This window comes from Caulobacter sp. DWR2-3-1b2 (assembly GCF_049896345.1).
Taxonomy (GTDB): Bacteria; Pseudomonadota; Alphaproteobacteria; order Caulobacterales; family Caulobacteraceae; genus Caulobacter.
This window is the reverse complement of sequence record NZ_JAFCUC010000001.1, coordinates 1,050,167-1,105,785: the sequence shown is the minus strand read 5'-3', so window position 1 is coordinate 1,105,785 and position 55,619 is coordinate 1,050,167. Positions and strand designations below refer to the sequence as shown.

54 protein-coding genes (2 of these 54 running past the window's edge) are annotated in these 55,619 nt (G+C 66.3%); 20 read left to right on the top strand and 34 right to left on the bottom strand.

Annotated elements, in window-relative coordinates; translation table 11 throughout:
* Positions 1-1,461, bottom strand: partial view of a TonB-dependent receptor gene (locus tag ACP694_RS05405; protein ID WP_426011009.1) — the 5' portion only. It extends 1,326 nt beyond the left edge of the window; 1,461 of the gene's 2,787 nt are visible here — the first part of the coding sequence; it begins with the start codon at positions 1,459-1,461; its stop codon lies off the left edge, out of view.
* A 258-nt stretch (positions 1,462-1,719) separates the two neighbouring features.
* Here ACP694_RS05405 and ACP694_RS05400 point away from each other — a divergent pair, with 258 nt between their 5' ends.
* Genes ACP694_RS05400 through nagA form a run of 3 tightly spaced genes read left to right on the top strand, consistent with a single transcriptional unit; the run spans position 1,720 to position 4,752 of the window.
* Positions 1,720-2,463, top strand: a complete 744-nt coding sequence (locus tag ACP694_RS05400; protein ID WP_426011008.1) for a GntR family transcriptional regulator — start codon at positions 1,720-1,722, stop codon at positions 2,461-2,463.
* 58 nt (positions 2,464-2,521) lie between these two features.
* Positions 2,522-3,613, top strand: a complete 1,092-nt coding sequence (locus tag ACP694_RS05395; RefSeq protein ID WP_426011006.1) for an SIS domain-containing protein — start codon at positions 2,522-2,524, stop codon at positions 3,611-3,613.
* The gene (nagA, locus tag ACP694_RS05390; RefSeq protein WP_426011004.1) at positions 3,613-4,752 is read left to right on the top strand and encodes an N-acetylglucosamine-6-phosphate deacetylase; all 1,140 of its coding nucleotides are present in this window, start codon (positions 3,613-3,615) and stop codon (positions 4,750-4,752) included. The genes ACP694_RS05395 and nagA overlap by 1 nt, the downstream gene beginning before the upstream one ends.
* 100 nt (positions 4,753-4,852) lie before the next feature.
* On the opposite strand, the gene ACP694_RS05385 is transcribed toward nagA, so the two are convergent.
* The 13 genes from ACP694_RS05385 to ACP694_RS05325 all read right to left on the bottom strand — a co-directional run bounded on the left by ACP694_RS05385 (position 4,853) and on the right by ACP694_RS05325 (position 18,013).
* A complete protein-coding gene (locus tag ACP694_RS05385) occupies positions 4,853-7,966 on the bottom strand; it encodes a TonB-dependent receptor (protein WP_426011002.1) in 3,114 nt (1,037 codons plus the stop codon).
* Positions 7,967-8,230: 264 nt separating this feature from the next.
* Positions 8,231-8,704 (bottom strand): chemotaxis protein CheE, encoded by a 474-nt coding sequence (locus ACP694_RS05380; RefSeq protein ID WP_426011001.1) that lies wholly within the window; start codon positions 8,702-8,704, stop codon positions 8,231-8,233.
* A complete protein-coding gene (locus ACP694_RS05375) occupies positions 8,701-9,294 on the bottom strand; it encodes a response regulator (protein ID WP_426011000.1) in 594 nt (197 codons plus the stop codon). The genes ACP694_RS05380 and ACP694_RS05375 overlap by 4 nt, the downstream gene beginning before the upstream one ends.
* A 4-nt stretch (positions 9,295-9,298) precedes the next feature.
* On the bottom strand, positions 9,299-9,688 hold the full coding sequence (locus tag ACP694_RS05370; protein ID WP_426010999.1) for a chemotaxis protein CheU: 390 nt from the start codon (positions 9,686-9,688) through the stop codon (positions 9,299-9,301).
* Positions 9,689-9,692: 4 nt separating this feature from the next.
* Positions 9,693-10,256, bottom strand: coding sequence for a chemotaxis protein CheD (locus ACP694_RS05365; RefSeq protein ID WP_426011300.1), 564 nt, complete (start codon positions 10,254-10,256; stop codon positions 9,693-9,695).
* Complete coding sequence (locus tag ACP694_RS05360; RefSeq protein ID WP_426010998.1) at positions 10,256-10,645, bottom strand: response regulator; 390 nt, start codon at positions 10,643-10,645, stop codon at positions 10,256-10,258. Before ACP694_RS05360 ends, ACP694_RS05365 begins: the two co-directional genes overlap by 1 nt.
* 4 nt (positions 10,646-10,649) lie before the next feature.
* Positions 10,650-11,675, bottom strand: a complete 1,026-nt coding sequence (locus ACP694_RS05355) for a protein-glutamate methylesterase/protein-glutamine glutaminase (protein ID WP_426010997.1) — start codon at positions 11,673-11,675, stop codon at positions 10,650-10,652.
* Positions 11,675-12,559: a CheR family methyltransferase gene (locus ACP694_RS05350; protein ID WP_426010996.1), complete on the bottom strand. Its 885-nt coding sequence runs from the start codon at positions 12,557-12,559 to the stop codon at positions 11,675-11,677. The genes ACP694_RS05355 and ACP694_RS05350 overlap by 1 nt, the downstream gene beginning before the upstream one ends.
* Positions 12,560-13,027 (bottom strand): chemotaxis protein CheW, encoded by a 468-nt coding sequence (locus ACP694_RS05345; RefSeq protein WP_426010995.1) that lies wholly within the window; start codon positions 13,025-13,027, stop codon positions 12,560-12,562.
* Between the two features lie 5 nt (positions 13,028-13,032).
* A complete protein-coding gene (locus ACP694_RS05340; RefSeq protein WP_426010993.1) occupies positions 13,033-15,306 on the bottom strand; it encodes a chemotaxis protein CheA in 2,274 nt (757 codons plus the stop codon).
* Positions 15,307-15,351: 45 nt separating this feature from the next.
* A complete protein-coding gene (locus tag ACP694_RS05335; protein WP_426010992.1) occupies positions 15,352-15,717 on the bottom strand; it encodes a response regulator in 366 nt (121 codons plus the stop codon).
* Positions 15,714-16,001, bottom strand: coding sequence for an STAS domain-containing protein (locus tag ACP694_RS05330; protein WP_426010991.1), 288 nt, complete (start codon positions 15,999-16,001; stop codon positions 15,714-15,716). Before ACP694_RS05330 ends, ACP694_RS05335 begins: the two co-directional genes overlap by 4 nt.
* The gene (locus tag ACP694_RS05325) at positions 16,001-18,013 is read right to left on the bottom strand and encodes a methyl-accepting chemotaxis protein (RefSeq protein WP_426010990.1); all 2,013 of its coding nucleotides are present in this window, start codon (positions 18,011-18,013) and stop codon (positions 16,001-16,003) included. The genes ACP694_RS05330 and ACP694_RS05325 overlap by 1 nt, the downstream gene beginning before the upstream one ends.
* Positions 18,014-18,332: 319 nt before the next feature.
* On the opposite strand from ACP694_RS05325, the gene ACP694_RS05320 reads away from it, so the two are divergent.
* Positions 18,333-18,644: a hypothetical protein gene (locus ACP694_RS05320; RefSeq protein WP_426010988.1), complete on the top strand. Its 312-nt coding sequence runs from the start codon at positions 18,333-18,335 to the stop codon at positions 18,642-18,644.
* A gap of 255 nt (positions 18,645-18,899) precedes the next feature.
* Here the strand turns inward: ACP694_RS05320 and ACP694_RS05315 are convergent, their stop codons facing one another.
* From ACP694_RS05315 to ACP694_RS05305, 3 genes are all read right to left on the bottom strand, one after another.
* The gene (locus tag ACP694_RS05315; RefSeq protein WP_426010987.1) at positions 18,900-20,048 is read right to left on the bottom strand and encodes an acyl-CoA dehydrogenase family protein; all 1,149 of its coding nucleotides are present in this window, start codon (positions 20,046-20,048) and stop codon (positions 18,900-18,902) included.
* A gap of 76 nt (positions 20,049-20,124) precedes the next feature.
* Positions 20,125-21,543, bottom strand: coding sequence for an amino acid permease (locus tag ACP694_RS05310; RefSeq protein WP_426010985.1), 1,419 nt, complete (start codon positions 21,541-21,543; stop codon positions 20,125-20,127).
* A 139-nt stretch (positions 21,544-21,682) separates the two neighbouring features.
* Positions 21,683-21,940, bottom strand: coding sequence for a DUF6356 family protein (locus ACP694_RS05305; RefSeq protein ID WP_426010983.1), 258 nt, complete (start codon positions 21,938-21,940; stop codon positions 21,683-21,685).
* A gap of 118 nt (positions 21,941-22,058) precedes the next feature.
* Here ACP694_RS05305 and ACP694_RS05300 point away from each other — a divergent pair, with 118 nt between their 5' ends.
* Together ACP694_RS05300 and ACP694_RS05295 are read left to right on the top strand one after the other, a co-directional pair.
* Entirely contained in the window at positions 22,059-22,526 is a 468-nt protein-coding gene (locus ACP694_RS05300; RefSeq protein ID WP_426010982.1) for an Lrp/AsnC family transcriptional regulator, read from the top strand.
* A 190-nt stretch (positions 22,527-22,716) separates the two neighbouring features.
* Positions 22,717-23,046 carry a hypothetical protein gene (locus tag ACP694_RS05295; RefSeq protein ID WP_426010980.1) on the top strand — a complete coding sequence of 110 codons (330 nt, stop codon included), beginning with the start codon at positions 22,717-22,719 and terminating at the stop codon, positions 23,044-23,046.
* A 436-nt stretch (positions 23,047-23,482) separates the two neighbouring features.
* Here the strand turns inward: ACP694_RS05295 and ACP694_RS05290 are convergent, their stop codons facing one another.
* Both ACP694_RS05290 and ACP694_RS05285 read right to left on the bottom strand, forming a co-directional pair.
* Positions 23,483-23,917, bottom strand: coding sequence for a hypothetical protein (locus tag ACP694_RS05290; protein ID WP_426010978.1), 435 nt, complete (start codon positions 23,915-23,917; stop codon positions 23,483-23,485).
* Between the two features lie 194 nt (positions 23,918-24,111).
* Positions 24,112-24,741, bottom strand: a complete 630-nt coding sequence (locus ACP694_RS05285) for a TetR/AcrR family transcriptional regulator (protein WP_426010977.1) — start codon at positions 24,739-24,741, stop codon at positions 24,112-24,114.
* A gap of 282 nt (positions 24,742-25,023) precedes the next feature.
* Here ACP694_RS05285 and ACP694_RS05280 point away from each other — a divergent pair, with 282 nt between their 5' ends.
* Entirely contained in the window at positions 25,024-25,854 is an 831-nt protein-coding gene (locus tag ACP694_RS05280) for a UDP-2,3-diacylglucosamine diphosphatase (RefSeq protein WP_426010975.1), read from the top strand.
* Positions 25,854-26,945, top strand: coding sequence for a glycosyltransferase family 4 protein (locus ACP694_RS05275; protein ID WP_426010974.1), 1,092 nt, complete (start codon positions 25,854-25,856; stop codon positions 26,943-26,945). The genes ACP694_RS05280 and ACP694_RS05275 overlap by 1 nt, the downstream gene beginning before the upstream one ends.
* A gap of 114 nt (positions 26,946-27,059) precedes the next feature.
* On the opposite strand, the gene ACP694_RS05270 is transcribed toward ACP694_RS05275, so the two are convergent.
* The 8 genes from ACP694_RS05270 to phnC all read right to left on the bottom strand — a co-directional run bounded on the left by ACP694_RS05270 (position 27,060) and on the right by phnC (position 35,436).
* The gene (locus tag ACP694_RS05270; RefSeq protein ID WP_426010972.1) at positions 27,060-27,854 is read right to left on the bottom strand and encodes a retropepsin-like aspartic protease family protein; all 795 of its coding nucleotides are present in this window, start codon (positions 27,852-27,854) and stop codon (positions 27,060-27,062) included.
* 443 nt (positions 27,855-28,297) lie between these two features.
* Positions 28,298-28,519, bottom strand: coding sequence for a hypothetical protein (locus ACP694_RS05265; protein ID WP_426010971.1), 222 nt, complete (start codon positions 28,517-28,519; stop codon positions 28,298-28,300).
* Between the two features lie 33 nt (positions 28,520-28,552).
* Positions 28,553-29,851, bottom strand: a complete 1,299-nt coding sequence (locus ACP694_RS05260) for a hemolysin family protein (RefSeq protein ID WP_426010969.1) — start codon at positions 29,849-29,851, stop codon at positions 28,553-28,555.
* A 166-nt stretch (positions 29,852-30,017) separates the two neighbouring features.
* Positions 30,018-31,061 carry a substrate-binding domain-containing protein gene (locus tag ACP694_RS05255; protein ID WP_426010968.1) on the bottom strand — a complete coding sequence of 348 codons (1,044 nt, stop codon included), beginning with the start codon at positions 31,059-31,061 and terminating at the stop codon, positions 30,018-30,020.
* 68 nt (positions 31,062-31,129) lie between these two features.
* On the bottom strand, positions 31,130-32,416 hold the full coding sequence (locus ACP694_RS05250) for an OprO/OprP family phosphate-selective porin (RefSeq protein WP_426010966.1): 1,287 nt from the start codon (positions 32,414-32,416) through the stop codon (positions 31,130-31,132).
* A gap of 350 nt (positions 32,417-32,766) precedes the next feature.
* The gene (phnE, locus tag ACP694_RS05245) at positions 32,767-33,594 is read right to left on the bottom strand and encodes a phosphonate ABC transporter, permease protein PhnE (RefSeq protein ID WP_426010965.1); all 828 of its coding nucleotides are present in this window, start codon (positions 33,592-33,594) and stop codon (positions 32,767-32,769) included.
* A 7-nt stretch (positions 33,595-33,601) separates the two neighbouring features.
* Complete coding sequence (phnD, locus tag ACP694_RS05240; RefSeq protein ID WP_426010964.1) at positions 33,602-34,627, bottom strand: phosphate/phosphite/phosphonate ABC transporter substrate-binding protein; 1,026 nt, start codon at positions 34,625-34,627, stop codon at positions 33,602-33,604.
* Positions 34,624-35,436, bottom strand: coding sequence for a phosphonate ABC transporter ATP-binding protein (phnC, locus tag ACP694_RS05235; protein ID WP_426010963.1), 813 nt, complete (start codon positions 35,434-35,436; stop codon positions 34,624-34,626). Before phnC ends, phnD begins: the two co-directional genes overlap by 4 nt.
* Before the next feature lie 247 nt (positions 35,437-35,683).
* On the opposite strand from phnC, the gene ACP694_RS05230 reads away from it, so the two are divergent.
* The 4 genes from ACP694_RS05230 (at position 35,684) to ACP694_RS05215 (ending at position 40,078) form a co-directional block, all read left to right on the top strand.
* Positions 35,684-36,946, top strand: a complete 1,263-nt coding sequence (locus tag ACP694_RS05230) for a type III PLP-dependent enzyme (protein ID WP_426010961.1) — start codon at positions 35,684-35,686, stop codon at positions 36,944-36,946.
* A gap of 326 nt (positions 36,947-37,272) precedes the next feature.
* A complete protein-coding gene (locus ACP694_RS05225) occupies positions 37,273-38,325 on the top strand; it encodes a 1,9-bis(guanidino)-5-aza-nonane synthase (protein WP_426010960.1) in 1,053 nt (350 codons plus the stop codon).
* A gap of 197 nt (positions 38,326-38,522) precedes the next feature.
* Positions 38,523-39,005: a transcriptional repressor gene (locus tag ACP694_RS05220; protein ID WP_426010959.1), complete on the top strand. Its 483-nt coding sequence runs from the start codon at positions 38,523-38,525 to the stop codon at positions 39,003-39,005.
* Positions 39,006-39,130: 125 nt separating this feature from the next.
* Positions 39,131-40,078 (top strand): thioesterase family protein, encoded by a 948-nt coding sequence (locus tag ACP694_RS05215; RefSeq protein WP_426010957.1) that lies wholly within the window; start codon positions 39,131-39,133, stop codon positions 40,076-40,078.
* Between the two features lie 60 nt (positions 40,079-40,138).
* Here the strand turns inward: ACP694_RS05215 and ACP694_RS05210 are convergent, their stop codons facing one another.
* Positions 40,139-40,420, bottom strand: coding sequence for a LexA family protein (locus ACP694_RS05210; protein ID WP_426010956.1), 282 nt, complete (start codon positions 40,418-40,420; stop codon positions 40,139-40,141).
* A gap of 52 nt (positions 40,421-40,472) precedes the next feature.
* Here ACP694_RS05210 and ACP694_RS05205 point away from each other — a divergent pair, with 52 nt between their 5' ends.
* Positions 40,473-41,597 carry an IS630 family transposase gene (locus tag ACP694_RS05205; RefSeq protein ID WP_426010955.1) on the top strand — a complete coding sequence of 375 codons (1,125 nt, stop codon included), beginning with the start codon at positions 40,473-40,475 and terminating at the stop codon, positions 41,595-41,597.
* 16 nt (positions 41,598-41,613) lie between these two features.
* On the opposite strand, the gene ACP694_RS05200 is transcribed toward ACP694_RS05205, so the two are convergent.
* A complete protein-coding gene (locus ACP694_RS05200; protein WP_426010954.1) occupies positions 41,614-42,519 on the bottom strand; it encodes an alpha/beta fold hydrolase in 906 nt (301 codons plus the stop codon).
* Between the two features lie 73 nt (positions 42,520-42,592).
* Here ACP694_RS05200 and ACP694_RS05195 point away from each other — a divergent pair, with 73 nt between their 5' ends.
* The 3 genes from ACP694_RS05195 (at position 42,593) to lpdA (ending at position 45,078) form a co-directional block, all read left to right on the top strand.
* Entirely contained in the window at positions 42,593-43,030 is a 438-nt protein-coding gene (locus ACP694_RS05195; RefSeq protein WP_426010953.1) for a DUF488 family protein, read from the top strand.
* Positions 43,031-43,104: 74 nt separating this feature from the next.
* On the top strand, positions 43,105-43,524 hold the full coding sequence (locus ACP694_RS05190; RefSeq protein WP_426010951.1) for a hypothetical protein: 420 nt from the start codon (positions 43,105-43,107) through the stop codon (positions 43,522-43,524).
* Between the two features lie 138 nt (positions 43,525-43,662).
* The gene (gene lpdA, locus ACP694_RS05185) at positions 43,663-45,078 is read left to right on the top strand and encodes a dihydrolipoyl dehydrogenase (protein ID WP_426010950.1); all 1,416 of its coding nucleotides are present in this window, start codon (positions 43,663-43,665) and stop codon (positions 45,076-45,078) included.
* Positions 45,079-45,519: 441 nt separating this feature from the next.
* On the opposite strand, the gene ACP694_RS05180 is transcribed toward lpdA, so the two are convergent.
* The 4 genes from ACP694_RS05180 to ACP694_RS05165 form a co-directional block, all read right to left on the bottom strand.
* The gene (locus ACP694_RS05180) at positions 45,520-46,044 is read right to left on the bottom strand and encodes a hypothetical protein (RefSeq protein WP_426010948.1); all 525 of its coding nucleotides are present in this window, start codon (positions 46,042-46,044) and stop codon (positions 45,520-45,522) included.
* 331 nt (positions 46,045-46,375) lie between these two features.
* Positions 46,376-48,358, bottom strand: a complete 1,983-nt coding sequence (locus tag ACP694_RS05175) for a methyl-accepting chemotaxis protein (RefSeq protein ID WP_426010946.1) — start codon at positions 48,356-48,358, stop codon at positions 46,376-46,378.
* 139 nt (positions 48,359-48,497) lie between these two features.
* On the bottom strand, positions 48,498-49,439 hold the full coding sequence (locus ACP694_RS05170) for a tyrosine recombinase XerC (protein ID WP_426010944.1): 942 nt from the start codon (positions 49,437-49,439) through the stop codon (positions 48,498-48,500).
* 136 nt (positions 49,440-49,575) lie between these two features.
* On the bottom strand, positions 49,576-50,256 hold the full coding sequence (locus ACP694_RS05165; protein ID WP_426010942.1) for a DUF484 family protein: 681 nt from the start codon (positions 50,254-50,256) through the stop codon (positions 49,576-49,578).
* Between the two features lie 164 nt (positions 50,257-50,420).
* Here ACP694_RS05165 and ACP694_RS05160 point away from each other — a divergent pair, with 164 nt between their 5' ends.
* Positions 50,421-52,583 carry a primosomal protein N' gene (locus ACP694_RS05160; RefSeq protein ID WP_426011299.1) on the top strand — a complete coding sequence of 721 codons (2,163 nt, stop codon included), beginning with the start codon at positions 50,421-50,423 and terminating at the stop codon, positions 52,581-52,583.
* A gap of 194 nt (positions 52,584-52,777) precedes the next feature.
* On the opposite strand, the gene ACP694_RS05155 is transcribed toward ACP694_RS05160, so the two are convergent.
* Complete coding sequence (locus ACP694_RS05155) at positions 52,778-53,560, bottom strand: TerC family protein (RefSeq protein WP_426010941.1); 783 nt, start codon at positions 53,558-53,560, stop codon at positions 52,778-52,780.
* A gap of 116 nt (positions 53,561-53,676) precedes the next feature.
* On the opposite strand from ACP694_RS05155, the gene ACP694_RS05150 reads away from it, so the two are divergent.
* The 3 genes from ACP694_RS05150 to ACP694_RS05140 form a co-directional block, all read left to right on the top strand.
* The gene (locus ACP694_RS05150) at positions 53,677-54,774 is read left to right on the top strand and encodes an acyltransferase family protein (protein WP_426011298.1); all 1,098 of its coding nucleotides are present in this window, start codon (positions 53,677-53,679) and stop codon (positions 54,772-54,774) included.
* 67 nt (positions 54,775-54,841) lie between these two features.
* A complete protein-coding gene (locus ACP694_RS05145) occupies positions 54,842-55,525 on the top strand; it encodes a CHAP domain-containing protein (RefSeq protein ID WP_426010939.1) in 684 nt (227 codons plus the stop codon).
* A 51-nt stretch (positions 55,526-55,576) separates the two neighbouring features.
* Positions 55,577-55,619, top strand: partial view of a magnesium transporter CorA family protein gene (locus ACP694_RS05140; RefSeq protein ID WP_426010937.1) — the 5' end (the start) only. Its footprint extends 917 nt past the window's final position; 43 of the gene's 960 nt are visible here — the first part of the coding sequence; its start codon is at positions 55,577-55,579; the stop codon falls past the right edge of the window.

Genomic DNA, 55,619 nt, shown 5'->3' with positions numbered 1-55,619 from the left:
CAGAGCGCGGCGCTGACCGTAGGTCTGGTCAACTTCGCGATCGTGGTCGGTGTATTTCAGCCCGAACTTGACCGACGTGAAGGCGCCGGCGTCCATGAACTTCTCGCCGTCGACGAAGGTATAGAACTCGTTGTCGTCATTGGCGGTGGTGTTGGCCGAGGCCCAGCCCAGCTCCATCTCGTCATCGGCCGTGGCCGGATTGATGGTGGAGAACGACACCTTGGGCAGGCCGCCCGACAGGTCGTAGGTCAGGCCTGTGGCGGCGCTGGTTTCCCAAAACGGCTGCAGGTCGGTGGCGCCCTCGGCGTCGGTGTAGCCGATGCGGGCGTGGAACGTCCAATCGTCGGCGGGACGGTAGGTGGTGTCCAGGTCGACCGAGCGGACCTGGGTGTGGGCGATGCGGTCGATGGCGTCGAACACCACGCCCTGCCCGCCAATGGCGTTGAAGGTGCCCTTGGTCGCGGTGCCGTTGCTGAGTTGCTGGATGTTGAAATTGGCGCCGGGCGTGCCCAGGCCAGAGATCTTGTTGGTGATCCAGGCCATGTAGTTCTGGTTGATATTGTCGGCGTCCATCTTCGAATAGAGGCCGGTCAGGTTCACATCCAGCTTGTCGGTCGGTGACCACTGGACGCCGATGTTGGCGCCGCGGCGTTCGCGGGTCTGCTTGAAGAAAGACGAACCGATCAGGCTGGGGGTCACCGCCGTCTGGCCAGCGGGGAGGCCCGTGACATTGCCCGAGGCGTTGGTGACATTCTCGTAGCCCAGCACCTCGATACCGTCGCGGCGGATCTCGCGCTTGTCATAGATCAGGCCGCCCAGGACGCCGAAGGTCTTGGCGTCGTTGTGCCAGCTGAGCATGGCCGAGGCGGTTGGCGTCTTCTTGTCCGACTTCTCGTCCCACACGCCTTGCACCGAGCCCGAGATCGAGAGCGGCGCCAGGTCCAGCGGGTTGCGGGTGTGCACATTGACGGTCGCGCCCACGCCGCCTTCGTCGATATCGGCGACCGGGCTCTTGAAGACCTCGACCTTGCCGACGATTTCCGATGGCAGCATCAGGTAGTTGAAGCTGCGGCTGGCCTTGAACTGGTCGAGAATGAACCAGTCGGCGGTGGCGACCGCGTGGCCGTTCAGCAGGGTGCGATTGAGGGTCGGGGCGGTGCCGCGAACCGAAATCCGCTCGCCTTCCCCGAACTCGCGTTGAATGGTGACGCCGGGAACGCGCTGCAGCGACTCCGCCACGTTCTTGTCCGGGAACTTGCCGATGTCTTCTGCGGTGATCACGTCGATCACGGCGTCGGCGTTGCGCTTGGCGTCGACCGAAGCCTGGAGTGAAGCGCGAATGCCGGTGACCACGACCTGGTCTACGGTGGTGGTTGTATCCTGCGCGAAGGCGGGCGCTGCGACCATCACCGCCAGCACGCTGGCGGACGTGGTTAGAATTGATTTGTGGAAATTTCTCATACTCGGCCTCTCCCCTTTTTCCAGGCCCTCAGGCCTGGAGCCGAACCCCAAGCCCAATCCGATACCAATTATTCTGCAGACATCCGCAGAACGCGGTACTTCTCAGGCCTCGGAGGTGAACTGTGACGAAAATTTATCGGATGACAAGGCCAAAAAAGAACCAATTACAGACCATGTTCTTATTGGTACCAAAATGGTCATATGCTATCTCGGTGACCACGGGGTGGCGCGGTTTTGCGCGGGGGTGGCGAATTGACGATGTTTTCTGAAAGGATCGGGGGGCTGGACGGAAACGGCCAGGGTCACGCCCCGCTCTATAAGCAGTTGCAGCGCGCGCTCCGGGACGCCATCCAGAAGAAGATCCTGGGGCCCGACGACGCCCTGCCGGCCGAACGCGACATGGCCGAGGAATTCAGCATCTCGCGAATCACCGTTCGCAAGGCGCTGGACGGCCTGGTCAGCGAAGGCCTGCTAACCCGTCGCCAAGGGGCCGGCACCTTCGTCGCCGCCCGGGTGGAAAAGAGCTTCTCCAAGCTGTCGTCCTTTACCGAGGACATGATCTCGCGCGGGCGCACGCCACGCAGCGAATGGATCAGCAAGGCCCAGGGCACCGTCACGCCGGAAGAGTCCATGACCCTGGGCCTGTCGCCCGGCACGCCGGTCTATCGGTTCGCCCGTATCCGCTACGCCGACGGCGCGCCGATGGCGGTGGAATACACCACCGTCGCCGCCTTCGCCCTGCCCTCCGCCGAGGCGGTGGGCACATCGCTCTATGAAGCGCTGGAGGCCACCGGCCACCGGCCCGTTCGCGCCCTGCAGCGGCTGCGCGCGGTGCTGTTCAACGCCGAGCACGCAGAGCTGATGGGCGTGCCCGTCAAGGACGCCGGCCTGCTGATCGAGCGCCGCGGCTTCCTGAAGGATGGCCGGGCCGTCGAGGTCACCCAGTCCTACTACCGCGGCGACGCCTATGACTTCGTCGCCGAACTGAACGCCATCGCCTGATTGGAAGGGGCCCCAAGCGGGTCCTTTGCCAGCGCTCTGATCTAAAGGAACGCCTGCCTTGGAGGCTAACGTCTTGACCCGACCCGCACCCCCCGCCGAGCACTCCACCGGGCATGGGCGGCTGACGGCGGAATCCACCCGCATGTTCCTTGAGGCCGGCCAGGCCTCGCACGTTGTCGCCGCCCAGCTGGGGGCCAACGCCGCCCGGGCCGAGAAGATCGCCGCCCGCCTGCGCGCCAGCCCGCCGCGCGCCGTGGTGACCTGCGCCCGGGGCAGCTCGGACCACGCCGCCACCTTCGCCAAATATCTCGTCGAAACGCGCACCGGCGTCCTGACCTCGTCGGCCGCCCTTTCGGTCAGCTCGGTCTATGCCGCGCCCCAGGGCCTGGATAGCGCGCTCTACCTGGCCATTTCGCAGTCGGGGCAGAGCCCGGACCTGCTGTCGGCCGTGCAGGCCGCCAAGAAGGCCGGCGCCTTCACGATCGCCCTGGTCAATGACGTGAACTCGCCCCTGGCCGCGCTGGTCGACGAAGTGCTGCCGCTGCACGCCGGACCCGAACTGAGCGTCGCGGCCACCAAGTCCTATATCGCCGCCCTGGCCGCCATCGCCCAGCTGGTGGCTGCCTGGACCGAAGACGCCGAGCTGACCGCCGGGCTCGCCACCCTGCCCGCCTTGCTGGCCCAGGCCTGGACCCTGGACTGGACCCCCGCCGTCGAGCGCCTCAAGCTGGCCCGGAACCTCTATGTGCTGGGCCGGGGCGTGGGCTATGGCGTGGCGCAGGAAGCGGCCCTGAAGTTCAAGGAGACCTGCGGCCTGCACGCCGAGGCCTTCAGCGCCGCCGAGGTGCTACACGGCCCAATGGCCCTGGTGAAGCAGGGCTTTCCCGCCCTGGTGTTCGCCCAGAACGACGAGAGCCGGGGCAGCGTCGACGCCATGGCCAAGGGCCTGGCCGCGCGTGGAGCCGACGTGCTCCTGGCCGGCGCCGGTGAAACGGGCGCCGGGGTCCTGCCGGCGCTCGCCGCCCACCCGGTGATCGAGCCGATCCTGATGATCCAGAGCTTCTACCGAATGGCCAATGCGCTGTCGGTGGCGCGCGGCTACGATCCCGACAGTCCGCCCCACCTCAACAAGGTCACAGAAACCGTCTGATGCAGCTTGTTCTCGTTAATGGCCGCATCCTGACGGAAGACGGGATCGTCGATGGCAATGCCGTGACGATCCGCGACGGACGGATCGAAGGCGTCTTGGACAGCGCTGACACGCCAGTCGGCGTGACGCGCCACGACCTGGACGGCGGACTGCTGGTTCCCGGCTTCATCGATACCCAGGTCAATGGCGGCGGCGGGGTGCTGTTCAACGACCACACCACGGTCGAGGCGATCGAAGCGATCGGCGCGGCGCACAGGCCCTATGGCACCACCGGCTTCCTGCCGACCCTGATCAGCGACGACCTGGCCGTGGTCGACGCGGCCATGCGCGCCACTGAACAGGCGATCAAGGCGGGCGTGCCCGGCGTGCTGGGCATCCATATCGAGGGGCCGTTCCTCAATGTGAAGCGCAAGGGCATCCACGACGCCGGCAAGTTCCGGATCCTCGACGACGAGGCCGTGGCGCTGCTGAGCTCGCTCAAGCGCGGCAAGACCCTGGTCACCCTGGCGCCCGAGACCACCACGCCCGACATGGTCCGGCGCCTGGCGGCGGCCGGCGTCACCGTGGCCGCCGGCCACACCAACGCCGCCTATGGAACGGTGCGCAAGGCGCTGGACGCCGGCCTGACCGGCTTCACCCACCTGTTCAACGCCATGTCGCCTCTGACCAGCCGCGAGCCTGGCGTGGTCGGGGCGGCGCTGGAGAGTCTCCACGCCTGGTGCGGGATCATTGTCGATGGCCGCCACGTCGATCCCGTCGTGCTGCGCATCGCGCTGCGCACCCGTCCCTTGAACCGCTTCATGCTGGTGACCGACGCCATGCCGACGGTTGGCATGATCGACAAGAGTTTCGACCTTCAGGGCCGCCACATTCGCGTGGTCGATGGCGTCTGCGTCGATGATCATGGGACCCTGGCGGGCTCGGACCTCGACATGATCGGCGCGGTGCGCAACGCCATCTCGATGATGGGCCTGACCCTGGAAGAAGCGGTGATGATCGCCTCGCGCACTCCGGCCGACTTCCTGGGCCTGGCGGACGAGCGTGGGACCATCGCGGCCGGCATGGTCGCCGATCTCGTGTTGCTCGACGACGCCCTGAACGTGCGCGAAACCTGGATCGACGGGGTCTCCAGCCTCTAGTCCACTGTTCTGGACGGGCTCCCAAGTTTTCCACAAACGCAAAAAAAAAGGCGCCGGTTTTCACCGGCGCCCTTGGTCGTTTTCGGGGAGGAAAGGCGACCTAGAACTTGTAGCGCACGCCCAGATAATACTGGCGACCGAAGTGCACGTACTCTTCCGGGCTCATGCGCGTCGAGTCGTCGACCTTGCTGTCTTCCTGATCGGTCAGGTTGATGGCTTCCAGGGTCACCGTGAACTTGTCGAACGAGTAGCTCACCTGGCCGTCCAGGTTGAAGGTCTTTTCCTTGATCCGCACGTCGTTGTTGTTGGTCGCGGTAGGGGCGACCTGGATCAGGTAGGCGTCGCGATAGGAGCCCGAGATCCGAGCCTTGAAGCCGGCGTTTTCATAGTAGAGCGTGAGGTTGTAGGCGTCGGGCGACAGGTTGATCAGCGGCTGGGTGACCATCACCGCCGGCGTCAGCAGGGTCCGCGGCGTTCCAGCCGGAGATCCGGCGGGCACGCCATAGGTCGGAGCCCTGATGATGTAGGCGATGTCGCTCTTGACGTGGGTGTAGTTCGCGATCGCGCCAAACTTGTCGAACGGGGCCGGCAGGAAGGTGAACGGACGCTGGGCGCTGAGTTCGAAACCCTTCAACTTGCCGCCGGGGCTGTTGACATTGGTCGTCACGGTGAACGGGGTCGAGGTGGTGTTGCCGTTGGTCAGCAAGCTGGCCGGCAGCCCCGTTTCCGAGAACGGCATCACTTCGGCCGTCTGCTGGATGTACGACTTGATGTCCTTCTGGAAGAAGCCCGCCGACAGCAGGGTTTCCTTGTCCGGATACCATTCGAAGCTCAGGTCAAGATTGTTGGCCAACATCGGATCGAGGTCCGGATTGCCGCGGGTCAGGGTCTGGGCGGTCTGGCTCTGGGCGGTAAAGCCCGGCGTCAGGTTCTGCAGTTGCGGACGCGTCATCACCTTGGCGGCGGCGAAGCGGATGAAGAAGTTCTCCATCGGCTGAACCGAGACGTTCAAGGCCGGCAGGGTATTGTGGTATTCGCGGCTGACCGACTGGACGGCGTCCGTCGCGAGCTGTTCGGACAGGTTGCCGATCGGAGTGGCGACCGTGACGGGGACGTTCCCGGCGTTGTAGTGGCCGAGCGCGGCCTGGTCGGTCTTCACATAGCGGACGCCGAGATTGCCGCGCACCGGCATGTTGAAGAGGTCGTAGTCAAAGTCACCCTGGATGTAGAAGGCGGTGTCCTTCTCGGTGATTTCACGCAGCGCGCCCAACTGGTTCAGGACGCTGAGACGGAAGTCGCCGTTGGCGTTGATACAGTTGCAGTCGTAACCGATCACCTTCTTCAGCTTGTCGAGGTCGGGCGCGATCCAGGAGGTCGGAACGCCGGCCGGCACGTCGAGGCCACGGCCGAAGCCGGTGATCAGGCGTGAGACGTCGGCGACGGTGACGCCGGCGGGCAAGGCGAAGCCGGCTTCGGCCGTGAAGGTGTTGCCCACGCCCGGGGTCAGATTGCGCGAAAACAGGCGCTGCTCCGACGAGGAGAAGCCGTATTCCTTGTAGTCGCCGCCGTAGCGCAGCTTGAAGCCGTTGAAGATCTCGTAGTCGACGTCGGCGCGGAGGGTCTTGAAGGTATTGACCGCCTTGCTGGGACGCAGGCGCAGCAGCGAAACGTCGCCCCTGTCGGCGGTCGGACGATACTCGAAGTTGGCCGGGTTGGTCGGGTCGAAACCGTAGTTCAGGGTCGGGAGATTCTGATCGGCCGAATAGTCGTAGCTATAGCCGTCGGTGTTGTAGCGGTCGAATGAGAAGGTCGTTTGGACCGGGTTGTCCTGGATCGAACGCGACTGGCCGTAGACGACGTTCAAGTGGCCGGCGTCGCCGAACTTGGTGTCGTAGGTCAGGGTGAACTGGTTGAATTCGGTCTTCAGGTCGTCGTGGCGATATTCGACGCGCGCATCGACATCGTCAAACGTGCCCTTGATTAGCTGACCCTTGTCGTCGGCCTGGAAGCTGACCACGTCGGTCTGCGGCAGGCCTTGGCCGCTGCGGCTGAACGAGATGGTTTCCAGATAGGTCTCGTCGCGATTGTTGGTGAACTTGGCCAGCAAGGCGTCGAAGCTCAGGGTCGAGTTTTCGGTCGGGCGCCATTGCAGCGAACCGGTCACGCCCAGGCGCTTCTGGTCATATTGCAGGCGGCCATAGCGCGGGATGCGTGGATGCCAGAGGCCGTTGGCCTGCGCGGCCGTCGGCAGGGCACCTGTCGGGGTGGTGCCCCCCGTCACAGTGCCAATGGTGCCGCAGGCCGCAGAGGTGGCTGCCGTCGGGCCGCCGGGCACGAAGCCGGGGGTCTGGGGATTATAGCCCGAGGTGATCGGCGGCGCGCCCCCCGGCTGGGCCGTCGACACGGTCACGCAGGGGAACGACGTCGCGCTGTTGAAGGCGACGCTGGGGTTTTCCCAACGGCCGGTCGAGGAGCCTTCTTCCAGCGTCTTGCGCTCGGCATAGGCCACTGAGATCAGGGCGCCGATTTCGCCGATGCCGGTGTCCCAGCGCCTGCTGGCCAAGGCGGTGAAGCGCGGGTCTTGCTTGCGCGACAGGTCGTTCCAGCCAAGCTTGGCGCCCATGCTCAGGGCCGAGCCGCTGAAGTCGAACGGACGCGAGGCCTGCAGGTCGATGATCGCGCCCAGCGAGCCTTCTTCATTGATGGCCGAGGTCGACTTGCGCACGGTGATGCTGTTGAACAGTTCCGAGGCGAAGATGCTGAAGTCGAACTGGCGGCCGCGGTTGGCGCCGCCCGAGCTGTCCTTGCCGCCGGTGGTGGCCAGGGCCTCCAGGCCGTTCAGGCGCACGACGGTGAAATCCGGACCCAGGCCGCGAACGGTGATCGAGCGGCCTTCGCCGCCGTCACGATCGATTGACACGCCCGGCACGCGCTGCAGCGACTCGGCCAGGTTCAGGTCGGGGAAGTCGGCGATATCCTGGGCCTTGATGACATCGACGAGGTCGTTTTCACGACGCTTGATGTCGAGGGCGTTGGCCAGGCTGGCCCGGAAGCCGGTGACGACCACTTCCTCGACCGCCGTATCGTCGGCGGGGGCGGCGGCCGGAGCCGTTTGAGCGGCGGCCGCGCCGGCAATGGCCAGCACCAGGGCGATGGCGCTCGTCGAGACACCGAACTTGAGAGCGCGAGCGCGCCCCTTAAAAACCTGAGACAATGGTTCCTCCTCCCGTAACCACTTTTTTTAAACGACGCTTTCGCGTCGCCCGGCCGAAGTGTGCAATCGCGCTTCCTTCCAGCGCGGCTGCTTCCTCGAGCCGTCTAATTTTGACACCGGTGTCACATCAGCATGTGACGTTGTCCTGACACCGGTAGCAATGAAACCGGTACCAAATGAAACCACCCTCTACAAGATGGCTAGAAGGTGGCGCTGTGTCGCAGCGTGGAAACGTGTCGTTTCGGTCACACGACCCGTAAATGCCTAGTTCGCGTCGTCGAGGCGATGCTGGCTGACCTTGTTGAGTCCGGCGATCACCGCCTGTCTCTGATCGGCGGTCAATCCTGCCGTGCGCAGCAGACGCAGGGCGTTGATGTGGACGTCGATCGCGTCCCAACGCCAGGCGTTGGCCTCGATGCAATTGTCCACCAGCGCACAGAACGAGAGCGCCGCCTGATCGACGCAGGAACCCGGGAGAAAGCCCGAGACGTCGATGATGCGCAGCGCCAGGACATACAGATCCTGGAAGGTTTCGCCGGCGCGGGTGGCCGCGGCTGGCTTGCCGTAGCGGGCGTCGATCTCGGCCAGGGCGGCGTCGAGCACCGCCATGGACTCGGCCCGCAGGGGCTCGAGCGCCGTCTCGGCCGCCTTCAACGCGTCCTGAGCCATCGGACCGCCGGCGGCCTTGATCAGCATGGACAGGCGGTTGGGGGCGCGGAACTTTCGGACGACGCTCATGAAACGACCTTCGCGGCGGGCGCCGAACCATCGGTCGGGGCTTGGGATTCAGCGGGCGGGCGGCGAGCTTCGGGCGGGTCGTCGCGACGACGGCCCTTGGTGTCAGCAGGCGGTCCATCGTTCTTGAAGCGCCGGTCTGGCCCAAGATAGCTGTCGCATTCTATGAACTGGCGCTCTTCCTTGGCCGCCCAGAGGATGCGCTCAAGCAGCACCTTGGGCGCGATCGGCTTGGCGACCGTGAAATTGGCGCCGGCGTCGCGCGCCTTGAACACCTGGGAGGGCGGCGTGTGGCCCGAGACGAGGATGACCGGCAGGTAGCGGTTGGCCTCCAGCGCGCCGCGCCGCAGCCAACGGACCAGTTCGTAGCCGTCGATCGCGGCCATGTTGGTGGCGCTGATGATCAGGTCGAAGGTGCGCTCGCGCAGCAAGGCCTGAGCGGACTTGGCGTTGTCGGCCCGCTGCAGTTTCTTGATGCCGAACCCAAGGATGATCTGGGCCAGCAGGTTTAGCGACGCGGGGCTGTCGTCGACCAGCAGGACGCCGACCTTCTCCAGATTGATCCGGGCCGAGGCCTTAAGCGCTTCGGGCATGATTTTAGAAGAAATCGAGTTCGCCGGCTTCGGCGACCCAACCCTTGTGCGGCTCGGCGTTGCGCAGACGGACCACCAGGTCGGCCAGGCCCAGGCCTTCCAGCAGGGGCTCGATGGCCATGTTCCACTCCCCCGAGGCGTGCTGGCTGATCCGCGACAGCACGTCCGACAGACCGTGCAAGCGCTGGCTCAGCTCGTCGAGGGCCTGCAGGCGCGACAGGCTCTCGAGGGCCGCGCCGCCGCTGGCCAGGTCGCCGGCGATGTGTTCGCAGTCCCGGCAGATCGCCGCCGCCGCCTGCAGTTCCGCCGCCAGCCGACGCGAAAGCTCGCCCACCGGGAGCTGATGGTCCGGGGTGACAAGACTGTCGGATAGGGGCAGCGGCTGGGCGATCATGAGGTCAGAACAGCTCCAGGTCGCCGCCGCTCGCGGCGGGCGCGGGGGTGGGACGACGGACTTCGGTCGGGGCGTTGTCGACGGCGACCAAGCGCTGGCGAACCCGGCCGGACGCGGGCCAGAACTCGACCCGCCGGGCCGAAAGCCCGCCGGTGCTGGACGAGACGATCGGAATGCCTTCGTCGCGCAGGAAGCGCTCGGCGAATTCGGCGTTGCTGGCGCCGACGTCCGAGAGGCCGTCGAACAGCTTGCCGCCGCCGAAGATCTTGGCCTCAAGGCGGTCGCGGCGCGCGCCCTTCTTCAGCAGACCGTTGATCAGCAGTTCCATCGCATAGGCGCCGTAACGGACGGCGTCGCCGTTATCGTTATTGGCCCGGCCGCCGGTGTCGGGCAGCAGAAAGTGGTTCATGCCGCCGATACCCGTGGTCGGGTCGCGCAGGCAGGCGGCGATGCACGAGCCCAGCACGGTGGTCATCACCACCGACGGATCGGACGACACATGGCTTTCGCCCTGGGTGACATGGACCTTGATCGCGGGTCCGGAGTCTTCAGCGTGAGCCTGCGCCATCATGTCAGTTGCCCGAAGACTTGTTCGATCTTGTCCCGCAGGCCTTGGACCGTGAAGGGCTTGACGCAATAGTTGTTGACGCCGAACTGCACGGCGCGCTGGACCAACTCGCGGTCGGCCCGGCCGGTCAGCATGACGAAGGCGGTCTGGCGGATCGGCGGGTGCGAGCGGACCGCGCGCAGCAGGGCCAGGCCGTCCATCTTCGGCATGTTGAAGTCCGAGATGACCAGGTTGGCAGGCTTGGACAGGAGTTGCTTGAGCGCCTCCTCGCCATCCGGCGCTTCGCGGATGTCCTTGAATCCGATCTGCTGCAAGGCGTTGCGGATCAACGCCCGCATGGTCAGCTGGTCATCGACGACGAGAACGGAAATGGTGTTTGCTAGGGGCATGGGTTCATCGCCTCGCGGAGGCCAGATCGAGGATTGTTTGGCCCATGGAGGACAGGGAAACCTGCTTCTCCACCGAGCCGAGCTCAAAAGCCGTTCTGGGCATGCCGTAGACGACGCAACTTTGCTCGTCCTGGCCCAAGGTGCGGGCGCCGGCCTTGCGCATGGTCAGCAGGCCCTGCGCGCCGTCGCGGCCCATGCCGGTCAGGATCGCCCCGACCGCCTTCTCGCCGACGGCCTGGGCTACCGAGTTGAAGAGCACGTCGACCGAGGGCCGGTGACCTGTGACCGGGTCGCCCTGGGTCAGGCGGCAGCGCAGCCCGGCGGAACGGACGACTTCCAGATGGGTGGCGCCGCCCGGAGCGACATAGACCTTGCCCGGCTCCAGCAGGGCGCCGTCGACGGCTTCGGCCACCTTGGCGCCGCTGGCCCGGTCGAGCCGCGCGGCGAAGCTGGCGGTGAAGGTCGCCGGCATGTGCTGGGTGATCACTGTCGGGGGGCAGGTTTCGGGAAACAGGCTGAGGATCGACAGCAGGGCTTCCACCCCGCCGGTCGACGAGCCGATCGCCACGATGTCGCCAGAGGGCACGTAGTCCTTGCGCCGCACGGCCGGCTTGTCGTCGGGCTTGGTGCGGACCGAGGCCCGCGCCGCGGCCTTCACCTTGACGGCGACCTCGTTGAGGGCGTCGGCGGTGTTGGTCGCCAGCGTCGGCTTGGCCACGCAGTCGACCGCGCCGAGCTCCAGGGCCCGCAGGGTCATCTCGGCCCCAGCCTGGGTCAGGCTGGAGACCATGACCACCGGCATCGGGCGCAGGCGCATGATCTTCTCGAGGAACTCAATGCCGTTCATGTTCGGCATCTCGATGTCGAGGGTGACGACGTCAGGGTTCAAGGCCTTGATCATGCCGCGGGCCTCGAACGGGTCGCCGGCGGCGCCGACCACCTCGATGTCGGGGTCACGGTTGAGAGCGGCCGTGATCAGGCCCCGCATGGTGGCGGAGTCGTCGACGACGAGAACGCGAATCTTGGGCATCAGCGAGCTCCCGCCTTGCGATAGGCGGTCAGGCCGGCGCTTTCAAAGGCCGTGACCGAAGCGCCGACGCGCTCGGAATGGCCGACATAGAGCTTGCCATGCGGGGCGACCAGCGGCGCGAAGCGCTGCCAGACCCGCTCCTGGGTGGGCTCGTCGAAATAGATCACCACGTTGCGGCAGAAGATCGCGTCGAACTGACCCTTCATCGGCCAGCTCGGGCCATTGAGGTTCAGCTCGCGGAACGACACCATCTGGCGCGCAGCCTCGCAGACCCGGAAGCTGCGGCGGTCGCTGGCGTCGCGCTCGAAATACTGGTTGCGCATGTTGCCCGGAATGCCTTCGAGGAGTGTCTCCTCGTAGACTGCGGCCCGACCGGTCGCCAGGACGTTGGTGTCGATGTCGGTGCCCAGGATCCGGATGTCGAGGTCGGCCGCGTTCGGCCAGACCGACAGCACGGTAAAGGCCATCGAATACGGCTCCTGGCCCGACGAGCTGGCCGCCGACCACAGGCGCAGGCGGCCGCCGGCCCGCACCTTGTCGGCCATGGGCTCCAGGATGTTGGCGCGCAGGTCGTCGAAGTGGTGGGGCTCACGGAAGAACCGGGTGACGTTTGTCGTCAGAGCCCGCAGCATGTGCTGCTGCTCGTCCACATTGCCGTCCTGCGCCACGAAGCTGCAGTATTCGGTGAAGGTCTTCAGACCCAGGGTGCGCAAACGCTTGGCCAGGCGCGAATAGACCAGCGTCGCCTTGCTGTCGGGCAGGCTGATGCCCGCCTGATCATACAGCAGGGCCGCGATCCGCTTGAAGTCGGCGTTCGTAAAGGCGAACTCGCCATCGACGAGGGCCTCGCGGCGATCCGAAAAGGAGGTTGAAGGCGTGGTCATCTAGGCGGCCAGGGCCTCGCGTTCGGGGAGCAGGCGTTCCAGCGAGATTTCGCTGATCATCCGGCCCTCGATGGAAATGATGTTGCGCACGAAGTGGCGGACGTTCTCGCAGGCGATGTCGGGCGTCGGCTGGCACATCTCGTCGGTGATCGACAGGATGTCGGACACCGCATCGACCAGCAGGCCGACCGTGCGGTCGCCGGCCTGAACCACGATGAACACGCTGCGGACACTGGGCTCGGTGGTCGGCATGCCGATCCGGCAGGCCAGGTCCATGATCGGCAGCACCGCACCACGCAGGTTGATCACGCCGCGCATGTAGCTGGGCGATTGCGGCAGCGTGGTCGCCGGGCTCCAGCCGCGGATCTCGCGGACGGCCATGATGTCCACGCAGTATTCCTGCTCGCCCACGCGGAACGAGATCAGTTCGCGGGTCGCGGCGCTGGGGGTGGTGTGGTGCTCGTTCATCGGGCTCATTCTGCGGCGATGAGAGTGGGATCGGACGGCAGCGGCGGGCTGCGACGGCGCAGGTTGATCACCGCGTCGACGTCCAGGATCAAGGCCACGCGGCCGTCGCCCAGGATCGTCGCGGCGGCGACGCCCTCGACCTGCTGGTAGTTCTGCTCCAGCGACTTGATGACCACCTGGCGCTGACCGTGGATGGCGTCGGCCACCAGGGCGGCGCGCGAGCCGTCTTCACCTTCGACCAGCAGCACCACGCCCTCGGTCGGCGACGGCGACTTGCTACGGTAGTTCAGGGTCAGGCCCACATCGATCAGCGGTACGAAGCTGTCACGCACGGCCAGGACTGAGCCGGTCGGACCCAGGGGCCGGATTTCCTCGGCCTTGGGCCGCAGGCTCTCGACGATGCAGGCCAGCGGAATGACCAGGGTCTCGCCCGCCACGTCGACCACCATGCCGTCGAGGACGGCCAGGGTCAGGGGCAGACTGAGAGTGAAGGTCGAGCCCAGGCCGGGGCGCGAGGTGATCGAGATGCGGCCGCCCAGCGCCTGGACGCTGCGCTTGACCACGTCCATGCCGACGCCGCGACCCGAGACGTCCGAAATCTTGTCGGCGGTCGAGAAGCCCGGCAGGAAGATCAGGTTGTCGATCTCCTCGTCGGTCAGGGTGATGTCCGGAGAGATCAGGCCCTTCTTGACGGCGATCGACAGCACCCGCTCGCGGTTGATGCCCTTGCCGTCGTCCTGGACCTCGATGACGATCCGGCCGCTGCGGTGCAGGGCCGCCAGGCGCACGACGCCTTCGGGATTCTTGCCGGCCGCCTTGCGCTCCTCGGGGCTTTCCAGCCCGTGGTCTATGGCGTTGCGCAGCATGTGGGTGATGGGATCGGCCAGACGCTCGATGACCGTCTTGTCGACCTCGGTATTCTCGCCGTCCATCACCAGGCGGGCCTGCTTGCCCGTCATGTTGGCGACTTCGCGGACCAGGCGCGGCATGCGCTGGAATACCGACTTCACCGGTTGGGCGCGGATGGCCATCACGCTGTCCTGGATCTGGCGGGTGAGCTGTTCCAGCTCATCCAGACCCATGGCCAGGTTGGAGGATGGGGCGATGCCGTATTCGCCGACGCGTTGGGCCAGCATGGCCTGGTTGATCACCAACTCGCCGACCAGGTCGATCAGGTGGTCGATGCGCTCGGGATCGACGCGGATCACCGACTGGCCGGGACCGGGCACGTCGATCTGGGCCGGCTTCGCCGCCGAGGGGGCGGCCGCCGGGGCGTTGGCGGCCACGGGCGGCGCGGCGGGCGGCGGCGCGGAAACGGAGGCCGGGGCAACGACGGGGGGAGCGACCGCGACCGGCTCCGGGGCGATTGGCTCGAAAGCGGGCTCTTCAGCGATCGGCGCCGGGGCGTCGATGTCCAGCAGGCTGGCCAGCACGTCGGCGACCGGCGATTCGCCGCGGGTGATTTCCAGTTCGCAGTCGCCGTCGACGAATTCGAAGACTTCGCGGATCGCCTCTTCGCCCTGGTCGGTCTCGACCCGGACGCTCCAGGTGATGTAGGCGGCTTCGGCGTCGAGGAATTCCAGGGTCGGCAGGGCGCTGTCGTCCAGGGTCGCCTGGATCGGGCCGAGGCGCGCCAGCTCGCGCAGCAGCAGGCCGGTCTCGTTGGCCTTGCGATAGAGGTCGGACTTCGGGCGGATCGACACGGTCCAGACATTGTCCAGCACGGCGGCGTCCTCGGCCTGGGCGTCCAGGCTGATGGTCATCGGCTGAAAGCCGAAGTCCATGTCGTCGTCGTCCATCCCGTCGTCGGCGCCGACGACGAGGGGGGTGAAGGCGATGCCCATCTCGTCGTCGACCGGGGCGACCAGCGCGGCGACGACGGCGGGGGCCGCCGACGGATCGGTGACAGCCTTCAGCTCAGCGGCCATGGCGGCCGAGGCGTCCATGTCGACCACGCCCAGGCCGCGAGCGGCGTTGACATGGTCGGCCAGCACGTCCGAGGCGCGCAGCAGCAGGGCCGTGAGGTCAGGGCTGCTGGGAATCTCGTTGGAGCGCAGCGCGTCGAGAAGCGTCTCGAACACGTGGGCGAAGCGCACCAGCGGTTCAAGGCCGAAGGCTCCCGCCCCGCCCTTGATCGAGTGCACGGCGCGGAAGACGGCGTTGACGGTGTCGCTATCCTCGTTGCCGTCCTGCATGGTCAAGAGTCCGCCTTCAAGATCCGCGAGGAGTTCCTCGCATTCCTGAAAGAAGGTGACCTTGATGGCCTCTAGCTCGTCCATTCCCCGACTTCCTACAAAGCGTCTTTAGTACCTAGAGCTCGACGATCAGGCCGCGACGCGGCGGATGGCTTCGACCAGCTTCTCGGGGTTGAAGGGTTTGACGATCCAGCCGGTGGCGCCGGCTTCACGGGCCCGCTGCTTCTTGCTGGGGTCGCTTTCGGTGGTCAGGACCAGGATCGGGATGGCGCGATAGTCGTCATCGACCCGCACCGCCTCGATGAATCCGAAGCCGTCCAGCTTGGGCATGTTGATGTCGGTGATGATCACATCGGGTCGGTGGGCCGCGAGGACCTCCAACCCGTGCTCGCCGTCGACGGCTTCGACGACATTGAACCCGGCTCCGGCGAGAGCCATGCGCAGCATGTCCCGCATCGTGCGCGAATCATCGACCGTGAGGACAGTACGCGTCACGATGCAGCTCCTTGGAAATCGGCCTCGAACAACGCCCCTTGGGCGCCGAACAGGCGGGTGGTTTCGATAAAGACCTCCGAAGGGGCCGTGATCGAGAAGGGTTTTCCGTCTTCCGCCCAGGCTTTCCGGGCGGCGATCAGGACTTGTAGGCACAGGCCGCCGAGACGGCGAACCTGGTCGGCGTGGACTTCGATGTCCTGGCCGCGGCGTTCGACGAACGCCTGCTTGAGGGGGCCCGAGGCCTTGAGATCAAGGGTTTCGGGCAAGGCGATGGCTGTCGACATCAGAACTCCTCCCAGCCGTCTCTGGCCGGGGCCGCCGCGCTGGCGGCTCCGCCACGACCGGGTCGTGCGAAGGTGTTGAGGCGGGCCCGCTGCTCGGCCACCGGATTGGCGGCCGGCGCGTGGTAGGCGGGATCGGCCATCTGCGGACGGCCGGTCTGCTGGCGGCCGTCGCCGACCCGGAAGCGACCGATCAGCCGCACCAGCTCGCCGGTCTCGCCCTTGAGAGAGTGGGTGGCGGCGGTCGATTGCTCGACCATCGCGGCGTTCTGCTGAGTGACCTGGTCCATCTGGTTGACGGCCGTGTTCACTTCGTTGAGGCCGGTCGCCTGCTCGGCGGCCGAGGCGGCGATCTCGGTGACCAGGGCGTCGATTTCGCCGACCTTGGTGACAATGCGCTGCAGGGCCTCGCCGGTCTGGCCGACCAGGTTGACACCCGAGGCGACCTGCTGGGTCGAGGAGGAGATCAGGGTCTTGATCTCCTTGGCCGCTTCGGCGGAGCGCTGGGCCAGGGCCCGCACTTCCTGGGCCACGACCGCGAAGCCTCGGCCCGCGTCACCGGCTCGGGCGGCTTCGACGCCGGCGTTCAAGGCCAGAAGGTTGGTCTGGAAGGCGATCTCGTCAATCACACCGATGATCTGGCTGATCGACTGCGAGGACTTCTCGATGGCGCCCATGGCCGAGACGGCCTCGTGCACGACCTGGCCCGAATGGGTGGCTTCACCGCGGGTGCTGGAGACCACTTCCGAGGCCTGCTTGGCTCCGGCGGCGGTGCGGCGCACCGTGGAGGTCAGCTCGTCAAGGGCGGCGGCGGTCTCTTCCAGAGAGGCGGCTTGTTGCTCGGTGCGGCGCGACAGGTCGTCCGAGGCGTGGGCGATCTCGTCGGCGCCGGTGCGCAGGCCATCCGTCGAGGCCGCGATAACCTTGATGGTTTCCTGCAGCTGGGCGATGGCGGCGTTGAAGTCGTCCTTCAGCTTGCCATAGTCGCCCGGGAAGTCGGCGGCCACGCGGAAGGTCAGGTCGCCCTTGGCCAGGTGCTCCAGCGCCTCGGCCAGCGACGACACCACCAGGGCGGTCTCGCGGGAGGCGGCGGCCGTGGACTCTTCCTTGGCGCGACGCTCGTCGGCCGTCAGGGCGGCGTTCTTTTCCTGCTCGGCGCGCATCTGCTCCAGATGCAGCTGATTGTCGCGGAACACCTTCAGCGAGCGGACGATGGCGCCCAGCTCGTCGCCGCGGGTCATCTTGTCGAGGTCGATGCTGTTGTCGCCTTGCGAGAGCTTCTCGGTCGCGCCGGCGATGTCGCCGATCGACTTGCGGGTGGTCATGACGGTCAGGAAGGCCAGCGTGCCGACGGCGAGCAGGGTGATCAGCGACATGATGATCGTGGCGCTCATCGCGGCGGCGGCTTCGGCCTGGCGCTTGGTGGCCTGCTGGGTGGCGCGGCCGGCGGCGTCGTCGACGACCTTCTGCAGCTGCGCGGCCATCTTGACATAGGTATCTTCGAAGCTGCCGGCGAAGCTCATGGCCATGCCGGTGTCGACGTCGATCATGCCGCTGACGGTGTCGATGGCGCTGCGGCATTCGTCGAGCGACTTGACCAGCGAGGCGATCTTCGGGCGTTCGGAGGCGGGCAGCCGCGCCGAGAGGGCCTTCATTTCCTTGCTCAGGCCATCGAACTCGGCGAGCAAGGCGGTAATGCGCGGTCCGGCCGGCGGCGCCATCGGGTCGGCCTTCGAGGCCAGGATCTGGTAGAGCGTGCCGTGCGCCTTGGTGATGCGACGCGACAGCGACTGGATGTCGCTGTTGATCCGCATGTCCTGCTCGACGACCTGCTTGAGCGCTGCCGACTGGCTCTTCTGCACGACGATCGCGCCGCCGGCCATCAGGGCCAGCATCAACAGGGCGAACGCCGGCGCGAAGCCGATTTTGATGATCAATGGAAGATCGACGAGCCGGAAGCGCTTCATCGCAGTTGTCCCCTCTTGCGGTGATCCGTGCGCACGGATCACCAACATCTAGGGGGATCATCACGGTATAATCCTAACAGTTCCTGACTTTGGTTAAGCCTGATTAGCCGCAGGGGGTGTCGCACCCCCGAAAAACACCTCCGACGCCTTTTAAGGAATGGGACCCCACGCCCGCATGCGAGAGTCTTTTAGAGAGTTGTTTCAAGTGAAATCACAGTCGCTGTTGCATTAGACTTGGTTACCGAGAAGTAAAAGAAACATTCTTTCGATGACTCAGAATATTTTAACTCGCACCTGCGAAAAACCTAAGGCGTCCAGACGGACGCGACCGTCCGAAGGGCGTGACAACTCTATTAGGAGCAGCGGGATGAAATATCCGATCGCTTTTGCCGCAGGAATCGCTGGCAGCTTGTTCGTGGCTCAAGCGGCTTCCGCCGCCGGTGGCTTCGAAGACCAAATGGGCCGTTGCCTGCAACAATTCGCCAACACCCGCGACGCCGCCCAGGTGATGCTGGAATGCACCGCCGACGCCGGCAAGCTCTCGGCCTGCAAGGTCGTGGACAACAGCGCCGCGGGCAAGGGCTTCGACAAGGCCGCCATGTGCATCGCTGAAAAGCTGCCGATGGGCGCCAAGACGGGCACCGTGAAGGTTCCTTTCCGCTTCCCGGGCGGCGCGTAACTTCAAGTTCCCTCCCAGCTTTCCGGGGGGATCTGAAACACGCCTCTGCGGGCCCTGCGCGGAGCGTCCTTACCGGGGACGCTCCGCGCAGGGCCCGCAGAGGCGTTTCGCGTTTCTGGTGGGTGTTATCAGGCTCCGCCCCCGATGGGGGCGGACAGGCGGCGGGGCCGCCAGGTGGGAGCAAGTGTCTCTCACCGTGCAGCGAACACTTGCCCCCTCCGGGCCTACGGCCTTCCTCCCCCAGAGGGGGAAGAGCTAACCGCCCCGCTTGAGCGTCTCGCGGGCGACGATCAGCTGCTGGATCTGGCTGGTGCCTTCGTAGATCCGGAAGATCCGCACGTCGCGATACAGGCGCTCGATGCCGTAGTCGGCGACATAGCCGGCCCCGCCGAAGATCTGCACCGCGCGGTCGGCCACCCGTCCCACCATTTCAGAGGCGAACAGCTTGGCGGCTGCGGCCTCCAGGGTGACGTTGTCGCCGGCGTCGCGCTTGCGGGCTGTCTCGAGAACAAGAGCTCGAGCCGCCAGGGCTTCGGTCTTGCTGTCGGCGATCATCGCCTGGATCAGCTGGAAGCTGGAAATCGGCTGGCCGAACTGCTTGCGTTCGCTGGCATAGGCCACGCAATCAACCAGCAACCGCTCGGCCACGCCGACGCAGACCCCGGCGATGTGCAGCCGCCCGCGGTCCAGCACCTGCATGGCCACCTTGAACCCCTCGCCCTCCTCGCCCAGCCGGTTCCAGGCCGGGACGCGGACATTGTCAAAGGTGACGTCGTGGATATGGGCCCCCTGCTGGCCCATCTTCTTCTCGGGCTTGCTCACGGAAAGACCAGGCAGGCCGCTGGGCACCAGGAAGGCCGAGACGCCCGAACCGCCCTTGGCGTCAGGATTGGTGCGGGCCATCACCGTGAACAGCGACGCCTTGCCGGCATTGGTGATGTAGCGCTTGGAGCCGTTCAGGATGTAGTCGTCGCCGTCGCGAGTGGCGCGGGTCTGGACGGCGGCGCTGTCGGAGCCCGCCTCGGGCTCGGTGAGGGCGAACGAGGTGATGATCTCGCCCGACGCGATGCCCGGCAGCCACTTGGCCTTCTGTTCATCCGTGCCGAACATCACCAGCCCCTGGCTGCCGATGCCGACATTGGTGCCGAACACCGAGCGGAAGGCCGGCGAGGCGCGGCCCAGCTCGATCCCGACCAGGCATTCCTCTTCCATGTTGAGGCCCAGCCCGCCGAAGTCCTCGGGGATCGACAGGCCGAAGAGGCCGAGCCCCTTCATCTCCTCGACGATCTCGGGCGGAACAGCGTCGTCCTCGGCCACCTTGGCCTCGATCGGCCGCAGCCGCTCGGTCACGAAACGGCGGACCATGTCGATCAATTGGTCGCGGGTCTCGAGGTCCATGGCCATGGCGCTTCCTTCCGGCTTCAAACACTTGTTTTGAAGCGACTGTAGCGATGGCGGGGCGGAAGGGAAGAGGTGGGTGCTAACCCGCCCGCGCCAGCACACTCTTGCGCATGCCGTAGGCCACATAGACCAGCGCCCCGATGACATGGGCGCCGAGGAAATAGACCTGGGTCTTCTGAGGCAGGCTGTAGAACAGGTACAGGCAGCCCAGGATGCCCGCCGGCGCCACCACCTGCCACAGGGGCGTCGAGAACACCCGGGGCCGGTTGGGTTCGCGGCGGCGCAGGATGATCACCGAGGCGCCCACGGCGATGAAGGCCGCCAGGGTGCCGGCATTGGCCAGTTCGGCGATCTCCTTCAGCGACAGGAAGCCCGACAGCAGGGCCGACAGGGCGCCGGTCAGCAGGGTCATCAGCACCGGCGTGCCGGTCTTGGCGTTGACCTTGGCCAGGCCGGCGGGCAGCAGGCCGTCGCGGGCCATCACGAAGAAGATCCGGCTCTGGCCATACATGAAGGCCAGGATCACCGTGGGCAAAGCGACCACCGCAGCCAAGGCGACCAGTTGGGCCATCCTGGGATGGCTCAGGGTTTCGAGGATGAAGACCAGCGGGGCCTCGCTCTTGGAGAACACCTCGGCCCGCGACGCGCCGATCGCCACGCCGGCCACGACCATATAGATCAGCGTGCAGATCAGCATCGAACCGACGATGCCGATGGTCAGGTCGCGCTTGGGGTTCTTGGTCTCCTCGGCGGCGGTCGAGACAGCGTCGAAGCCGTAGAAGGCGAAGAAGATCAGGCTGGCGGCGGCCATCACCCCCACCTTGGCGCCGGCCGGCCCGGCGTCCGCCAGGGTGTGGGCGGCGAAGCCGTTGGGCATGAAGGGCGTGAAGTGGCTGGCGTCGAAGGCCGGCAGGGTCAGCACCACGAAGGCCGCCAGGGCCAGGATCTTGATGGCCACCAGCACCAGGTTGACTGTGGCGCTCTCCTTGGTCCCCAGGGCCAGCAGCCCCGCCACGGCGAAGGAAATGATCACCGCCGGCAGGTTGACGATCCCGCCCTGGTGCGGTCCGGCCAGCAGGGCGTGCGGAAAGCCGGCCGCCTGGAACAGGCCCTGGGCGTGGGCCGACCAGCCGACCGCCACGGCCGCGCAGACCAGGGTATATTCAAGGATCAGGCTCCAGCCGACGAACCAGGCCACCGGCTCGCCCATCGCCACATAGCTGTAGGTATAAGCGCTGCCCGAGGCGGGAATCATGGTCGACAGCTCGGCATAGCAGAGCGCCGCGCAGGCGCAGACCGCCCCGGCGATCAGGAAAGACAGGATCACCCCCGGTCCCGCCAGCCCCGCCCCGACGCCGGTCAGGGTGTAGATCCCGGTGCCGACGATGGCCCCGACGCCCAAGGCGATCAGGTGGTACCAGCTGAGCGTCTTCTTCAGGGCGTGGGCGGGATCGCCGGCGGCGGTGTCGATCGCCTTGCGGCGCGTCCAGATGCTCAAGGTGTTCTCCCGACTCTTGGCGGCGAGGATGGGTCAGCGCGGCGGGCTCGCCAAGGGGGAGATTTCGCCGCCGCCAGCGACGCTTTCTGACAGGCCCGTGCAGCGGAAGTCACAAGTCCTCCCCTCGTGGGGGAGGACGTCAGATCACCGCGTCGAAGGCGGCCCAGTTGGGGACCTGCACCTCGGCCCCCGCCTTGCGGCCCCGGTTGGCGATGCGGGTGTAGAGCAGCTTCACGCAGCGGCTGCCGGTGGTCTCGAACAGGAACGGGAAGATCCCGTGGGCGAAACAGGCCAGGCCGCCCAGCAGCATGGGGAAGGCGAAGCTCCAGGCCATGGCCATGTGCTCGCCATAGGTCTCGTCGACCGAGCGCGGATGGCGGGTGAAGGCGTCGAACATGGAAGGTCCCCGGATGAGTCGCCCCATGATCCTCGATTTGCCGAGAATGACATCGTCCCAGATCACTCGTCGTGGCACTAAAGGAGAATTTCGTTCTCCTGATAGGCATGTTTGAAGAATGACCTCACTAGATCAGATCGATCGCCGACTGCTTGCGATCCTGCAGCAGGACGCCACCGTCCCGATCGCCGAACTGGCCGAGCGGGTCGGGCTGTCCCAAACCCCGTGCTGGAAGCGGGTCAAGCGACTGCAGGACAGCGGGGTGATCACCGCCCGCGTCGCCCTGATCGACCGCGAGGCCCTGGACCTGTCGCTGACGGTGTTCGTGGCGGTGAAGACCGGCCGCCACGACGATGACTGGCTGGCGACCTTCGCGGCCGGGGCAAAGGCCCTGCCCGAGGTGGTCGAGTTCTACCGGATGAGCGGCGACGTCGACTATCTGCTGAAGGTCGTGGTCCGCGACATCGCCGCCTATGACCGCTTTTACCGCCGCCTGATCGCCACCGCGCCGCTGACCGACGTGTCGTCGAGCTTCGCCATGGAGCAGATCAAGTTCACGACGGCCCTGCCGATCGCGACGGGATAAGAGTTATCCACAGGGCTGGCGTTGTTCAGCCTCCGTCCCCGTTTGCGGACAGGCCCATGGGCCTGTCCGCCGCCGTCGCACGACACTCTATCCCCAGGCTTCGCGCAACAGACTGTAACGAATCCGGTTACTTACACAAAAACGCAGGTTTCCGATGCTCACCCCTGCGGGATGACCGCATTCTAGGGTCATGACCCAAACCGACATCCCCGCCTGGCGCCAAGCCCTGCAACTCAAGCTCATGGCCGCCCTCGACGCCGCCTGGGCGATCCTCGACTCCAGCGACGACCCGGCGGAAATCCGCCGGGTCCGCGAACGGGCCAAGGCCCTGGGCGACCTGGCCACCCTGGCCCGCAAGGTGGCGCTGATCGTGCCGACGCCCCGCGCCAAGCCGGCGGCGGCCGGCCTGGGATCCGTCTGGGAGGAGGCGAAAACCGTCCTCGCCCCGGTCGCGGCCCAGGCCGAGATCGCCCGGCGGGCGCTGGACAAGCTCAAGGGCGGGCGCCGCGGGCGGATTTAGGCGCGGCGGCTCACGCCCTTGCCCCCCTACGGATCGCTCCGCGATCGTCTTCCCCCATGGGGGGAAGAGCTCAGCCACCAGCGCTGGCGCGAGGCTCCGCCCCCAATGGGGGCGGACAGACCGCGAAGCGGTCAGGTGGGGGCAAGTGGGTGTGATCCCACGCTAAACTTCGCACCCCTCCACCTCCGCCCGCGTCGGCGAGGCCGAGCCTTAAAACCTTTATGGCGAGCTTGCTCTGGCGTCTGGCCGAGTCAAGGACGGCCCGAAGGGCCGCCGCGTGCGGCGACGCGAGAGCGTCGTCCTTGACTCGGCCAGACGCCAGAGCTCCGATCCACCAAGGGTTTAAGGCGCAGCCACATCCGGGGCGGATGGTGGGCTTGCGCCAGGAAGCGGGCGTTCCGAAGGGCTGAGAAGGGTGGGAAGCGGACATCAGCCCTCAAGCGAAGGCCAGTGGCCACGCTTCTGGGTCGTTTTGAGCACAGCTCTGACGCTTACGCTTCGGCCGATGCTGGCGAGTGCGCGAAGAGGGTCGGAACAGCCCGCTTGCGAGCTGTCTCGGCTGGCTCAATACAAATCGGCGCGCAACACCTGTCCAACTGCTGGCGCGGGCCACAAACACAAGGGCCGCAAGTTCAACAGCAAGCGCGAAATCGACTGCCGCCGCCAACGGAATGAGTTCGGGCGCCACGACCGCGAAACCAGCAAGCATCAATGCCGCGGCCACATACGCAGCCACGGCAATCGGACCCCGATTTAGGCTTTCCGCAGGCCTCTCCACCAAGGCCTTGTAAAGCGCATCGCCAAGCCACGTGCCCCTGCCGGACAGCACAAGGCCGAATGTCATCGCGAAAAGTAGGGTCAGGATGATCATGGTCGAGCTCCCTAAGCAGCAGGTGGTGATGAAGCTTTGCGTTGCAAGGGAGGCGTATTCCATTCCTAGCATTGACCATTGACGCCCGTCGCCGTGCCTTCAACCGGTTGAAGCGCGAAATGGCGACCTGTTTGGCGGCAGCCAAAGCGGCCTCATTCTCAGGTCCGCAAAGGGTCGAAAGCGGGAATTGGCTCCTAATCCGGCCACAGATCCTGCACATCCCCCTTGCGGTTCAGCATGTGCGTCGCCCGCTTGATCAGCATCAGCAGCCGCTCGCGCCGTCCGTCGCCGTCATAGGTCAGGGTGCTGCGCGCCAGTCCCTCCAGCATGAACCGCGCCAGATCCCGGCTGGCCTGGAAGCGCGGCCCCGCCCCGGCGTGGAGGATCTTCAGGAAGTGGTCCCCCGCCTGGGCGCGGTCGAACTCGGCCTGGGCCGGGGCCAGCAAGGCCTGGACGGCGGGGTCGGTGCGGCCGGCCAGTTCGAGCTCTGCGAAGGCCATGAACGGGATGCTGTGCAGCAGGTCCCAATAGGAGTCGATCGCGTGCTCGGTGACGTCGGCGCCGGACGGCAGGGTGTCGGCGGCGGCGCGGAACAGGGTCGAGCGCTCGGCCTGGACATGGGCGACGGCGGCCTCGACCAGGGCCTCGCGGGTGGGGAAGTGGTAGAGCATCGCCCCGCGCGTCAAGCCGGCCGCCTCGGCGATCACGGGATTGCTGGCCGCGTGGTAGCCCAGCTCAGCGATCAGCCGCATGGCGCAGTCGAGAATCCGCGCCCGGGTCTTCAACGACTTGGGCGTATCCTTGGCGAGGCGGGCGGCGTCCATGGCCATTGATCTAGTCAAACGGATGTTGCACCGCAACAGCCCATCGCCCCTAGGCTGGGCCTTGTCGCGGAAGATTTATCCGATGGTGAAATTCCAGGCGTTGCTGCGACGCGGCGTTACGCGGGCCCATGCATTCGGGTGGTTTCATCAAAGCGACATGCAATCAGCTTAATCGCCGCAGGTGCTCGCCTTGGTCGCGATCGGTCCGGGGGCGGACCGTTCGGTGAAGGCCATGGGCGCCGCTTGGGACCCCGCTTGGGGCAACCGCTTGAGGGGCAAGCCATGGTCACCGACACCGACATCGAAATTCGACGTTACCGCTCGATCTTCATCAGCGACGTGCACTTGGGCACCCGCGGCTGCCAGGCCGAGCTGTTGCTCGACTTCATCCGCCACGTGGAATGCGACCGGCTCTATCTGGTCGGCGACATCATCGACGGCTGGAAGCTGCGCAGCGGCTGGTACTGGCCGCAGAGCCACAATGACGTGGTCCAGAAGATCCTGCGCCTGGCCCGCAAGGGCGTCGAGGTGATCTACATCCCCGGCAACCACGACGACCGCATCCGCGACTTCTGCGGCACCCACTTCGGCGGGGTGGTGGTGGCCCGCGACGTGATCCACGAGGCCGCCGACGGCAAGCGCTATTTGGTGGTGCATGGCGACGAGTTCGACGGGGTGGTGCAGCACGCCAAGTGGCTCGCCTTCCTCGGGGATTGGTCCTATAGAACCGTCCTGATGCTGAACACCTTGCTGAACCGCGCGCGTCGCAGGATGGGTTTCGGCTATTGGAGCCTCTCGGCCTATCTGAAGGTTAAGGTAAAGAACGCCCTGCAATTCATCGAGAATTTCGAGGCCGCGGTCGCCGACGAGGCCCGCCGGCGCGGCGTCGACGGCGTCATCTGCGGACATATCCACAAGGCGGAGATGCGCGAGATCGACGGTGTGCTCTATGTCAATGACGGCGACTGGGTGGAAAGCTGCACCGCGCTCGTGGAACATATGGACGGACGGCTCGAAATATTGGAATGGTCCAAGCTTAGGTCCTGGTCGGTGATCGATCGGGCGCGGGCGCTCTCCTTCGAGCCCCCTCTTGCGGAGCCTGCCGCCGCCTGATGCGGATACTACTTGCCACCGATGCTTGGGAACCGCAGGTCAATGGCGTGGTTCGCACACTCACCAAGGTGATGGGCGAGCTGAAAGCCATGGGCCATGAGGTCGATGTCGTCAGTCCCGACCAGTTCCCCACCTTCCCGCTGCCGACCTATCCGGAGATCAAGCTGGCCATCGGCGCCTATGAGCCGGTGATGGAGCGCTTCAAGTCGTTCGAGCCCGAGGCGATCCACATCGCCACCGAGGGTCCGATCGGCCTGGCCGCCCGCCGCATCTGCCTGGAGTGGAAGCTGCCGTTCACCACCAGCTATCACACAAGATTCCCTGAGTATGTGTCGGCGCGCCTGCCGCTGCCATTGTCGGCCGGCTACACCTACATGCGCTGGTTCCACAAGCCGTCGGGCCGGCTGATGGTGGCCACCCCCACCATGCGCGACGAGCTGATCCGTCACGGCTTTCGCAACATCTCGCCCTGGACGCGCGGCGTCGACACCGAGGTGTTCAAGCCGCGCGAGCCCGGCGAGCCGGACGTGTTCGAAGGGATGCCGCGGCCGATCTTCCTCAATGTGGGCCGCGTGGCCGTCGAGAAGAACATCGAGGCCTTCGCCGGCCTGGATCTGCCCGGCACCACGGTGATCGTCGGCGATGGCCCGCAGCGCGAGGAGTTGGCCGATAAATATCCCGACGTGGTGTTCGCCGGGGCCAAGTTCGGCGAGGAGCTGGCCCGCTATTTCGCCTGCGCCGACGTGTTCTGCTTCCCGTCCCTGACCGACACCTTCGGCCTGGTGATCCTGGAGGCCATGGCCGCCGGCGTGCCGGTCGCGGCCTTCTCGGCCCCGGGGCCCATCGACATCATCCCCGGCTCGGGGGCCGGCATGCTGGCGCCGGGCCAGACCGACGGCCTGCGCGAGGCGTGCCTGGCGTGCCTGGACCTCGACCACGCGGTGGTGCGAAAGTTCGCCGAGGGCTTCTCGTGGCGGGCGTGCGCCGAGGAGTTCTTCAAGAACCTCCAGCCCTATCCGGAGCCGGAAAAGACCCGGTTCTGGCGGCGGCTGCGACGGCTGGCGCGGCTGCGGCGTAGGCCGGCGGCCTAGGCGGCTCACGCCCTTGCCCCCTACGGGTCGCTGCGCGACCGTCTTTCCCCATAGGGGGAAGAGCCTAACGCGCGGGGCTTCGCCCCCTATGGGGGCGGACAGACGGCGAAGCCGTCAGATGGGGGCAAGTGGGTGTGATCCCGCGCCCTCCCGCCAGCGCAGGATCAGCGTCCGATCCCGCACCTCGAACGACGCCAGCTCGTCCAGGAAACTCATCCCCAGCAGAGAGCCGCCCATCGGGGCCTTGTTGACCACCATCGGGAAGGCGCCGAGTTCAAGGCCTCCCACGGCCAGGCGATCGGCGGTCCAGGCCGCGCCAGAACCCAGGCCATTGGCCGTCTCGGCGGTCTGGTCGTAGTTCAGATGCTCGACATCGATCCCCACCCGCCTGGCGTCGGCCGGGCTGAGCACGGTGTCCGTAGCGCCGGTGTCGACCATGAACAGCACGGGCTGGCCATTGACCTGGCCCACGATCACGAAGGCCCCGCCCTCGGTCTGGGCCACGCGCAGCTCCCGCTCTCCCGTCGCCACCGGCGCCCCGACGTTCAGGGCCATGCGCAGGCGCAGCGGCGCCTCGGCCAGTTCGGCGCGGTAGAGGTAGCCGAAGGCCAGCAGGCCAACGACCGCCAGCCAGATCGCCGCATGGCTGACGCCCTTGAGGATGTCGCCCCGACGGGCGGTCATCAGGCCCAGCGACATCAGCAGCAGGAAACCGCCCCACATCACTACGAATGTCCAGTCGTATCCGGTGCGCAGCGCCCAGGGCGCGACGTGCAGCAGGATCGCCGCCAGCGCGCCGCCGCCGATCACGAAGACCAGCCACAGCAGCCGGCGGCGCCAGGAGGCGGGCGGCGCGTGCGCGGGCTTGGCCGGAGGCGGCGGGGCGCCCCAGGGGCCAGGATCGGTCATCGGGTTTTCCGTGGTGGATTTGCGGCGAAGCTAGGGGCGCGGCGGCGAGGGCGCAACTTGGGATCTTTGGTCAGCGGCTCACGCTCTTGCCCCTACGGATCGCTTCGCGATCGTCTTCCCCCATAGGGGGAAGAGTTCCAGGTGCGCGAGGCTCCGTCCCCTCGCCGCGCCAGACGGCGAAGCCGTCAGGTGGGGCAAGTGGATGTGATCCCACATCCGAAGCCGCGCCTTTTCACGAACTGCTCGCCTCGGCAAGGCCCCGCCCGGGAAACCTTGATGGCGAGCATGCTCTGGCGTCTGGCCGCGTCAAGGACCGCCTCCGGCGTCCGCGTCGCGGCGACGCTTCGCGTCGTCCCTGACCCGGCCAGACGCCAGAGCTCCGATCCACCAAGGGTTTAAGGTGCGGCCCCATCCGGGGCGGATGAACGGCCTGTCCAACTGCTCTACTTGCGATCCGGCAGCTTGGTGATCGCCAAGAGACATAGTCCACCAATCAGGAATACGGCTGCGAGCCGAAGCCAAATCGAAAGATCGACACCGGCTTCCTGCGCCCACTCCCACGCCATCTGATGCCGATTCCCGAAGGCCCATATGAACAGGCCGGCGCCTGCGCTCATCAAGATAACGGCTGCCCAACCGCCGATCTCTATCGTCAGGCTCTTCACCGACGTGAGACATCGTTGCTCAACGACATCCCCCTACTCCCCCTTCACCGGCACGCACCGCAGGATCACCTTGTCGATCCGCGAGCCGTCCATATCCACCACCTCGGCGTCGAAGCCGCCCAGCTCGACGATCTCGCCCTCGCGGGGGATCCGTCCCAGCCGGTCGAGCAGCAGGCCGGCCACCGTGTGATAGCCGCCCTCGGCCTCGAAGTTCTCGCCCAGGGCGTCGTTGAGCTCGAGAATGTCGACGCGGGCGTCGACCAGCCAGGTGCCATCCTCGCGGCGCAGGATGCGGGTCTCGGTCTCGTCGTGGTCCTCGGGGAAGTCGCCGGCGATCATTTCCAGCAGATCCAAAGGCGTGATCACCCCCTGGATCGAGCCGAACTCGTCGACCACCAAGGCCATGTGCAGCGGCGTCTGCTTGAACACCGCCATGGCCCGCAGCAGCGACATGGTCTCGGGAATGGCGATGGGCTGCTGGATGTGGCTGCGGATGTCGATCTCGGCGCCGCCCAGGCAGGCGTCCAGCAGGTCCTTCTTGAGGATCACGCCGATCTCGCCGTCCAGATCGTCCTCGCTGGCCACCACAATGCGCGAATAGGGGCAGGCGCGGATTTCGGCCAGGATCTCTTCCTGGGTGTCGGACAGCGAGATCCAGAACAGGTCGCGGCGCGGGGTCATGGCCACGCGGACCGGCCGGTCGCCCAGGCGCATGACCTCATTGATCATCGCCCGCTCCTCGGGCTCGATCAAGCCGGCGTCGGCGCCCTCGGCCAGCACAGTCTCGACCTCTTCGGCGGTCATGTCATTGGTCCGCTCGTCGCGCACGCCCATCAGCTTGAGGATGGCGGCGGTCGAGACGGTGAGCACGGTGACGAATGGGCGCAGCACCGTGGCCATCAAGGCCAGGAACGGCGACATGCGGCGGGCGATGACGTCCGGGAACAGCAGGGCCAGGCGCTTGGGCACCAGCTCGCCGAGGATCACCGAGACGTAGGTCAGGCCGATGACGACGAGGGTGGTGGCGATAGCCTCGGAATGGGGGCCGACGACGGGCTTGTCGTGTAGCCAGACGTCAAGCGCTCCGGCGATGGTGGCCTGGCCATAGGCGCCGGCCAGGATGCCGATCAAGGTGATGCCGACCTGCACGGCCGACAGGAACCGCGTGGGGTGCTCGGCCATGGCCAGGGCGAGCCTGGCGCCCTTGTCGCCCCTGTCGGCGAAGGTCTGGAGCCGTGCGCGGCGGGCCGACACCACCGCAAGTTCGGACATGGACAGAACCCCGTTCAACAGAACGAGGAAGAAGACGACGACGAGCGCGAGGAGGATCATGGTCCCTGGGCGGGTGAAGCGGCCGGGCAGGCCGCGATCCCCCCACTATACAAAAGAAAACGCCGCGGCCCACTGGGGACCGCGGCGCTGTCTTGTTTAAGCTCGGAGCGCCTGGTGACAGGCGCCTCGAAGCCCCGCTCATACAGAGCCGGCTTACAGAGCCGGCTTACAGAGCCGGACGCGGCATCGTCGTCTTGTTGTTGCCGACGGCCTTCTGGGCTTCGTGCTGGCCGGGGGGCAGCGGGATCAGGCCGCGGCCTTGCAGATAGCCGCCACGACCGGTGGCCGCATCCGAGGTGAACTCGGTCACGAACTCGGCCAGGCCCGGCGTCACGCCGATATTGGCCTTCTTGACGTAGATGTAGAGGCTACGCGACAGCGGGTAGGAGCCGTCGGCGATGGTCTGGGGCGAGGGACGCACGCCGTTGACCGAGGAGCCCTTGATCTTGTCCATGTTCTCTTCGAGATAGGACCAGCCGAAGACGCCCAGCGAGCCGGGGGTCTTGGTCAGGGTGCCAACGATGGCGTTGTCGTTCTCGCCAGCGTCGATCCAGCCGTCGTTCCGCAGCGGATCGACCAGCGACTTGAACTTCTTTTCGTTGTCCGAGCGCAGGGCGTCGGCGGTCGGGAACTTGCGGGCGCCGGCTTCGATGGCCAGTTCCACGAAGGCGTCGCGGGTGCCCGAGGTGGGCGGCGGGCCATAGACCTGGATACGGTTGCCGGGCAGGCCGGCCCCGACGTCATCCCAGTTGTGATAAGGGTTGGCGACGAACTGGCCACCCTTCAGCACGGTCTTGGCCAAGCCCATATACAGGTGCTCGGTCTTGAAATTGTAGTCGGCGCCGTCCTTGTCGGTGGCGATGACGATGCCGTCGAAGCCGACCTTGATGGCGACGATGTCCTTGACGCCCTTGGCGGCGCAGGCGTCGAATTCCGACTTCTTCATCGGACGCGACGCGTTGGCGATGTCGGGGAAGCCTTCGCCCGTGCCCGAGCAGAACAGCTTGATGCCGCCGCCGGTGCCCAGGCTTTCGACCTTCGGAGCCTTCTTGCCGGACTTCTTGGCGAAGTTTTCGGCGGTGCGGGTGGCGAACGGGAACACGGTCGACGAACCGGCGGCCCAGACATAGTCACGGGCGGCGAAGGCGGGGGCGGCGGCGAAGCCCGAGAGGGCGACGGCGGCGGCCGCGCAGGAAAGCAGCTTTTTCATGGAGGACTCCTGGAAGTCTCAAGTGCTGAAAAGGAAGACGGGCCGGCCTGGCGGCCGGCCCGTCGGTCTTAGAAGTCCAGCTGGGCGCGGAACTGCAGTTGCTTGATGTCCGAACCGCGGCCGACGACGACGGGGTCAACCGAGCCGTCGGTGTAGTTAGCCATGAAGCGCACATAGGCGGTCGGGTAGTAGTTCACGCCCAGGGTCCAGGCGGTGTACTTGCCGGCGTCTTGCGACAGGGTCCGACCGGCGGCGGTCGAAGCGGTGTCGTAGGCGTCGTTCAGGTCGGCATAGTCGTAGCGCAGGCCCAGTTCCACGCCGCCGAAGCCGCCAGCGGTGATCGGGTTGAGGATCTTCGGACGCTTCATTTCGCCAGCGGCCGGATCGTAGTTGCGGGTCTCGCCCGTCGGCCAGAAGCTGACGAAGGCGTAGCCGACCTTGATGTCCGCGTTCGAACCCGGAGCCACCGTGGCCAGACGCTTGACCTTGATGTCCGAGAATTCGCTCTGGATCGACAGGTTGTTGTGGATCCAGGCGCCTTCGGCGGCGAAGGTCTGGTCGGAGTCGCCGATCGCGCCCGTGCTGTAGTAACGGCCCGAGTTGCCGTAGTTGGTGTCGGTGCGGCCTTGATAGGCGAAGGCGGCTTCGTTGCCGTGGTTGCGGCTGCGGGCCGACAGGGCCAGGTGGACCTTGTCGGTGTCGGTCAGGATCGGGGCGTAATGGCCGCGAAGGGTGAAGCCCAGACGCTCGTTGGAGTTCTGGTTGGTGGTCAGGCTGGCGGCGGTGTTATTGATGTCAGCGTTGTTGATGCTGTCGCCCTGGACGGCGCCGGTGACGCTCCAGTTGGGACCATTGACCTTGCCGACGACGCTGAGCAGGTAGCTGTCGACGCCGAAGTCACCATAGGGACCGCGGTCCATGAAGGTGGTGAAACGGGTGGAGGTCAGGTTTTCGAGGCCGGCGGCCTTGATGTTACCAAACAGGATCGAGCTGAACTCGGTCGGCTTGAGCTCGATGACCACGTCGTCCCAGGACCAGCCGCCGCCGTTCACCGCACCGCCTTCGGCCTTGTAGGCGATGGCGTTGTTCAGCTTGCCTTCGACGCCGAGGAACACCTGGCGACCGCGAATGTTGCTGGTCTTGTAGTCGGTGGCCGCGCCGTTGCGATTGACGTCCTGGAACACGCCGTCGAGCAGGATCCGACCGCGGACCTTGAAATAGACGTCGTCATTGGTCCATTGCGGCGCGCCCTTCCAGGCGACCGTGGTGTCTTGCGCGTGAGCCGCGACGCCGAGGCCGCAGGCGAGCATGGCGCCCAGCGCCGCGCCACTGACCAGCGAGGTCTTGATCCGCATGTGAGAAATCCCCTTAGGCTTTGCCCCCTGTCCGTTGGTCCGGATCAGGTAGGAGCGCTTTACGGGGGACCCGTGACGGTTCCGCCACCCTTTGATGACAGCTGCGTGACACGGCTTTTCAAGGTGTTAACTGTTGCCAGAGGGCCACAGGATCGGACGCGGCATCGTCCGTTCACGGGCGGGTTTTCTGATCGCCCCGCCCTCCAAATTCCGCTCATCCCGGCGAATGTTGGGACCCAGATCCCAGCGCGGTGTGGATGATTGGAAGGACTCAGAGCGCCTGGCGTAAGCCCCAAAGCCATTCCAGCTGGGTCCCGACTTTTGTCGGGATGAAAGGATATAGAGGAAGCCTACAGCAGCCGTGTGCGGATGATCTGCGACAGCAGGTCGATCAAGGATACGGCCACCACGATGACCAGTACGATGCAGCCGGTCTGGTCGTACTGGAAGCCGTTGATCGAATCCAGCAGCACCTGGCCGACACCCCCGGCGCCGATCAGCCCCAGGACCGTCGCCGAACGGCTGGAGGACTCGAAGCGGTAGAGCGCATAGCTGGTCCACAGCGGCGCGACCTGCGGGATCACCCCCCAGACCACTTCCTGCAGCTTGCCCGCTCCGGTGGCGCGCACGCCCTCGACCGGGCCCTTGTCGATCGACTCGACCGCCTCGGCGAACAGCTTGGCCAGCACGCCGCCGGTATTGAACATCAGGGCCATGACGCCCGCGAAGGGACCAAGGCCCACGGCGGTGATGAAGATCAGCGCCACCACCAGGTCGGGCAACGAGCGGATGATGTCGAGCAGGCGGCGAACAGGCTGCTGGATCCACCATGGGCTGATGTTGCGCGCGCCCAGCAAACCGAGCGGGATGGCGACGATGATCGCCAGGGCCGTGCCCCACAGCGCCATCTGGATGGTCTGCCACATCTTGCCGATATAGAGGGGCCAGTCGGCGGCCAGAAACGCCTGGCGATCAACGAACGGCGAGAAGAAGCCACGCCCGAACTCCTGCATCTTGCCGGCTTCGATGAAGAGTTGCGGGAACTTGTCGATTTCGGCCGGCTTGAAACTGATCACCAGCAAGGCGATGACGCCGCCCCACAGCAGGACGTCGAAGGCCCGCGCCGAGATCGGCTTGCTCGGCGGCGGGGGAACGGCGCTCATCGCGGTGTTGGACATTGGGCGATCAGTTGGCCGGGGCGGAGACGCCGGCCTTGCCGTCGGCGATCACGCGCTCGGCCTTGATGCCTGCCAGCGTCTTCTCGGCGGCCGCCAGCTTGGCGGGATCGCCGGCTTCGCGGGCCAGGCCGACGTTTTCCAGGGCTTCCATTTCGCGCACCACAAGCAAGTGGCTGTCATCGGCGGCCTTGAAGCCGCCCATGCTAAGGCGCTTGAGATTGGCGCGTTGCTGGGCCGCGGCCGGAGTGTCGCCCTGGCCATAGGTCAGGAAAAACTGACGCAGCTTTTCCTTGATCACTGGGTCGAGGTCCTTGCGCCAGACGATGGGGTCTTCCGGCAAGGTGGGTGACTCCCAGATCACCTTGACCTTGTTGGCCTGGGCGCCGCCCTTGGCCAGGCGGTTGAGGCCCAGCGCGGTGGAGTTGTTTGTTGAGGCGTCCAGCTTGTGATTGGCCACCGCGAACAGATTGGCGTCATGGCTGGCGCTGAGCACGGTCTTGAAACAGGTCTCGGGCTTCTTGTTGGCCGGGATGAACAGATAGGTCATCGGGGCCAGGGTGCCCGAGGTCGATTTCTTGTCGCCGATCCCGAAGTTCAGGGTCTTGTCGCATTTAAGCAGCCCCTCGACGGTGAGATTGCTGTCGGCCGGCACGATGATCACCGACTTGTAGCCGTCGACGCCCGACGGGTCGAAGGTGCGGGCGAAGACCTCGCCGTTCGAGCGGCGCACGGCCTCCAGGCCCGACTGGTTGGAGAACCAGCCGACGTCGGTCTGTTTGGCGCCCATGGCGACGATCAGCGACGAATAGTTGGACGAGAAGAACGGCTTCACCTTCATGCCGGTCGACGTCTCCATGTCGGCCAGGATGGGCTTCCAGTAGCCCTCCATGTTCTGGGCCGACTCGGTGGACAGGATCGAGAAGGTGATGGTGTCCTTGGCCTTGGGGACCTCGGATTTCGGCGCGCAGCCGGCCAGGGCCAGGGTGGCGACAGCGGCGGCGAGGCCGGCCATAGCAGTGCGGCAGCGGATCATTGCGGAGCTCCTTCCCAGAATACGTCCTCGAATTCCGGGCCGTAAATGTCGATGAGTTTGGCGCGGTCAAGACCGTCGGTCGGGCCGTCATAGACCTTTTGGCCGGCCTTCAGCGCCACCACGCGGTCGCAATAGCGCAGGGCGTAATCGACCTGGTGCAGGGTGACCACGACGGTCAGGCCATCGGACTTGTTCAGATCACGGAGGATCTCCATGACCTTGCGGGCCGAGACGGGGTCGAGCGAGGCGACCGGTTCATCGGCGAGGATGATCTTGGCCTTCTGGACCAGGGCCCGGGCGATGGCGCCGCGCTGCTGCTGGCCGCCCGACAGGGTGTTGGCGCGCTGGGCGGCATAGTCGGCGACGCCGACCCGGTGCAGGGCCGCCATGGCCGCCAGCCGCGTCTCGGCCGGCCAGGCGCCGAAGAAACCGCGCACCGGACCAATCCGCCCCAGCGAGCCCAGGGCGACGTTGGTAAATAACGAGAGGCGTCCGACCAGATTGAACTGCTGGGCGATGAAGCCGATGCGAACCCGGGCCTTGCGGACATGGTCGCTGACCCGTCCCTTGGCCTGCACCGGGCCGCCGAACGCGGTGATCACGCCCTCGCCCTCCTTGCCGTTCAGAGGGGCATCCACCGTCTGCAACCCGTCGATCGAGCGCAAAAGCGTCGATTTGCCCGAACCCGACGGACCGATGAGCGCTATCATCTCGCCGCGACTCACATCGAGCGAAACGGCGTCCAGCGCCCTGCGCGACCCGAAGGTCTTGGAGGCGGCGCGGATCGAGAGAACGGGTTCCGACATCATGGTCGGGGCGAATCCTTAACGAGGTTTCTGGCGCAGGGAAGTGCGTTCGTCGGTTTGGGGCACGGACGCAATGGATTTGTGACGGCCCGTGGAACAATTCACCTGCCAACGGCCGGAACCCCCGCCTCCGAAACACTCTTTACATCAAGGAGCGATGACCCTATTTCGCTCCCTCCGGCGGACCCGAAGTCCTCATAAGCGCTGCTAACGCCGGCCTGGGTTTAACTTTTGCAGGGGTCTACGTGAATTGCACACGTACCATAACCCCCTGGACCTGGTCCGTGAGCGGTCACCGGAACGTCCCGTCGCACTCGTGCGACCCGACGCGGTGTCCGTAGCGGCGCGCTGGTTCCAGGCTGAATTCAAGGGCGACGTCTTTTACGCGGTGAAGGCCAATCCTTCACCGTGGGTTCTCCGCGAGCTCGTGGAGGCCGGCGTCCGCTCGTTCGACGTGGCCTCGCTCAACGAGATCGAGCTGGTGGGCGAACACGCCCCAGGCTCGCGCATGGCATTCATGCACCCGGTGAAAAGCCGCGTGGCGATCTCGGCGGCCTATTTCGATCACGGCGTGCGAACCTTCTCGTTCGACACCCATGAAGAGCTTGCCAAGATCCAGGACGCGACGGGCAACGCCAAGGACCTCAACCTGATCGTCCGCATGGGCGTCCAGGCCGAGGGCGCGGCCTACAGCCTGTCGGGCAAGTTCGGCGTCGAGCCGCACAATGCCCCCGAACTGCTGCTGGCCGCCCGCCGCGCGACCCAGGACCTGATGGGCGTTTCCTTCCATGTCGGCAGCCAGTGCATGCGCCCCACCGCCTACCAGGCGGCGATGGCCCAGGCCTCCCGCGCGCTGGTTCGCGCCGGCGTGCTGGCCGATGTCGTCGACGTGGGCGGCGGTTTTCCCTCGATCTATCCGGGCATGGTGCCGCCCGACATGTCGGAATATCTGGCCGCCATCGACCGCGGCTTCAACGACATGATGGTCCACGAGACCACGAAGCTGTGGTGCGAACCCGGTCGGGCCCTGGTGGCCGAGGCCTCGTCCCTGCTGGTCAAGGTCGAGCTGAAGAAGGGCGACGCGCTCTATCTGAACGACGGCTCCTACGGCTCGCTGTTCGACGCGGCGCACATGAAGTGGCCCTTTCCGGTCAAGCCCTACCGCAGGGACGGCGCCGAGGCGGCGGAGGAGGCCTTGCGCCCCTTCCGCTTCTACGGCCCCACCTGCGACAGCGTCGACCACATGCCGGGCCCCTTCTACCTGCCCGACAGCATCGACGAGGGCGACTATATCGAGATCGGCATGCTGGGCGCTTACGGCGTGGCGATGTCGACCCGCTTCAACGGCTTTGGCGAGATCGACACCGTCGAGGTACAGGACGCCCCGATGGCCTCGATGTACGGCTTGGCCAAGCGCTCGATCCCCACGCCCCGGCCCGAGGCCGAGGAACGCAAGATCGTCCGCTTCTCGCGGCCCAAGGGCGCGGCGGGCAAGAAGCGCCGTCGTCGCTGATCCGTCGCGGTTTTGTCCTAAACCCGCCCTGAGCTTTGTTGCTCGAGCTCTAACGCCGTCTCCCCGGCCCTCAGGTCGCGCGTAGCGCGCGCCTCAGGGCAAACTCCGGCCGGGCCCAGGTGAAGCCCAGAGCCTCTCTGGATGAATCTGGGTCGCGGCCTTCGCAGGGAAAACGGGGTTGGGTGTCTGGCGATAACAGATTAGAACCCCACCCGCTCGCCGGACGTTTGTCCGTCCGCGCCAATGCTATCGCCCCCACCGGTCGCTCCGTCCCGGTGGATGGCCACTTCTAACGACGGGCGTCCAAAGTCAGGGAAACCGAAGCGATGAACGCTCCCGTTCCGAACAACACCAAGGCCGAGCTACTCCAGAACGTCGTCGAGCACATCGACATCGCCAGCTTCGACGCGCGCCCGATCATCGACGCCATGCGCAAGATGAGCTTCTCCAGCCGCGACACCGCCCGCGCCGCCGACATCTTCAACATGGCCCTGGCCGACCGCGACTGCTCGCCATGGCTGATCCTGGCCGGTTCCACCTCGGCCGGCGGCTGCATGCATGTGTACCGCGACATGGTGCAGAACGGCATGATCGACGCCGTGGTCGCCACCGGCGCCTCGATCGTCGACATGGATTTCTTCGAGGCCCTGGGCTTCAAGCACTACCAGGCCGCCGGCCCGGTCGACGACAACGTGCTGCGCGACAACTATATCGACCGCATCTACGACACCTATATCGACGAGGAAGAGCTCCAGAACTGCGACCACACGATCCTGGAAATCTGCAACCGCCTGGAGCCGCGCGCCTATTCTTCGCGGGAATTCATCTGGGAAATGGGCAAGTGGCTCAGCGAAGGCAACGCCAAGAAGCCCGGCTCGCTGATCCAGACCGCCTATGAGGAAGGCGTGCCGATCTTCTGCCCGGCCTTCGTCGACAGCTCGGCCGGGTTTGGCCTGGTCAAGCACCAGAAGGAACGCATCGCGGCCAAGCAGCCCTATCTGATGATCGACGCGGTGGCGGACTTCCGCGAACTGACGGATATCAAGATCGCGGCTGGCACCACCGGCCTGTTCATGGTCGGCGGCGGCGTGCCCAAGAATTTCGCCCAGGACACCGTGGTCTGCGCCGAGATCCTCGGCGTCGAGGCCGAGATGCACAAGTACGCCATCCAGATCACCGTGGCCGACGTGCGCGACGGCGCCTGCTCGTCCTCGACGCTGAAGGAGGCCGCCTCCTGGGGCAAGGTCAACACCACCTATGAGCAGATGGTGTTCGCCGAAGCCACCACCGTGGTGCCGCTGATCGCCTCGGACGCCTATCACCGCGAGGCCTGGAAGGGCCGCGAAAAGCCCCGGTGGCAGAAGCTGTTCGCGAAATAGTTTTGGTTTCAGCTCTGGGTGACACCCCAACATCCGTCTTCCCGACCAAGGCCGGGGAGGCGGAAATGGGTTGAGTATTCAGGCTGGAAATTCGCTCGACTCCTCCAAGGTCCCGGCCCCGGCGGAAAAGGTTCTTCCCCTGTGGGATCGGTGGGGAGGAGTTGCGTCCAACGTCCCAGACCTCTACCTCTCGCCCCATGGCCCACGCCGCTTGCGACCACGATCATCATAACTACGGCGTCGCCGGCGACAGTCTGGCGGTGGAACTCGCCGCCGCCGAGGCGCGCTGCGCGACGGCCGACCAGCGACTGACCGCGCCGCGCCGCCGGGTGCTGGAACTTCTGCTCCAGGCCGGTCAGCCGGTGAAGGCCTATGACCTGATCGCCAGCTACGCCATTGATGGTCCACCTGCGAAGCCGCCGACCGTCTATCGGGCCCTGGACTTCCTCGAGAAACAGGGTTTCGCCCACCGCATCGAGAGCCTCAACGCCTATGTCGCCTGCCGCAAGGAGGCTGACGGCCACGCCGCCGCCTTCCTGATCTGCGACTGTTGCGGCGCCACCCGAGAGATCGAGCCCAGGGCTAGCGCCGAGATCATCGCCGCCGGGGCGAGCGCGGGCTACGCCCTGACGGCGGTGACGATCGAAGCGCACGGGCTATGCGGGGATTGTCGGGGTTAGACTTTCAGCCTCGGCGGATGGGTGTGTGTCCCCGTCCAATCCAAGGCGCCGTCCGTCCTGATTGCGAATAGGCCGCGAACCCCGCTAGGGTCCAGCCACCCGTTCCATCGCCGAGACTCCGCCCCATGACGTCCACCGAGACCTACCCCGGCGTCGAGATCTGGCGCGGCGGGGTCAATACCTGGGACTGCGACGAGATGGGGCACATGAACGTGCGCTTCTACGTCGCGCGGGCCATGGAGGGCCTGGCGGGACTCGCGGCCGAGCTGGCCCTGCCCCACGCCTTTTCGCCCTATGCCAACGCCACGATCTTGGTTCGCGAGCAGCACATCCGCTTCCTGCGCGAGGCCCATGCCGGCGCGACCCTGCATATGCTGGGCGGGGTGATCGAGATCACCGACACCGAGGCTCGGCTGTTGCAACTGTTGATCCACACCGCCACTGGCCAGCTCGCCGCCACGTTCCAGACCACGGTCGCCCACGTCACACCGCGCGAGGGCGAGGCCTTCCCGTGGCCGTCGGTGACCCGGGAACGCGCGCGGGTCCTGAAGGTCGAGGTTCCGGAGATGGCCCGGGCCCGCAGCCTGGAGCTGGGGCCGATCGAGACCACCGCCAGCCTGGCGCGCGCAGACGCGCTGGGCCTGCAACGCATCAGCCTGGGCGCCCTGGCCGCCACCGATTGCGACGTGTTCGGACGCATGCGCGCCGAGCAATTCATCGGCCGCGTGTCGGACGGCATCGGCAGCTTCATCGGCCCTTTCCGCGACACGGTGGTCGAACACGCCGAATCTCCACCCGCCCAGGTCGGCGGGGCCGTGCTGGAATACCGCATCGCCCAGCTGGCCTGGCCCCGGGCGGGCGACCGGGTAGAGATCCGTTCGGGCCTGGTCGGCACGACGGGCGCCGCCATGCGGGTGGTCCACTGGATGCTCGACCCGACGACGGGCCGCCCCTGGGGGACCTCCGAGGCGGTGGCGATCGCCTTCGACCTCGACGCGCGCAAGGTGGTGCCGATTTCGGACGCGGCGCGCGCGGCGCTGGGTGAGAAGTCTGTCGAGGGGCTGGCGCTGTGATTTCTGAGACCCTCTCCCGGAGGAGAAAGGGTTTTAAGAACTAGTGTCGCGTCGCGTTGATTATGACGGGTTGGTCTCTATGCCAAGGATCGGCAGATCCTGTGGGGGGACTAGCAACTGTATGCTGCGAGCGACACCGGGCTGTTTGTCGATCAAGCCCAGCCGGTCGAGTGTCTTGAGCATCTGGTGGACTGACGGGGCGGTGACCCTGAAGTAGTGCTGGAAGTCCGCCTCCGCCGGAGCGCGGCGATTGATCTGTGCGTAGGCCCAGATGAAGGCGAGGTACTGGCCCTGCTTGGCGGTGAACCGGGCTGGGGGCTCCAGCGCTTTTTGGTCAAGCAATTGATTCATTGTGGATTCACCCAGGGCTCTTCCACCAGGAAGGGCTTTGGGAATGAACTTAGGGTATCGGGTCGATCTCAGCCAAGCCGAACGAGACGAGCTGCAGGCCTTGGTGAGCCGAGGCAAACTGCCCATGCGGCGGCTCAAACGGATGCAGATCCTGTTGGCCGCCGACGCCGGCGTCACCGACGAGGCCATCGCCGCCTCGGTGCAGACCAGCGGCTCGACGATCTACCGCACCAAGAAGCGCTTTGTGGAGATCAGCCTGGAGGCCGCCCTCAGTGAAGAGCCGCGTCCGGGGGCTGCGCGCAAGCTGAGCGGCAAGCAGGAGGCGCAACTGGTGGCGCTGGCCTGTTCGGATCCGCCACAGGGATGCGCCCGCTGGACTTTGAAGCTTTTGGCCAACGCCCTGGTCGAAGTGATCGAACATCCAAGCGTCTCGCGCGACACCGTCCGCCGCCGGTTGAACGACAACGATCTGAAGCCTTGGCAAAAGAAGATGTGGTGCATCGCCAAGATCGACGGCGAATACATCGCCCGTATGGAAGATCTCCTCGAGCTCTATGCCGAGCCACATGATCCCAAGCGACCGGTGGTCTGCTTCGATGAAAGTCCGATCCAACTCATTGGCGAGGTCAGCGTGCCCATCGTGGCCAAACCAGGAAAGCGATACCGCTACGACTCCGAGTACAAGCGCAACGGCACGGCCAACCTCTTTGTCATGGTCGACGCCAACCGGTCGTGGCGCAAGGTCAAGGTCACCGATCGACGCGCCAATCAGGACTTCGCCATCTGCATGCGCGACCTGGTCGATGTGGACTATCCCGACGCCGACAAGGTCCGCGTCGTGATGGACAACCTATCAACCCACACCGCGTCGGCCGTCTATCAGACCTTCCCCGCCGCCGAAGCGCGTCGGATCTTGCGACGCTTGGCGTTCCACTACACGCCCAAGCACGCCAGCTGGCTCAACATGGCTGAGATCGAGATCGGCGTCATGCGCCGACAATGTCTTGACCGCCGGATCGACAACCGCGACCTGCTCGAAACCGAGGTCCGGGCCTGGGAGCGACGACGCACCGAAAGTGGAGCCCAAATCCGCTGGATGTTCTCCACCGATCAAGCCCGGGCGAAGATGGCCAAGGCCTATCCCACGCCCTCGCTCAACGAGTCATAATCACCGCGACGCAACACTAGGTCGCCATCTCGAAGATCGCTTCCCGCACCAGGTCGGGCCGTTCCATCGGCAGGAAGTGGCTCGCGCCTTCCACGGTCTCGACCGACACCTTCGGATAGCGCCGCGCCAGCCGTTCGGGGTCGCCGACCCGGCAGGTCGAGCCCCGCTCAGCCCGCAGGATCCGCGCTTGGCAGCGCAGCCGCGCCATTGCTCGCCAGGGATCATGCGCCTGGGCGCTGTAGTTGGAGGCCTCCCAGGCCGGGGCGCAGGCCAGTTCGACCGCGCCGTCGTCGCGATCCTTGAAGCCGCCGCCGACATAGTCGGTCAGCATGGCCTCGGGCCAGGTCTTGAAGGCGCCGCGGCCGCGATAGGCGCTGAACGCGGTCTCGCGATTGTCGAACACCGCCCGCCGGCGCAGGGCGCCTTGGACCATCGGCATGCGCTTCCACAGCGCGCCCGAGGTCCACGGCAGGTGGGCGTAGAGCGCCAGGAGCCGCGGCATGATCACGGGGTCGAGCAGCACCAGACCGCTGACCGCCTTGGGCGCCTCGGCGGCCGTCAGCAGGCTGACGGTGCCGCCCATCGAATGGCCGGCCAGCACCACCGGCGCCTGGTCGAGCACCACCAGCAGGGCCAGCAGGTCGTCGCGCAGGTCCAGCCAGTTTCGACGACGAGCGGGATCGGCGGCCAGCCGGCTGGAGCCGTGTCCGCGCTGGTCGACCGCCATCACCCGCAGGCCCGCCGACAGCGGCGCCAGCAGGGCGCGGTAGGTCTGGGCGTTGAAGCCGTTGGCGTGGACGAAGACCACGTCGACCGGGCGATCGGCCGGACCGAACTCCAGCACCGCCATCTCGCCAGCCCCGGCCCGGCTGTCGATCGGGATGAAACGTCGTCGGGGATCCCGAAACACGGCCGCGTCCATGGCGAAAAGCTCCCGTTGCGGCCACTGGAGCCTAAACTAGGCTCGCCGCGTTGCCTCGTCCATGGAGCCCGCCATGAAAAATCGCCTCGCGACCATCGGCTACCAGACTGACACCCAGGCCGGGATGATCGCCCGGCTCAAGGCGGCCGGGGTCGAGACGGTCGTCGACGTGCGGGCCGTGGCCTCGTCGCGCAAGGCGGGGTTCTCCAAGACCCTGCTGGGTAACAGCCTCAAGGCCGAGGGCATCGACTACGTGCACCTGCGCCCGCTGGGCACGCCCAAGGCCGGACGCGACGCGGCGCGGGCGGGGCGGACCGACGAGATGCGCGAGATTTTCCACGCCCATCTGGCCGAGCCGTCGGCCCAGGTCGCCTTGGGCGAGGCGATCGACCTGGCGGGACGCAAACGCATCGCCCTGCTCTGTTACGAGGACGACGCCCGCTGCTGTCACCGCGCCATCGTGGCCGACGAGATCCGCCAGCGGTTGAAGTGCGAGGTGGTGGACCTCTAGGTCATCACGCCACGTGGTGACTTTCACAGACCCGCTCATGGGTCTAGCCTCCCCGTAAGCCTGGGGAGGTCGCGATGAAATATCTACGCTGGCTATTGGCCGCAGCCGTGGCGTTGTACGCCCTCATGGTCGCCGTGCCGGCCACCTTCACCCTACTCTACAAACTTCGCCTGCTGGTCCTGACCGACATCGTCAAGTCGCACGAAGCCCTGATGGACACCCTGTCCTGGCCGCGCGTGATCCTGCTGTGCGCGGTGGTCATCCTCTACTTCGTCGCCGCCTGGCGGCTGGCCCTGGCCAAGGGGCGGGCCTGGCTGGTGTTCGCCATCGCCTACGTCGGCGACGCCCTGGGCTGGCTGTGGATGCAGGGACCGGTCTATGACGCCACCTTCCCGCCCGGCCAGCGCCAGTCGAACCTGACGATCATCGCCGTGATGGCGGTCGTCGGCCTGCTGATCGCCTGGGTGGACTTGAGCAAGACACGAGCAAACTGAGCCTTTAGCGCTCTGTGGGTTGATCCTTGGGACGAAGGCGCTAGGAAGTACGCGCGCGCGCCGCCCCTTGGGAAACCGGGGTGCAGGCCCCATTTTTTTGTCCGGCGCCATTCGCGGCGCGTCTCAAGGCGAAGATCCATGGCTCAATACGACGTCGTCATCATCGGGGGCGGCCCCGGCGGCTACAACGGCGCGATCCGCGCCGGGCAACTGGGTCTGAAGACCGCCATCGTCGAAGGTCGCGGCAAGCTGGGCGGCACCTGCCTGAACGTCGGCTGCATGCCGTCCAAGGCGCTGCTGCACGCTTCGGAAATGTTCGACGCCGCGACCAATGGCGAGTTCGCCAAGCTGGGCATCGAGGTGAAGCCCAAGCTGAACCTGCCGCAGATGATGGCCCAGAAGGCCGAGAGCGTCGAAGCCCTGACCAAGGGCGTCGAGTTCCTGATGAAGAAGAACAAGGTCGACTACATCAAGGGCTGGGGCCGCATCGACGGACACACTCCTGAAGGTTTGGGCAAGGTGGTCGTCAAGGCCGAGGACGGCAGCGAGACCGTGCTCGAGGCCAAGAACATCGTCATCGCCACGGGCTCGGAGCCCACCCCGCTGCCGGGCGTGACCATCGACAACAAACGGATCGTCGACTCGACCGGCGCGCTCAGCCTGCCGGAAGTGCCCAAGAGCCTGATCGTCGTGGGCGCCGGCGTCATCGGGCTGGAACTGGGCTCGGTGTGGAAGCGCCTGGGCGCCGAGGTCACCGTGGTCGAATATCTGGACCGCATCATTCCGGGCACCGACACCGAAGTGGCCACCGCCTTCCAGAAGATCCTCACCAAGCAGGGTTTCAAGTTCAAGCTGGGCTCGAAGATCACCGGCGCGACCTCGACCGACAAGCAGGTGCAGGTCACCGTCGAGCCCGCCGCCGGCGGCCTGGCCGAGACCCTGCAGGCCGACTATGTGCTGGTGGCCATTGGCCGCCGTCCGTTTACCCAAGGCCTGGGCCTGGAGACGGTGGGCATTACGCCCGACAAGCGCGGCGTGATCGCCAACGACCATTTCAAGACCTCGGCGCCGGGCGTCTGGGTGGTCGGTGACGTCACCAGCGGCCCGATGCTGGCTCACAAGGCCGAGGACGAGGCCATCGCCTGCATGGAGCTGATCGCCGGCAAGGCGGGTCACGTGAACTACGGCATCATCCCGGGTGTCATCTACACCAAGCCTGAGGTCGCCACCGTGGGTCAGACCGAGGACGAACTGAAGGCCGCGGGCGTCGCCTACAAGGTCGGCAAGTTCCCGTTCCTGGCCAACAGCCGGGCCAAGATCAACCACGAGACCGAGGGCTTCGTGAAGGTGCTGGCTGACGCCAAGACCGACCGCATCCTCGGCGCCCACATGGTGGGTCCGAGCGTCGGCGACATGATCGCCGAATATTGCCTGGCCATGGAGTTTGGCGGGTCGTCGGAAGACGTGGCCCGCACCTGCCATCCCCACCCCACCCGCTCCGAGGCCCTGCGCCAGGCGGCCATGGGCGTCGAGGGCTGGGTGACGCAAGCTTAGGCGGTCCAAATGTAGTGAGCACGCGAGCTAAAATGGGTGCATGGCGGGGTCCCGGAAACGGGCCCCGCCACTTTTCTGCTGGCTATCCTGCTGAAGGGCTTGGTGCTCAAGTCTTCTTCAACGCCGCGCAATGGTCATTAAGCGTGTGAGGGTTTCGGACGGCGGAACCACCGGCGCGGGCGACGCTTGTGGCGCCGAACGTGCTCCAGGTGGCCGTCACGGATGCGGTCGTAGTTCCGCACAGGCACAGTGTAGTCGGGTCCCATCGCGTTTTCTCCGCGGTAAATGGGGTTGAAAAACCGACCGAGACGTGCGACGATCTTGGCTCTTGGAGAGCTATGTCTATCGCCGTTTCTCGGTCGTAGTCATTGCACGAGCGGCCCTTAGTCCTTGCACGGACTTTGGGTCGTTTTCGTTTGTGCCATCAGCGCTTCGCTGGCGTTACAAACCCCCATAATCCTCCTCATCATCGTCATTTTCAGAGGCGGCCGAGGCACCTGCCTCCATCAACGATGCATTTTCCTCAGCGTTGTCGATTGCTCGCGTCCAGCCACTCCGTCCGTGGGTTTGGAAGAGTGGGGAATGGTGCAACATCGCGCTCAGATTACTTAGAGGTACGGTCCCGGCTACAGGAATGCCCAACTCGCCAAGGTGCGTGAGGATTTCCGCCGTCCGCGTTGGTAACGTGCGTTCTGCGATGTATTCGGCTGCAGCATTCAAGGCGCGCTCGCGGTCTGGGTTCGAGCGCCTCAAAACTAAGCGGGCGTTCTTGGGGTGTACCGGAGCCTCGGCATTTGCGTACGCTACAGGGCGAACTGGCGCCGGCGTTGCCGACACAGGTGTATGGCCTCCGTAAACAGCCAAGAGATCCTTGATAGCCTTTATTTTTTGGTAGCGCGGGTCTGACGCAAGCGAAAGCTCAAGCGCCGCCAATTCAGCTACAGCTGCCTCCCTCAAATCCGTCATCGACTCGCTCCGAATTTGCCACATCTCTCGCTTGCCACAATTCCAGTGTGGGTACAAGTGTGCGAGGCATCAAGCGACGATATAGGGTCGAGAAGCAGTGTGAGAGTTTGTGTGGGTAAATCCAAGCGAGGCTAGCTAGATGCCACATCTGGGGCGAGGTCGCCTTCCGTGGGAAGGTCGCCCCAGTGAAGCGAAGCCGGTGAGCGAACTCGCGGTGTGACGGGGGCCAACTTAAAAAGGCCCCGCCGGGGCGAACCGGCGGGGCCTTCCTAAAAGTCCTCGAGGGGAGGAGACGCCCTCAGTCACGCGAGGGCGGTACGCTTACTGAACCCTAGAATTCTTCCCAATCGTCCGAGGACGGCTGGGCCGAGCCGGCGAATGCGGCGACCTTGGCCTGGGCGGCGCGGACCGGATTGGCGCCCGGACGGCTGGCCGAGGAGGCCGGCGACAGCACCGGACGGGCCGGGGCGCGGGTCACCTGGGTGGGCGGGGCGGCGCGGCGCGTGGTGGTGGTGCGGGCCACCTGGGCGCCGCTGACCTGGAAACGGCCGATCATCTGCATCAGGCTGTTGGCCTCGCCCTTCAGGGCGTGGCTGGCCGCCGTCGACTGCTCGACCATGGCGGCGTTCTGCTGGACGGTCTGGTCCATCTGATTGACAGCGGCGTTGACCTCGTTGAGGCCGGTGGCCTGCTCGGCGCCGCCGGCGGCGATCTCGCTGACCAGGGCGTCGATCTCGCTGACCTTGCCGACGATGGCCTGCAGGGCCTCGCCGGTCTGGCCGACCAGGTTGACGCCCGAGGCGACCTGTTGGGTCGAGGACGAGATCAGGGTCTTGATCTCCTTGGCGGCGTCGGCCGAGCGTTGGGCCAGGGCGCGAACTTCCTGGGCGACGACCGCGAAGCCGCGGCCCGCGTCACCGGCCCGGGCGGCTTCGACGCCGGCGTTCAGGGCCAGCAGGTTGGTCTGGAAGGCGATCTCGTCGATGACGCCGATGATCTGGCTGATCGACTGCGACGACTTCTCGATCTGGTTCATGGCGTCGACGGCGCCGCGCACCACCACCGACGAGCGTTCGGCGTCGGAACGGGTCGAGGTGACGACGCGCGAGGCCTCGACGGCGCCGGCCGACGAGCGCTTCACCGTGGCGGTGATCTCGTCCAGGGCGGCGGCGGTTTCTTCCAGGCTGGCGGCCTGCTGCTCGCTGCGGCGCGACAGGTCGTCGGCGGCCGAGGCGATCTCGTCGGAGCCAGAGCCGATGCTATTGGCGGCCTGAACGATGGTGCGCATCGCCTCTTCCATCTGGGTGATGGCGCCGTTGAAATCGCTCTGCAGGCGCTGATAGGCCGGCGGGAACTGGGCGTCGACGCGATAGGTCAGGTCGCCTTCCGCCAGGCGGGTCAAGCCGGTGGCGATGTTTTCCATGACAAAGGCCTGTTCGCGGGCGGCGATCTCGGCGGCTTCCTGGTTGCGCTGACGTTCGGCTTCCGTCTCGGCGCTGACGCGCTGCTGCGCGGCCTCTGCGGTGCGCAGGGCCAGGGCGTTGTCCTTGAACACCTGGACCGAACGGGCCATGCCGCCGACCTCGTCCTTGCGCTGGGCGCCGACGACTTCGACATCGACGCTGCCCTGGGCGAGAACTTCCATGGTGCGTGACAGGTTGGTCAGCGGGGCCGAGATCTTCGAGCGGCCGATCCACAGGGCGAAGATCATGGCGGCGGCCGAGGCGATCACGCCGAACAGGATGCTCGCCAGCGAACCCGCGGCCGACGCCTTGGCGGCCTTGGCCACCATCGCCTTGGTATCGTCATTGTGGTGGTTATTGAAGGCGGTGACGTCCTTGTTGAGGCTGGCGATGTCGGGATCGATGACCCCCATCACCATCTTTGCGGCGTCATTGGCGTCCTGAAGACCCAGGTCGGCTCCTTGGCGGGCGCTGGAATAGATGGCGTCCAGGCGGGTTTGAAAGCCAGCGACCGCCTTGGTGGTCGAGGGATCGGCTTTCTTGATATTGGCCAGGTTGTCCTTGGCGTCTTTATAGGCCTTGTCGATCTCGCCGCTGGCCTCCTTGGCTTCGGCCGAGGCCCCGCTATTGGAAACGGTGCGATAGGCCGCATATCCGATACCGGTGATGCGGCGGTTGAACCGCGCGGCTTCCAACTCGGCCGGCGCGCGCTGCTCGACCAGCACCCTGGTGGTGGTTTCGGATTTCTTGGCCTGCCAGGCGCCCACGCCGGTGATGGACAGCGCCACCACGGTCAGGATGACGGCCGGCAGGGCCACCTTGGTCGAAATCTTCAGATCGTCGAACTTCATCACAAACCCCATGTCCGGGCGCGTCCGAGAAGGAGGACGATTTCCGGTCTTGAACCTACAAGCGCTGAACGCCGTAAAAACGCGGTTAATAGCAGCGCTGTGGGCGAGCTCGCGTGACGGAATGTCACATCGCCGCCACTCAGGCCCGCGGGTGGGCCTTGCCATAGGCGGCCAGCAGGCCGGCGGCGTCGACCTGGGTGTAGCGTTGGGTGGTCGAGAGCGAGGCGTGGCCCAGCAGGTCCTGGATCGAGCGCAGGTCGGCGCCGGCTCCCAGCAGGTGGGTGGCGAAGGAGTGGCGCAGGGCGTGCGGGGTGGCGCGGTCCGAGAGGCCCAGACGGCCGCGCAACGTCTGCATCGTGGCCTGGACGTGGCGCGGCGACAGCGGCCCGCCCCGCTTGGCGCGAAATAGCGGTTCGTCGGGCGTCAGGGCGAAGGGCAGGACGGCGACATAGGCTTCGATCCCGGCCCGCACGGCGTCGAGCACCGGCACGATGCGGGTCTTGCCGCCCTTGCCGGTGATCCGCAGTATCTCGCCCAGCGGCGCGTCCTTGCGCAGCAGAGACAGGGCCTCGGAAATCCGCAGGCCGCAGCCCCACAGCAGGGTCAGCACCGCCTGGTCGCGGACGACCTCCCAATCGTCGCGGTCGGGGTCGAGGCCGAGCTCGGCGATCAGGCCATGAGCCTGGTCCTCGGTCACGGGGCGCGGAGCCCCGACCTTAATACGCGGCCCGCGCACCAGGCCAATGGCGGCGTTGGGGGTGTCCAGCCGGTGGTCGAGATAGCGGTGGAAGGCGCGGATCGACGACAGGCTCTGCGACAGCGAGCGGGAGGAGAGGCCCTCCCCGTCTTGAGAGAGGGAACCGCCGCGTCGAAAGGCCAGATAGGCCCGCAGCTCGGCGGCGGTGACCGCGCCGAGGTCGGCGACCGACTGGGCCTCGCCGCGATGGCGCTCCATGAAATTCAGATAGGCTGTCACGTTGTCGCCATAGGCCCGCACGGTGCGCGGCGAGGCGCGGCGCTCGTGGGCCAGGTGCTCGAGCCAGGCGGCCAGGGCGGCGCGGGCGGTGTTGGGGGGGGTCACTTCCTCCCTCGCGCAGCGGGGGAGGTGGCGCGATGCGAATACGCATCGTGACGGAGGGCGCGTTGCGGCGGCGGGAACGCCCCCTCCGTCCACTTCGCGTCCACCTCCCCCGTTTTACGGGGGAGGAGAAGAGGACTCACAGCACCGGCCAACGCTCGGCCGTGCGTTCGACGACGCGGGCCAGGAACGAGACCAGCTCGGTTCCCATGTCGGCGGAGAAGCCGTCGGGGTCGGCCGAGCCGAAAGCCAGCAGGCCTTGGCGTGACGGCTCCCAGACGGCCAGGCGGACCAGGGCCATGCTCTTGATGGTGTCGAGGCGGTCGCCGAACAGGCCCAGGGCCGGGGCGTGGAAGCCCATGCGGGCGACGCCGTGGTCGCCCATGATCATGTCGATCTGGCCGTCGATCAGGGCGTGCCAGCCGGCCGGCACGCGGCCAGGGCCTTCCAGCACCACCACGCCGGCGGCCAGGCCAAAGCGCAGGGCGGCCATGTCGTCGACGCGCCGGGCGAGATCGGAATGGTTGCGAGCGTCAAGCAGGTCGATCACCGCCGCGTGGGTCTGGGCCTGGGCCGAGAAATTGGCGCGGGCCGTGGCCTCGATCTCGCGGCGGACGCCCGCCTCGCGCTGATGGGCGGCGGCGGCGCGGGCCAGGGCCAGGGGTCCGAAATCGACGACATTGCTGGCGTCGGCGCGAAGGCCCAGGTCGCTGAGCAGGTCGGGATCCCGATGCAGAAAGTCGGGCTCGGCGCGCAGGAAGTCGCGGACGGCGTCGGCGTGGACGGGATGAGGCGACATCGCCTGGGTCGCGTCGGTCATGGTCGCTCTACTCCATCCACACTGAGTCCCCATATGCTGGGCAGGCGGGGACAACCCTGATGAAGCCCCAGGTTCGGTTAACAGCCGCTTATGGGTGACGACGCGCCGTCTCGACCTGGGAACGTTTCCAAGGCAGAACCCGAACTCCGCCCATGTCAGGTCCCATGCCCCGCATCGCCTCCGTCCTGCTGCCCATGCCGCTGCCCGAGGCCTTCGACTATGCCGAGCCGGAGGGCCTGGGGTTGGTGGTCGGCGACCATGTGACCGTTCCGTTGGGTCCAAGAGTGATTCGCGGCGTGGTCACCGCCATGCGCGACGGCGCCGGTCAGAACCGGCCGCTCAAGCCGGTTCTGGAGCGGGTGGACGACCCGCCCCTGCCGCCCGGCGTGCTGACCTTCATCGACTGGGCGGCGCGCTATTCGGTCGATATCCCAGCCTGGCCCCTGGCCATGGCCCTGCGCGGCCTGCGTCATCCCGCCGCCAAGCCCGACAAGGCCCTGGTGTTGACCGGAACACAGCCCGCGCGCATGACGCCCGCCCGGCTGAAGGTGCTGGCCGCCGCCCAGGCTGGCCCTATCGCTTCGGGCGCCCTGGCCACGGCGGCGGGCGTCTCGACCGGCGTGGTCAAGGGGCTGGTCGACGAGGGCGCGCTGGCCGTGACCTGGATAGAGCCCGACCAAAGCTTTCCCCAGCCCGACCTCTCCCTGCCGGCCCAGACCCTCAATCCCAGCCAGCAGGCCTCGGCCGACGTACTGGCCCAGATGCTGGCGGCCGGCGGCTTCCAGGCGGCCCTGCTGGACGGGGTAACGGGCTCGGGCAAGACCGAGGTCTATCTGGAGGCCGTCGCCGCCGCCTTGGCCGCCGACCCGCAGAGCCAGGTGCTGATCCTACTGCCCGAGATCGCCCTGACCCAGGCGGTGATCGCCCGCTTCGAGCAGCGGTTCGGCGTCGCGCCGGTCGAGTGGCACTCGGGCGTCTCGCCGCCCAGGCGCCGACGGGCCTGGGAGGGCGTGGCCACCGGCCAGGCGCGGATCGTGGTCGGGGCCCGCTCGGCCCTGTTCCTGCCGTTCAAAAGCCTGCGCCTGGTGATCGTCGACGAGGAGCACGACGGCTCGTTCAAGCAGGAAGAGGGCTTCATCTACCAGGCCCGCGACCTGGCCGTAGCCCGCGCCAAGATCGAGGGGGCGCTGGTGGTGCTGGCCTCGGCGACGCCGTCACTGGAGAGCCTGTGGAACGCCCAGCAGGGTCGCTATCGCTGGCTGCGCCTCAGCGCCCGCCACGGCGCGGCGCAACTTCCGGACATTGACCTGATCGACATGCGCGAGACCCCGCCGGAGCCCGGCCGCTGGCTGTCGCCGCCGCTGGTCAAGGCCGTGTCGCTGGCCCTGTCGCGCGGCGAGCAATCCTTGCTGTTCCTCAATCGCCGGGGCTATGCGCCACTCGTTTTGTGCCGGGCTTGCGGCGAAAAGATGAAGTCGCCCGACACCGACAGCTGGCTGGTCGAGCATCGCTATACCGGCCGGCTGGTCTGCCACCTGACCGGCTTCTCGATGAAGAAGCCCGAGGCCTGCCCCCACTGCCATGCCAAGGACAGCCTGGTGTCGATCGGTCCGGGCGTCGAGCGGGTGGAGGAGGAGGCGCGCCACCTGTGGCCCGACGCGCGGGTGGCGGTGTTCTCGTCCGACACGGTGTTCGACGCGGCCGGGGCGCGGGCGCTGGTCGAGACCATGGCGGCGGGCGATATCGACATTCTCGTGGCCACCCAGGCCGCCGCCAAGGGTCACAACTTTCCCAACCTCACCCTGGTGGGCGTGGTCGACGCCGACCTGTCCCTGCGCGGCGGCGACCTGAGGGCCGGGGAACGGACGTTCCAACTGCTGGCCCAGGCGGCCGGGCGGGCGGGCCGCCACGAGAAGCCCGGTCGGGCGCTTCTCCAGACCTACGCGCCGGAGCATGGCGTGCTGCAGGCCCTGAAGGCCCAGGACCGCGACGCCTTCGTCGAGGCCGAGATGGCCATGCGCCAGGAGGCCGGCCTGCCGCCGTTCGGCCGCCTGGCGGCGGTGATCGCCTCGGGGCCGGACGCCGCCGCCCTGGAAGCCTATTGCCAGGCCCTGGCGGCGGCGACGCCCAATGCCGAAGGGGTGGAGGTGTTTGGCCCCGCCGACGCGCCCCTGGCCCTGGTGCGCGGCCGGCGGCGCAAGCGGTTCCTGGTCCGGGCGGATCGCTCAGTGGATCTGCAGGGCTTTCTGGCGGCCTGGCGGGCGCGGGCCAAGGTCCCGAACTCGGTGCGGGTGGTGTTCGACGTGGACCCGTACAGCTTCTTGTAGAGATCCGGGGCGCAAGTGCGGGTCCGGGCAGGATTGGGGACAGGCGCATGGGCCTGTCCCCAGCCGAGATGTTCCCAGCCAAGACGGGGGCTAGAGCATTTTTCGAGCGAAGCGGTTCTGGTTCGCGTGAAGAAAAATGCGTCAAAACAAAAGATTAGAGCTCACGGCCTGACGCAGTCAGGTCGGGAAATGCTCTAGTGGCCCTTTCCGCCGCCCTTCTTGCGCGACATCATGTTCAGCCCCTCGACCCCGCCCGAGAAGGCCATGGCCGCGTAGATGTAGCCCTTGGGCACATGGACGCCGAAGCCCTCGGCGATCAGCACGGCGCCGATCATCAGCAGGAAGCCCAGGGCCAGCATGACCACGGTGGGATTGTTGTTGATGAAATTGCCCAGCGGGTCGGCGGCCACCATCATCAGGCCCACGGCCACGACCACGGCGATGATCATGATCGGCAGGTGATCGGTCATGCCCACGGCGGTCAGGATCGAGTCGATCGAAAACACGATGTCCAGCAGGATGATCTGGAAGATCGCGCCGCCGACATTGGAGATCGCCGCCGTCTTCACGTCGGGCGCGGACTCGTCCTTGGCCGGATCGACGCTGTGGTGGATTTCCTTGGTGGCCTTCCAGATCAGGAACAGGCCGCCGGCCAGCAGGATCAGGTCGCGCCACGAGAAGGCGGTCTCGAAGCTGGGTTCGCCATGGGCGTTCAGCGGTCCGACGATCCCCAGGTCGATCACCGGGTGAACCAGGCCGACGATGAAGGCGATGGTCGACAGCAGGACCAGCCGCATGATCAAGGCCATAGAGATGCCGATCTTGCGCACCCGGCCACGGTCGGCCTCGGGCAACTTGTTGGACAGGATCGAGATGAACACCAGGTTGTCGATGCCGAGCACGACCTCCATGACGATCAGGGTGACCAGGGCGGCCCAGGCGGCCGGATCTGCGGCGAGGTCAAGGAGTTCGTTCATCGTACCGTTCTAACTTCGGTGTGGAAAACGCGTCTGCGCCTCCCCCACAAGAGGCGCCGTCCATGCAAGGGACGCGACGGAAGCCCCCAGGCTTCGCCAAACCAAGAGTCGAGATGATGCCCGACGCCGCCAATATCAAGCCCCTGACGGCCCTTCGGTTCTTCGCGGCCTTCTGGGTGGTGATGTATCACTACTGGCCAAACCTCTCGGCGGCCCTCCCGCCGGCGATTATTGGCAAGGGTTATCTGGGCGTCGAGGCCTTCTTCACCCTGTCGGGCTTCATCCTCTGCCACGTCTATCTGCAGGGCTTCGGCGCGGGAACGTTCCGCTATGGCGACTTCCTTTGGAACCGGATGGCGCGGGTCTATCCGCTGCATCTGGTTACCCTGGTCGGCGTGGGTCTGATGGCTGCCGCCGCCGGCCTGGCCGGCATCGCCGTCGATCACAACATGCTGGCCTGGAGCGCCCTGCCCGCCAATCTGCTGCTGGTCCAGGCCTGGGGCTTCGCGCCGTTGGCCGGCTGGAACCATCCGTCCTGGTCGATCTCGGCCGAGTGGTTCGCCTATCTCAGTTTCCCGATCTTCGCCCTGGCCGCCTGGCGGCTGCGGGATCGGCCGCGGGTCGCCGTTTGCCTGGCCCTGGCCCTGATCGCCGCGCTCTATCCGGCCTTCCAGGCCCTGGCCGGCTTTCCGCTGACCGAGGCCACCATCCGCTGGGGGTTCCTGCGCATCGTGCCGTGCTTCGCCTATGGCTGCGCCCTGCACGCCCTGTGGCGCTCCGGCGCCGTGACCGGACGATTCTCAGGGCTGGCTGCCTGTTTCGCGGGCGCCGCCGTGCTTCTGGCCGTGCATTTCGGCGCCCCGGACCAGATCATCGTCATGACCCTGGGGGGGCTGATCGTCACCCTCGCGGGCATGGCCGCCGCAGGGTCACGCTTTGCGACCCAAGCCCCGCTCGTGTACTTGGGCGAGATCAGCTACTCGACCTACATGATCTGCATCCCCTGGAAGATCCTGGCGGGCAATGCAGCGGCCAGGCTTTTGAAGATCGAGGGCGAGCAACTGCCCCTCTATGCTTGGCTGGCGATTGTTCTGGCGCTGGTCCCGCTGTCGGCGATGTCGTATCACCTCATCGAGAAACCGGCCCGCGAACGCATGAAAGCTTGGGCGCGAGGCTGGCGGTCGCGACGCCCTGCCACGATTAGCGCCGGATAAACAGACTTTTCATATCTGTCTGTCAGGGTTATCCCTTGGCTCAGTGACGCGGGGGAGCACCCAAAGCATGACGAAACGGACGAGAACCTTCTGGGGTTCCCTGGCCGCGGCCGCCATGATCAGCCTTGTGCCGATGACCGGCGCGCAGGCTGACGGGTATTGGCAGTGCGTCCCGTTCGCGCGTCTGATGTCGGGCATCCAAATCTTTGGCGACGCCCGCACCTGGTGGACCCAGGCGGTCGGCAAGTACGACACCGGCTTCATGCCCCGCTCCGGCGCCGTTCTCTGTTTCAAGCCCACCGCCCGCATGAACCTTGGCCACGTCGCCTTCGTCAGCCAGGTGCTGACCGACCGGGTGATCCAGGTGACCCACGCCAACTGGTCGATCATCGACGGCGGCCGCGGCCAAGTCGAAAAAGACGTCACCGTGGTCGACGTCTCGCCAGCCGGCGACTGGAGCGCCGTGAAGGTCTGGTACGACCCGATTCGAGATCTGGGCACCACCGTCTATCCGACCCACGGCTTCATTTACCAGAACGCCCAGGCCACCACGATCGCCGCCGCCACCTCGAAACTGGCCTTGGCCCAGAACGCCGCCGTCTCGCTGGCCAAGTCGGCCGCCAACCAGGTCGCCGCCTCGGTCCGCGCCAGCTCGCCGCTGGACATGATCAACCAGGCCGCCGATTCGACCGACCGCATCGCCGCCCTGATCGCCTCCTCGCAAGACAACGACAAGCCGCAAGCGCGTTGACCTGAGGCGCGCGCTGGGCCATGCCCGGCGCGTGAACAAAGCGACCCTTCCATGCTGAGAGTGCTGCGCCATGGCGCGCCGGGCTTCGAGTCGG

What these genes read in the sequence shown, in the direction of transcription:
- ACP694_RS05400 (WP_426011008.1), top strand. Translation starts at nt 1,720, where the DNA reads ATGTTTTCTGAAAGGATCGGGGGGCTGGACGGAAACGGCCAGGGTCAC.
- nagA (WP_426011004.1), top strand. Translation starts at nt 3,613, where the DNA reads ATGCAGCTTGTTCTCGTTAATGGCCGCATCCTGACGGAAGACGGGATC.
- ACP694_RS05380 (WP_426011001.1), bottom strand. Translation starts at nt 8,704, where the DNA reads ATGAGCGTCGTCCGAAAGTTCCGCGCCCCCAACCGCCTGTCCATGCTG.
- ACP694_RS05375 (WP_426011000.1), bottom strand. Translation starts at nt 9,294, where the DNA reads ATGCCCGAAGCGCTTAAGGCCTCGGCCCGGATCAATCTGGAGAAGGTC.
- ACP694_RS05370 (WP_426010999.1), bottom strand. Translation starts at nt 9,688, where the DNA reads ATGATCGCCCAGCCGCTGCCCCTATCCGACAGTCTTGTCACCCCGGAC.
- ACP694_RS05365 (WP_426011300.1), bottom strand. Translation starts at nt 10,256, where the DNA reads ATGGCGCAGGCTCACGCTGAAGACTCCGGACCCGCGATCAAGGTCCAT.
- ACP694_RS05360 (WP_426010998.1), bottom strand. Translation starts at nt 10,645, where the DNA reads ATGCCCCTAGCAAACACCATTTCCGTTCTCGTCGTCGATGACCAGCTG.
- ACP694_RS05355 (WP_426010997.1), bottom strand. Translation starts at nt 11,675, where the DNA reads ATGCCCAAGATTCGCGTTCTCGTCGTCGACGACTCCGCCACCATGCGG.
- ACP694_RS05350 (WP_426010996.1), bottom strand. Translation starts at nt 12,559, where the DNA reads ATGACCACGCCTTCAACCTCCTTTTCGGATCGCCGCGAGGCCCTCGTC.
- ACP694_RS05345 (WP_426010995.1), bottom strand. Translation starts at nt 13,027, where the DNA reads ATGAACGAGCACCACACCACCCCCAGCGCCGCGACCCGCGAACTGATC.
- ACP694_RS05340 (WP_426010993.1), bottom strand. Translation starts at nt 15,306, where the DNA reads ATGGACGAGCTAGAGGCCATCAAGGTCACCTTCTTTCAGGAATGCGAG.
- ACP694_RS05330 (WP_426010991.1), bottom strand. Translation starts at nt 16,001, where the DNA reads ATGTCGACAGCCATCGCCTTGCCCGAAACCCTTGATCTCAAGGCCTCG.
- ACP694_RS05325 (WP_426010990.1), bottom strand. Translation starts at nt 18,013, where the DNA reads ATGTTGGTGATCCGTGCGCACGGATCACCGCAAGAGGGGACAACTGCG.
- ACP694_RS05320 (WP_426010988.1), top strand. Translation starts at nt 18,333, where the DNA reads ATGAAATATCCGATCGCTTTTGCCGCAGGAATCGCTGGCAGCTTGTTC.
- ACP694_RS05315 (WP_426010987.1), bottom strand. Translation starts at nt 20,048, where the DNA reads ATGGCCATGGACCTCGAGACCCGCGACCAATTGATCGACATGGTCCGC.
- ACP694_RS05305 (WP_426010983.1), bottom strand. Translation starts at nt 21,940, where the DNA reads ATGTTCGACGCCTTCACCCGCCATCCGCGCTCGGTCGACGAGACCTAT.
- ACP694_RS05300 (WP_426010982.1), top strand. Translation starts at nt 22,059, where the DNA reads ATGACCTCACTAGATCAGATCGATCGCCGACTGCTTGCGATCCTGCAG.
- ACP694_RS05295 (WP_426010980.1), top strand. Translation starts at nt 22,717, where the DNA reads ATGACCCAAACCGACATCCCCGCCTGGCGCCAAGCCCTGCAACTCAAG.
- ACP694_RS05290 (WP_426010978.1), bottom strand. Translation starts at nt 23,917, where the DNA reads ATGATCATCCTGACCCTACTTTTCGCGATGACATTCGGCCTTGTGCTG.
- ACP694_RS05285 (WP_426010977.1), bottom strand. Translation starts at nt 24,741, where the DNA reads ATGGACGCCGCCCGCCTCGCCAAGGATACGCCCAAGTCGTTGAAGACC.
- ACP694_RS05280 (WP_426010975.1), top strand. Translation starts at nt 25,024, where the DNA reads ATGGTCACCGACACCGACATCGAAATTCGACGTTACCGCTCGATCTTC.
- ACP694_RS05275 (WP_426010974.1), top strand. Translation starts at nt 25,854, where the DNA reads ATGCGGATACTACTTGCCACCGATGCTTGGGAACCGCAGGTCAATGGC.
- ACP694_RS05270 (WP_426010972.1), bottom strand. Translation starts at nt 27,854, where the DNA reads ATGACCGATCCTGGCCCCTGGGGCGCCCCGCCGCCTCCGGCCAAGCCC.
- ACP694_RS05260 (WP_426010969.1), bottom strand. Translation starts at nt 29,851, where the DNA reads ATGATCCTCCTCGCGCTCGTCGTCGTCTTCTTCCTCGTTCTGTTGAAC.
- ACP694_RS05255 (WP_426010968.1), bottom strand. Translation starts at nt 31,061, where the DNA reads ATGAAAAAGCTGCTTTCCTGCGCGGCCGCCGCCGTCGCCCTCTCGGGC.
- ACP694_RS05250 (WP_426010966.1), bottom strand. Translation starts at nt 32,416, where the DNA reads ATGCGGATCAAGACCTCGCTGGTCAGTGGCGCGGCGCTGGGCGCCATG.
- phnE (WP_426010965.1), bottom strand. Translation starts at nt 33,594, where the DNA reads ATGTCCAACACCGCGATGAGCGCCGTTCCCCCGCCGCCGAGCAAGCCG.
- phnD (WP_426010964.1), bottom strand. Translation starts at nt 34,627, where the DNA reads ATGATCCGCTGCCGCACTGCTATGGCCGGCCTCGCCGCCGCTGTCGCC.
- phnC (WP_426010963.1), bottom strand. Translation starts at nt 35,436, where the DNA reads ATGATGTCGGAACCCGTTCTCTCGATCCGCGCCGCCTCCAAGACCTTC.
- ACP694_RS05225 (WP_426010960.1), top strand. Translation starts at nt 37,273, where the DNA reads ATGAACGCTCCCGTTCCGAACAACACCAAGGCCGAGCTACTCCAGAAC.
- ACP694_RS05220 (WP_426010959.1), top strand. Translation starts at nt 38,523, where the DNA reads ATGGCCCACGCCGCTTGCGACCACGATCATCATAACTACGGCGTCGCC.
- ACP694_RS05215 (WP_426010957.1), top strand. Translation starts at nt 39,131, where the DNA reads ATGACGTCCACCGAGACCTACCCCGGCGTCGAGATCTGGCGCGGCGGG.
- ACP694_RS05205 (WP_426010955.1), top strand. Translation starts at nt 40,473, where the DNA reads ATGAACTTAGGGTATCGGGTCGATCTCAGCCAAGCCGAACGAGACGAG.
- ACP694_RS05200 (WP_426010954.1), bottom strand. Translation starts at nt 42,519, where the DNA reads ATGGACGCGGCCGTGTTTCGGGATCCCCGACGACGTTTCATCCCGATC.
- ACP694_RS05195 (WP_426010953.1), top strand. Translation starts at nt 42,593, where the DNA reads ATGAAAAATCGCCTCGCGACCATCGGCTACCAGACTGACACCCAGGCC.
- ACP694_RS05190 (WP_426010951.1), top strand. Translation starts at nt 43,105, where the DNA reads ATGAAATATCTACGCTGGCTATTGGCCGCAGCCGTGGCGTTGTACGCC.
- lpdA (WP_426010950.1), top strand. Translation starts at nt 43,663, where the DNA reads ATGGCTCAATACGACGTCGTCATCATCGGGGGCGGCCCCGGCGGCTAC.
- ACP694_RS05180 (WP_426010948.1), bottom strand. Translation starts at nt 46,044, where the DNA reads ATGACGGATTTGAGGGAGGCAGCTGTAGCTGAATTGGCGGCGCTTGAG.
- ACP694_RS05175 (WP_426010946.1), bottom strand. Translation starts at nt 48,358, where the DNA reads ATGAAGTTCGACGATCTGAAGATTTCGACCAAGGTGGCCCTGCCGGCC.
- ACP694_RS05165 (WP_426010942.1), bottom strand. Translation starts at nt 50,256, where the DNA reads ATGACCGACGCGACCCAGGCGATGTCGCCTCATCCCGTCCACGCCGAC.
- ACP694_RS05160 (WP_426011299.1), top strand. Translation starts at nt 50,421, where the DNA reads ATGCCCCGCATCGCCTCCGTCCTGCTGCCCATGCCGCTGCCCGAGGCC.
- ACP694_RS05155 (WP_426010941.1), bottom strand. Translation starts at nt 53,560, where the DNA reads ATGAACGAACTCCTTGACCTCGCCGCAGATCCGGCCGCCTGGGCCGCC.
- ACP694_RS05150 (WP_426011298.1), top strand. Translation starts at nt 53,677, where the DNA reads ATGCCCGACGCCGCCAATATCAAGCCCCTGACGGCCCTTCGGTTCTTC.
- ACP694_RS05145 (WP_426010939.1), top strand. Translation starts at nt 54,842, where the DNA reads ATGACGAAACGGACGAGAACCTTCTGGGGTTCCCTGGCCGCGGCCGCC.